Source organism: Pseudoalteromonas sp. XMcav2-N (assembly GCF_024124545.1).
In the GTDB taxonomy this organism is placed as follows: Bacteria; Pseudomonadota; Gammaproteobacteria; order Enterobacterales; family Alteromonadaceae; genus Pseudoalteromonas.
The window spans coordinates 288,358-346,028 of the sequence record NZ_JAMXSF010000004.1; the positions used below are offsets into that span (position 1 = coordinate 288,358).

The 57,671-nt window shown below is 48.4% G+C and carries 52 protein-coding genes and 12 tRNA genes (2 of these 64 only partly in view); 27 read left to right on the forward strand and 37 right to left on the reverse strand.

From position 1 onward, the window contains the following. The 8 genes from NH568_RS07615 to xseB all read right to left on the reverse strand — a co-directional run. Positions 1-189, reverse strand: the 5' portion of a protein-coding gene (locus NH568_RS07615) for a hypothetical protein (protein WP_253046122.1). Its footprint begins 1,608 nt before the window's first position; 189 of the gene's 1,797 nt are visible here — the first part of the coding sequence; it begins with the start codon at positions 187-189; its stop codon lies beyond the left edge, outside the window. 431 nt (positions 190-620) lie between these two features. Continuing rightward, complete coding sequence (locus NH568_RS07620; protein ID WP_253046123.1) at positions 621-1,238, reverse strand: tail fiber protein; 618 nt, start codon at positions 1,236-1,238, stop codon at positions 621-623. Between the two features lie 301 nt (positions 1,239-1,539). Further along, the gene (locus NH568_RS07625) at positions 1,540-2,040 is read right to left on the reverse strand and encodes a hypothetical protein (RefSeq protein ID WP_253046124.1); all 501 of its coding nucleotides are present in this window, start codon (positions 2,038-2,040) and stop codon (positions 1,540-1,542) included. Positions 2,041-2,124: 84 nt separating this feature from the next. Beyond that, complete coding sequence (deoD, locus tag NH568_RS07630) at positions 2,125-2,853, reverse strand: purine-nucleoside phosphorylase (protein ID WP_253046125.1); 729 nt, start codon at positions 2,851-2,853, stop codon at positions 2,125-2,127. Next, the gene (deoC, locus tag NH568_RS07635; RefSeq protein ID WP_253046126.1) at positions 2,853-3,617 is read right to left on the reverse strand and encodes a deoxyribose-phosphate aldolase; all 765 of its coding nucleotides are present in this window, start codon (positions 3,615-3,617) and stop codon (positions 2,853-2,855) included. The genes deoD and deoC overlap by 1 nt, the downstream gene beginning before the upstream one ends. Before the next feature lie 315 nt (positions 3,618-3,932). After that, positions 3,933-5,792 (reverse strand): 1-deoxy-D-xylulose-5-phosphate synthase, encoded by a 1,860-nt coding sequence (gene dxs / locus NH568_RS07640; protein ID WP_253046127.1) that lies wholly within the window; start codon positions 5,790-5,792, stop codon positions 3,933-3,935. A gap of 211 nt (positions 5,793-6,003) precedes the next feature. Then, complete coding sequence (gene ispA / locus NH568_RS07645) at positions 6,004-6,891, reverse strand: (2E,6E)-farnesyl diphosphate synthase (RefSeq protein WP_349288010.1); 888 nt, start codon at positions 6,889-6,891, stop codon at positions 6,004-6,006. 3 nt (positions 6,892-6,894) lie between these two features. Then, on the reverse strand, positions 6,895-7,140 hold the full coding sequence (gene xseB, locus NH568_RS07650) for an exodeoxyribonuclease VII small subunit (protein ID WP_253046128.1): 246 nt from the start codon (positions 7,138-7,140) through the stop codon (positions 6,895-6,897). 241 nt (positions 7,141-7,381) lie between these two features. Here xseB and pomA point away from each other — a divergent pair, with 241 nt between their 5' ends. The 4 genes from pomA to NH568_RS07670 all read left to right on the forward strand — a co-directional run bounded on the left by pomA (position 7,382) and on the right by NH568_RS07670 (position 10,173). Then, complete coding sequence (pomA, locus tag NH568_RS07655) at positions 7,382-8,149, forward strand: flagellar motor protein PomA (RefSeq protein WP_138543906.1); 768 nt, start codon at positions 7,382-7,384, stop codon at positions 8,147-8,149. 2 nt (positions 8,150-8,151) lie between these two features. Further along, entirely contained in the window at positions 8,152-9,084 is a 933-nt protein-coding gene (locus NH568_RS07660) for a flagellar motor protein MotB (protein WP_253046129.1), read from the forward strand. A gap of 173 nt (positions 9,085-9,257) precedes the next feature. After that, complete coding sequence (locus NH568_RS07665; RefSeq protein ID WP_253046130.1) at positions 9,258-9,773, forward strand: hypothetical protein; 516 nt, start codon at positions 9,258-9,260, stop codon at positions 9,771-9,773. A 217-nt stretch (positions 9,774-9,990) separates the two neighbouring features. Next, on the forward strand, positions 9,991-10,173 hold the full coding sequence (locus NH568_RS07670; RefSeq protein WP_253046131.1) for a hypothetical protein: 183 nt from the start codon (positions 9,991-9,993) through the stop codon (positions 10,171-10,173). Positions 10,174-10,221: 48 nt separating this feature from the next. Here NH568_RS07670 and NH568_RS07675 read toward each other — a convergent pair whose 3' ends face one another. From NH568_RS07675 to putA, 3 genes are all read right to left on the reverse strand, one after another. Continuing rightward, a complete protein-coding gene (locus NH568_RS07675) occupies positions 10,222-11,106 on the reverse strand; it encodes a hypothetical protein (protein WP_253046132.1) in 885 nt (294 codons plus the stop codon). A 91-nt stretch (positions 11,107-11,197) separates the two neighbouring features. Continuing rightward, entirely contained in the window at positions 11,198-12,418 is a 1,221-nt protein-coding gene (locus tag NH568_RS07680) for an aromatic amino acid transport family protein (protein ID WP_253046133.1), read from the reverse strand. A gap of 188 nt (positions 12,419-12,606) precedes the next feature. Continuing rightward, positions 12,607-16,410, reverse strand: coding sequence for a bifunctional proline dehydrogenase/L-glutamate gamma-semialdehyde dehydrogenase PutA (gene putA, locus NH568_RS07685; protein WP_253046134.1), 3,804 nt, complete (start codon positions 16,408-16,410; stop codon positions 12,607-12,609). A 372-nt stretch (positions 16,411-16,782) separates the two neighbouring features. Between putA and NH568_RS07690 the strand changes: the two genes are divergently transcribed. The 6 genes from NH568_RS07690 (at position 16,783) to NH568_RS07715 (ending at position 23,406) form a co-directional block, all read left to right on the forward strand. Next, positions 16,783-17,271, forward strand: a complete 489-nt coding sequence (locus tag NH568_RS07690; protein WP_138543900.1) for a winged helix-turn-helix transcriptional regulator — start codon at positions 16,783-16,785, stop codon at positions 17,269-17,271. A 142-nt stretch (positions 17,272-17,413) separates the two neighbouring features. Continuing rightward, the gene (locus tag NH568_RS07695) at positions 17,414-20,638 is read left to right on the forward strand and encodes a S41 family peptidase (RefSeq protein WP_253046135.1); all 3,225 of its coding nucleotides are present in this window, start codon (positions 17,414-17,416) and stop codon (positions 20,636-20,638) included. An 88-nt stretch (positions 20,639-20,726) separates the two neighbouring features. Beyond that, positions 20,727-21,473, forward strand: a complete 747-nt coding sequence (locus NH568_RS07700) for an SDR family oxidoreductase (RefSeq protein WP_253046136.1) — start codon at positions 20,727-20,729, stop codon at positions 21,471-21,473. Positions 21,474-21,893: 420 nt separating this feature from the next. After that, a complete protein-coding gene (locus NH568_RS07705) occupies positions 21,894-22,481 on the forward strand; it encodes a hypothetical protein (RefSeq protein WP_253046137.1) in 588 nt (195 codons plus the stop codon). Between the two features lie 184 nt (positions 22,482-22,665). Next, positions 22,666-23,139: a hypothetical protein gene (locus NH568_RS07710; protein ID WP_253046138.1), complete on the forward strand. Its 474-nt coding sequence runs from the start codon at positions 22,666-22,668 to the stop codon at positions 23,137-23,139. A gap of 60 nt (positions 23,140-23,199) precedes the next feature. After that, positions 23,200-23,406, forward strand: coding sequence for a hypothetical protein (locus tag NH568_RS07715; RefSeq protein ID WP_253046139.1), 207 nt, complete (start codon positions 23,200-23,202; stop codon positions 23,404-23,406). 287 nt (positions 23,407-23,693) lie between these two features. Here the strand turns inward: NH568_RS07715 and NH568_RS07720 are convergent, their stop codons facing one another. Together NH568_RS07720 and NH568_RS07725 are read right to left on the reverse strand one after the other, a co-directional pair. Beyond that, a complete protein-coding gene (locus NH568_RS07720) occupies positions 23,694-24,233 on the reverse strand; it encodes a GNAT family N-acetyltransferase (protein WP_253046140.1) in 540 nt (179 codons plus the stop codon). After that, positions 24,217-24,483: a helix-turn-helix domain-containing protein gene (locus NH568_RS07725; RefSeq protein WP_253046141.1), complete on the reverse strand. Its 267-nt coding sequence runs from the start codon at positions 24,481-24,483 to the stop codon at positions 24,217-24,219. The genes NH568_RS07720 and NH568_RS07725 overlap by 17 nt, the downstream gene beginning before the upstream one ends. A gap of 334 nt (positions 24,484-24,817) precedes the next feature. Between NH568_RS07725 and NH568_RS07730 the strand changes: the two genes are divergently transcribed. Continuing rightward, positions 24,818-25,180 carry a hypothetical protein gene (locus NH568_RS07730; protein ID WP_209051012.1) on the forward strand — a complete coding sequence of 121 codons (363 nt, stop codon included), beginning with the start codon at positions 24,818-24,820 and terminating at the stop codon, positions 25,178-25,180. A 26-nt stretch (positions 25,181-25,206) separates the two neighbouring features. On the opposite strand, the gene lnt is transcribed toward NH568_RS07730, so the two are convergent. From lnt to miaB, 5 genes are read right to left on the reverse strand one after another with little or no spacing between them, the layout of a single operon-like run. Next, the gene (gene lnt / locus NH568_RS07735; RefSeq protein ID WP_253046142.1) at positions 25,207-26,787 is read right to left on the reverse strand and encodes an apolipoprotein N-acyltransferase; all 1,581 of its coding nucleotides are present in this window, start codon (positions 26,785-26,787) and stop codon (positions 25,207-25,209) included. Further along, a complete protein-coding gene (gene corC / locus NH568_RS07740; protein WP_054017264.1) occupies positions 26,765-27,643 on the reverse strand; it encodes a CNNM family magnesium/cobalt transport protein CorC in 879 nt (292 codons plus the stop codon). The genes lnt and corC overlap by 23 nt, the downstream gene beginning before the upstream one ends. Before the next feature lie 22 nt (positions 27,644-27,665). Continuing rightward, entirely contained in the window at positions 27,666-28,124 is a 459-nt protein-coding gene (gene ybeY / locus NH568_RS07745) for an rRNA maturation RNase YbeY (protein WP_253046143.1), read from the reverse strand. After that, positions 28,124-29,206 carry a PhoH family protein gene (locus NH568_RS07750; protein WP_253046144.1) on the reverse strand — a complete coding sequence of 361 codons (1,083 nt, stop codon included), beginning with the start codon at positions 29,204-29,206 and terminating at the stop codon, positions 28,124-28,126. Before NH568_RS07750 ends, ybeY begins: the two co-directional genes overlap by 1 nt. A 53-nt stretch (positions 29,207-29,259) precedes the next feature. Continuing rightward, positions 29,260-30,693 (reverse strand): tRNA (N6-isopentenyl adenosine(37)-C2)-methylthiotransferase MiaB, encoded by a 1,434-nt coding sequence (miaB, locus tag NH568_RS07755; RefSeq protein ID WP_046002924.1) that lies wholly within the window; start codon positions 30,691-30,693, stop codon positions 29,260-29,262. Between the two features lie 326 nt (positions 30,694-31,019). Between miaB and NH568_RS07760 the strand changes: the two genes are divergently transcribed. Then, positions 31,020-32,183 (forward strand): FAD-dependent oxidoreductase, encoded by a 1,164-nt coding sequence (locus NH568_RS07760; protein ID WP_253046145.1) that lies wholly within the window; start codon positions 31,020-31,022, stop codon positions 32,181-32,183. A gap of 128 nt (positions 32,184-32,311) precedes the next feature. Here NH568_RS07760 and NH568_RS07765 read toward each other — a convergent pair. The 18 genes from NH568_RS07765 to lolB all read right to left on the reverse strand — a co-directional run bounded on the left by NH568_RS07765 (position 32,312) and on the right by lolB (position 39,426). Next, positions 32,312-32,396: transfer RNA gene (locus NH568_RS07765), tRNA-Leu, on the reverse strand. 131 nt (positions 32,397-32,527) lie between these two features. Next, positions 32,528-32,612 (reverse strand) — tRNA-Leu (locus NH568_RS07770). Between the two features lie 116 nt (positions 32,613-32,728). Then, a tRNA-Gln gene (locus NH568_RS07775) sits at positions 32,729-32,803 on the reverse strand. A gap of 118 nt (positions 32,804-32,921) precedes the next feature. Continuing rightward, positions 32,922-33,006, reverse strand: a tRNA-Leu gene (locus NH568_RS07780). Positions 33,007-33,101: 95 nt separating this feature from the next. After that, positions 33,102-33,176: transfer RNA gene (locus tag NH568_RS07785), tRNA-Gln, on the reverse strand. 147 nt (positions 33,177-33,323) lie between these two features. Then, positions 33,324-33,408: transfer RNA gene (locus NH568_RS07790), tRNA-Leu, on the reverse strand. A gap of 77 nt (positions 33,409-33,485) precedes the next feature. Then, a tRNA-Gln gene (locus NH568_RS07795) sits at positions 33,486-33,560 on the reverse strand. 36 nt (positions 33,561-33,596) lie between these two features. Next, positions 33,597-33,681, reverse strand: a tRNA-Leu gene (locus tag NH568_RS07800). A gap of 4 nt (positions 33,682-33,685) precedes the next feature. Beyond that, a tRNA-Met gene (locus NH568_RS07805) sits at positions 33,686-33,762 on the reverse strand. A gap of 2 nt (positions 33,763-33,764) precedes the next feature. Continuing rightward, positions 33,765-33,839, reverse strand: a tRNA-Gln gene (locus NH568_RS07810). Between the two features lie 36 nt (positions 33,840-33,875). Then, a tRNA-Leu gene (locus tag NH568_RS07815) sits at positions 33,876-33,960 on the reverse strand. A 114-nt stretch (positions 33,961-34,074) separates the two neighbouring features. Further along, positions 34,075-34,151, reverse strand: a tRNA-Met gene (locus NH568_RS07820). A gap of 245 nt (positions 34,152-34,396) precedes the next feature. Beyond that, positions 34,397-35,488 carry a redox-regulated ATPase YchF gene (ychF, locus tag NH568_RS07825; RefSeq protein WP_054017260.1) on the reverse strand — a complete coding sequence of 364 codons (1,092 nt, stop codon included), beginning with the start codon at positions 35,486-35,488 and terminating at the stop codon, positions 34,397-34,399. A 58-nt stretch (positions 35,489-35,546) separates the two neighbouring features. Beyond that, positions 35,547-36,131: an aminoacyl-tRNA hydrolase gene (gene pth / locus NH568_RS07830; RefSeq protein ID WP_046006617.1), complete on the reverse strand. Its 585-nt coding sequence runs from the start codon at positions 36,129-36,131 to the stop codon at positions 35,547-35,549. A 19-nt stretch (positions 36,132-36,150) separates the two neighbouring features. Further along, positions 36,151-36,759 carry a 50S ribosomal protein L25/general stress protein Ctc gene (locus NH568_RS07835; protein WP_253046146.1) on the reverse strand — a complete coding sequence of 203 codons (609 nt, stop codon included), beginning with the start codon at positions 36,757-36,759 and terminating at the stop codon, positions 36,151-36,153. Between the two features lie 199 nt (positions 36,760-36,958). After that, positions 36,959-37,906 (reverse strand): ribose-phosphate pyrophosphokinase, encoded by a 948-nt coding sequence (locus NH568_RS07840; protein WP_010386544.1) that lies wholly within the window; start codon positions 37,904-37,906, stop codon positions 36,959-36,961. Positions 37,907-37,984: 78 nt separating this feature from the next. After that, entirely contained in the window at positions 37,985-38,842 is an 858-nt protein-coding gene (ispE, locus tag NH568_RS07845) for a 4-(cytidine 5'-diphospho)-2-C-methyl-D-erythritol kinase (protein WP_253046147.1), read from the reverse strand. After that, on the reverse strand, positions 38,839-39,426 hold the full coding sequence (gene lolB, locus NH568_RS07850) for a lipoprotein insertase outer membrane protein LolB (RefSeq protein WP_253046148.1): 588 nt from the start codon (positions 39,424-39,426) through the stop codon (positions 38,839-38,841). The genes ispE and lolB overlap by 4 nt, the downstream gene beginning before the upstream one ends. A gap of 83 nt (positions 39,427-39,509) precedes the next feature. On the opposite strand from lolB, the gene hemA reads away from it, so the two are divergent. From hemA to NH568_RS07925, 15 genes are all read left to right on the forward strand, one after another. Next, complete coding sequence (hemA, locus tag NH568_RS07855; RefSeq protein ID WP_253046149.1) at positions 39,510-40,766, forward strand: glutamyl-tRNA reductase; 1,257 nt, start codon at positions 39,510-39,512, stop codon at positions 40,764-40,766. 7 nt (positions 40,767-40,773) lie between these two features. Beyond that, positions 40,774-41,859 (forward strand): peptide chain release factor 1, encoded by a 1,086-nt coding sequence (prfA, locus tag NH568_RS07860; RefSeq protein ID WP_253046150.1) that lies wholly within the window; start codon positions 40,774-40,776, stop codon positions 41,857-41,859. Continuing rightward, the gene (gene prmC, locus NH568_RS07865; protein WP_253046151.1) at positions 41,859-42,707 is read left to right on the forward strand and encodes a peptide chain release factor N(5)-glutamine methyltransferase; all 849 of its coding nucleotides are present in this window, start codon (positions 41,859-41,861) and stop codon (positions 42,705-42,707) included. The genes prfA and prmC overlap by 1 nt, the downstream gene beginning before the upstream one ends. A gap of 144 nt (positions 42,708-42,851) precedes the next feature. Next, positions 42,852-44,393 carry a response regulator gene (locus NH568_RS07870; RefSeq protein ID WP_253046152.1) on the forward strand — a complete coding sequence of 514 codons (1,542 nt, stop codon included), beginning with the start codon at positions 42,852-42,854 and terminating at the stop codon, positions 44,391-44,393. Between the two features lie 29 nt (positions 44,394-44,422). Beyond that, complete coding sequence (locus tag NH568_RS07875; RefSeq protein WP_253046153.1) at positions 44,423-44,797, forward strand: SirB2 family protein; 375 nt, start codon at positions 44,423-44,425, stop codon at positions 44,795-44,797. Between the two features lie 144 nt (positions 44,798-44,941). Further along, positions 44,942-45,745 (forward strand): tetratricopeptide repeat protein, encoded by an 804-nt coding sequence (locus tag NH568_RS07880; protein WP_253046154.1) that lies wholly within the window; start codon positions 44,942-44,944, stop codon positions 45,743-45,745. Between the two features lie 97 nt (positions 45,746-45,842). Beyond that, entirely contained in the window at positions 45,843-47,093 is a 1,251-nt protein-coding gene (locus NH568_RS07885; protein ID WP_253046155.1) for a DUF819 family protein, read from the forward strand. Positions 47,094-47,127: 34 nt separating this feature from the next. Next, positions 47,128-47,982, forward strand: a complete 855-nt coding sequence (gene kdsA, locus NH568_RS07890; protein WP_054017248.1) for a 3-deoxy-8-phosphooctulonate synthase — start codon at positions 47,128-47,130, stop codon at positions 47,980-47,982. A gap of 62 nt (positions 47,983-48,044) precedes the next feature. Further along, positions 48,045-48,938, forward strand: coding sequence for a transcriptional regulator GcvA (locus NH568_RS07895; RefSeq protein WP_054017247.1), 894 nt, complete (start codon positions 48,045-48,047; stop codon positions 48,936-48,938). Then, positions 48,935-49,597: an alpha/beta family hydrolase gene (locus NH568_RS07900; RefSeq protein ID WP_253046156.1), complete on the forward strand. Its 663-nt coding sequence runs from the start codon at positions 48,935-48,937 to the stop codon at positions 49,595-49,597. Before NH568_RS07895 ends, NH568_RS07900 begins: the two co-directional genes overlap by 4 nt. Further along, positions 49,590-49,958: a DUF423 domain-containing protein gene (locus tag NH568_RS07905; RefSeq protein WP_253046157.1), complete on the forward strand. Its 369-nt coding sequence runs from the start codon at positions 49,590-49,592 to the stop codon at positions 49,956-49,958. The genes NH568_RS07900 and NH568_RS07905 overlap by 8 nt, the downstream gene beginning before the upstream one ends. Positions 49,959-49,981: 23 nt before the next feature. After that, positions 49,982-51,067, forward strand: a complete 1,086-nt coding sequence (gene rlmM / locus NH568_RS07910) for a 23S rRNA (cytidine(2498)-2'-O)-methyltransferase RlmM (RefSeq protein ID WP_125716511.1) — start codon at positions 49,982-49,984, stop codon at positions 51,065-51,067. Between the two features lie 133 nt (positions 51,068-51,200). Next, the gene (locus tag NH568_RS07915) at positions 51,201-51,974 is read left to right on the forward strand and encodes an AraC family transcriptional regulator (protein WP_253046158.1); all 774 of its coding nucleotides are present in this window, start codon (positions 51,201-51,203) and stop codon (positions 51,972-51,974) included. Between the two features lie 78 nt (positions 51,975-52,052). Further along, positions 52,053-53,561: a serine hydrolase gene (locus tag NH568_RS07920; protein ID WP_253046159.1), complete on the forward strand. Its 1,509-nt coding sequence runs from the start codon at positions 52,053-52,055 to the stop codon at positions 53,559-53,561. Between the two features lie 74 nt (positions 53,562-53,635). Beyond that, complete coding sequence (locus NH568_RS07925; RefSeq protein WP_253046160.1) at positions 53,636-54,172, forward strand: ATP-binding protein; 537 nt, start codon at positions 53,636-53,638, stop codon at positions 54,170-54,172. Here NH568_RS07925 and NH568_RS07930 read toward each other — a convergent pair. After that, positions 54,158-57,671: the 3' portion of a response regulator gene (locus NH568_RS07930; protein ID WP_253046161.1), read on the reverse strand. 1,967 nt of this gene lie beyond the right edge of the window; only the last 3,514 of its 5,481 coding nucleotides appear in the window; its start codon lies beyond the right edge, outside the window; it ends in the stop codon at positions 54,158-54,160. The two genes, NH568_RS07925 and NH568_RS07930, sit on opposite strands and share 15 nt — an antisense overlap.

Below are 57,671 nucleotides of genomic sequence, written 5' to 3' on the forward strand. Positions count from 1 at the left end.
ATTGATGACTTTGAATGGTACTTGCTTAGCTTCCCGGTCTAAGACCGCGAGAGGGGCTCTGAGGCCATGTGTTTCTATGTAATGAAGGATATCTAAACCGCCTCCACCTGAACCATATAAGTAATAGTCCTTTTCTGATAAGTTGTTTTCCTGATAGACGGTTTTGAATTTCGTAGTAATTTCAGACATGCTGTTCCTCATTTTCTCGATGGTACGAGTGTCCGCGTAACTAACTGTTACTTAGTGGCTTCAGGGGAGTTTGTTCACCGCGGAACCTGATTGTTATCCTAAGCGCTTTAATACAAAGGGGCCAGGTATTTAATCCATGCCTGGCCTGAAGTCGAATGTGTTTTCACTTTTAAGAGGTGATAAGCAATTTGTATTCCAAAACCAAAACCAAAACAACAGACAAATAAGGGCCGTTTTGTGGTAGGTAATACATCCGCGATGCGGTACCAGCGTTGTAAAATAAGAAGGTGCCATGCACGACCATCGTGCACCTCATGAGGTATCAATGAATGTTGCTGGTTGCCACACTCAGTCTAACCTGAGCAATGTACCATAACTGGAATATAAATAGGAACGGATGTCAGGAGGCCTGGCCTCCTGACATGGCAGGGTTAATCGGCGCGTGACGGGTAGGTACCGAAAAGGCATACCTGCCAGCTGATAGCTTGCACCGGACTGCGGATATCTACTGCAGTACTGGAACCGGCACTTTCAACTTGAACGGCTGCTTGTGCTGTAGAGCTTACCGCTACACTAGGCCCTTTAATCTCTTCCAGTTGCGGTTGCGCAAAGGGAGTAGGGCTAAAGAAGCTGGCACTGCCAGGAGAACCGATATAACTTTCTGATGTGGGTATTGTTGCGTTGGCACCATTGGCTGCAACAGACATTGCAGCCGTTGCTGTACTCTCTACAGCCACCTGAGCTGATGCCAAATGGGTGTGTGCAGGCAGTTGGCTGTGAGTCAGTTGGATTGTTTCATTACCAGCCATCATCCCCGGTATATAGTTACTTAAACCGGGTCCGCTGCCATAACTGATGGGGCTTCGTCCGCGCAGGTCGGGTAAGCCAAATGATGTTCGGCCATCACCGCCATAGTAGGTGCCTAATATAGAGAACATCGCCTGAAATTGCGCAATTGAAAGTAATTGTCCTCTGCACTCTGCGTGGTTGCGAACTGCGAATACCCCTGAAAAGGGCATTAATTCGCCGATAAATGCGTCGACAGCCATAACACTCACTCCTTAACTTATTGTTGTTAAAAACTTTATAGTCATATAAAACCATACCCTAGTTTAAGCCATAAGTATATTACGTTGTATTACAACCAAAGTATTGGACCTGACCCTAACGTAAATCCATGCCTGAACGAGCTGTGTGGCAGGTGCGTATCTGCTTTTTGCGAATTATTTTAGTCGTACAAGTCGTGCAGGCTCATTACCCGTCATAACCTGCTCTGTGAGCGGTATCAGTAGGAAATGGGCCTGGCTTAGCATGAGGTGTTTTAAGCGTATAGGGTGTCGATGTACTCACCTAAAGCTGGTGTTTTTCTATATCAATGGCGGCAATTCTGTAGGCTGCTTTGAGCATAACGATAAGCGCCACCACATTAAAGAACAGACTGAATATCGCTTCAAACGCCATAATATCGATATTGAAGGTGCGCAGATAACGTGTGAGCTGATCGACAATCTCAATTGCTATCCCAATCACAATGAGCATAAAGCCATAGTATTCAGAAGTGGCATTGAGTGCACTATGCTGTTCAAGAGAGGGATCGTTTTTACTTTCCAGCATACGTTTGGAGAAGATTTTCCGCCCATCCATGATAGCGCCAAACCCGATCAGTAAAATGGTGATGGTTGATTCATTATCAATGACTTTTTGATAGCCATGCTGGTCCATATGGCCCAGCAAATACCGAATGTCTTCTGCGGTGATGCTACCAACCAGCAGGCTGATCAATACAAGAGGAAACAGTAAAAATCCCCGGTTGAGTACAACCGCATAAATAAGCTGTCGGGTTTTGGTCATAGTCCTGAGTAACTTGTTGTGATAATGGAAATTATCTGACCTGTTGTAGCTTGTGCGCAGTGCCACGCACAAGCTCAGTGCTGGTTACACTGACTGGGCTGTCAGTAGCGCCAGCTGGATCATCTCCTCAAAAGAAGATTGTCTGGCATCGCTGCTCAGATGGATATCTTGAGTGATATGGTCCGCGACGGTGAGTATCGTCAGTGCCCTGGCACCATATTGTGCTGCCACACCATATAGCCCGGCGGCTTCCATTTCTACACCCAGGATCCCCATGGTATCCATCAGGTCAAACATGTCTGGCTGAGGAGTATAAAACAGGTCAGATGAAAAAACATTGCCAACTTGTACTTCTAGTGCAAGCTCGCTGGCTGATTTCACACAGGCATTGAGCAGGTTGAAATCGGCGATGGCTGCAAAGTCATGATCTTTAAAGCGCAGGCGATTTACTTTGGAGTCAGTGCAGGCTCCCATGGCGACAATAATATCCCTGAGCTGCACCTGCTCAGAGACTGCGCCACAACTGCCAACTCGGATCAGGTTTTGGACGCCGTATTCAGTGATAAGCTCTTTGGCATAGATAGAACAGCTGGGGATCCCCATGCCCGTGCCCATCACAGATATTCTGTGATCTTGGTAGTATCCGGTGTAACCTAGCATGTTGCGCACTGTATTAACGACTTTGACGTCTGTCAAAAAGTGCTCGGCAATAAATTTTGCCCGCAATGGGTCACCGGGAAGCAGCACGGTATCTGCAAACGCATCAGCAGCTGCATTGATGTGCACGGTGGTGTGGTGGTTGTGATGGGCCATTAGTATTCTCCTTTTGGCGTAACATCCGAGCCATTCAAAGCGGCAAGCACATCGCTGAGCAGGGCAGATGCACCAAATCGAAAGTGCTGCTTGTTAATCCAGTCAGGTCCCATGATAAGTCTGGCTTGTGTCAGATAGTCGTTGGCATCGGCAACGGTGCGCACACCACCGGCCGCTTTAAACCCGACCTCTTTACCACTGTGTTTAATTGCAGTGAGCATAACTTCGGCTGCTTCGAGCGTGGCGTTTACAGCCACTTTACCAGTACTGGTTTTAATAAAGTCGGCACCAGCGTCTATTGCAATTTGCGATGCCCGGGCAATAAGCGCAGGTGTAACCAGCTCACCGGACTCAATAATCACTTTAAGCGCTACTTGCTCAGGACATGCCTGTTTACACTGCTGAACCAGCTGGTACCCAACGTCAGGATCACCTGCCATGAGTGATTTATAGGGAAAAACCACATCGACTTCATCGGCGCCGAGTGCAATAGCTGCACGAGTTTGTTCAACTGCTGCATTAATGTCCTTATTGCCGTGCGGAAAGTTACTGACAGTGGCAATCTTGATACTTGGATCCAGATGCTGTCTGGCCAGCGGAATAAACTGCGGATAAACACAGATGGCAGCCACGGAACCAAGCTCTGAACTGGCCTGCTGACAGAGCCGAATAATATCCTCGTCGCTTTCTGTGCCGGTCAGGCTGGTTAAATCCATACAATTGAGCGCCAGCTGAGCAGCATTTTTGAGTTGTGTTAATGACATAGGGGACTCCTATTGTGCTGCCGATATAGTGTGGTCAGGCAGCAAAGAACCACTTTCCCAAATGGCAGAAGAGGGGCGCAGGCGGGCATTGCTCACTCGACAATTTGGGAACTCGAGTGGACTTGGTTCCATGAAGACTTGTACGCTGTGTTCAAGCTAATTCCGTTTAATCACCGAGGGATTGTCTGACAGTCAGCATCGGATTTCCAGCTTAAAAGCGTGTTATTTTGATATGACGCAAATTAAATAGGTGAATTCTAATTACAAAAAGCCACAGCAAGGGCTGTGGCTTTTTTATTAGCAGAGCTGACAGCGTTATAAAACAGCTTCAATCCGCTGCTGGATCCCATTGGCATCCAGGCCCATTTCAGTGTGCATCTCATCCTGAGTACCATGCTTGATGAATTCATCCGGAATACCGAGGTGCAAAATGGGTTTGAGGATCTGCGCAGCGGCCAGATGCTCGCTGACCGCACTGCCTGCACCGCCTGCAATGGCATTGTCTTCCAATGTCACCAGCAGGTCATGCTCAGCTGCCAGCTTAGTTACCATGTCGCTATCAAGTGGCTTCACAAAGCGCATATCAACTAAAGTTGCATCCAGTGCATCTGCGACTGGTTTTGCGTTGTGCAACAAGGTACCGAAGTTAAGAATGGCGATCTTCTGGCCTGTACGTAGCAAGTTCGCTTTGCCCACTTCCAGCTCAGTCATCTGTGCTTCAATCTCTGCGTCACCAGCTGAGCCTCTTGGGTAGCGTACCGCGGCTGGTTGCTGCAGACGGTGACCGGTGTAAAGCATCTGGCGGCATTCATTCAGGTCGCTCGGGGCCATAATCACCATATTGGGAATACAGCGCATAAAGCTCAAATCGTAAGCGCCCTGGTGCGTCTCGCCATCAGCACCCACAATCCCGGCGCGGTCTATGGCAAACAGTACCGGCAGGTTTTGCAATGCGACATCGTGGATCAGCTGATCGTAACCCCGCTGCAAAAAGCTGGAGTAGATAGCCACCACTGGGTTTAAGCCTTCACAGGCAAACCCGGCACCTAAGGTTACGGCATGTTGCTCAGCAATCGCGACATCAAAGTACTGGTTCGGGTGCTCTTTTGAAAAACGTACCATGCCAGAGCCTTCACGCATAGCCGGGGTAATAGCCATCAGCTTGCTGTCTTGCTCTGCCATATCACATAGCCAGTCGCCAAAGACTTTCGAGAAGGTTGGTGCACCTGGTTTTGACTTAGGTTTGCTGTGAATGCTTGGGTCAAACTTAGGCACTGCATGATAGCCAATCGGGTCGGCTTCCGCAGGCTGATAGCCTTTCCCCTTTTGGGTTTTTACGTGCAGCAGCTGAGGGCCTTTGAGGTTACGCATGTTTCTGAGCGTATCAACCAGCATATTCACGTCGTGGCCATCGATGGGGCCGATGTAGTTAAAGCCCAATTCTTCGAAAAAGGTACCCGGTATCACCATGCCCTTGAGGTGTTCTTCAACCTTGCTGGCCAGCTCTTTAACAGGCGGCACACCTGAGAGTAGTTTTTTACCGCCTTCGCGGATATTGGTGTAGAAACTGCCTGACAAAATACGTGCGAAGTGATTATTTAATGCCCCCACGTTTTCAGAAATCGACATCTCGTTGTCGTTGAGGATCACTAGCATGTCTGATTTCACATCACCGGCGTGGTTCATCGCTTCAAAAGCCATACCTGCGGTCATGGCACCATCGCCAATCACTGCAACGACTTTACGGCCTTGCTGCTCTTTTTCTGCGGCAATGGCCATGGCCAGTGCTGCCGAAATAGAGGTACTGGAGTGACCAACACTGAATGTGTCGTATTCGCTCTCTTCACGAAACGGGAAAGGGTGCAGACCGTCTTTTTGACGAATGGTATGCATCTTGTCACGGCGACCCGTGAGTATTTTATGCGGGTAAGCCTGATGGCCAACGTCCCATACTAAACGGTCTTCGGGAGTATTGTAGACATAATGCAGCGCCACAGTAAGCTCTACAGTACCTAGACCTGAGGCAAGGTGACCACTACTTTGCGAGACCGAGTTTAACAGGTAGTCGCGCAGTTCATTACTGAACTCGGTCAGTTTGTGTTGCGGCAAAGTGCGCAGCTGATCGGGCTGCTCTATCAATGCCATAAGGGGATACTTGCTGTTATCAAGACTCATATTGATTATGTTATCCTGGGCAGAGTTTGCTGACTAAACTGTCATCATTGTCTGCCATTAAATTTATAAAATCTGTTTCTGGTGCTCAGTCATACTGGCAGGCCACCTATGGCCTTAGTCTTCAAGCTACATGCTGCAATGCACCACAGTATAACTTAACTAGTTATTAATTTAGCGACTTATCAGTCGATTGCTAGCTTGTCTCCGACCTTTAGTGATCTCTGGCGATGATATAATCTGCCAGCAAAGCCAGAGCTTGTGTGTCCGCATCAATATCTTGTAATGCCCGCTTTGCTTCATCAACCAGTGCTTGTGCTTTTTGCTTTGCGCCTGACAAACCCAGTAGTGCAGGATACGTAGATTTATTGTGTTCCAGATCAGAACCCTGCGGTTTGCCTAGCACCTCTGTATTGCCTTCTATATCCAGAATGTCGTCCTGAACCTGAAATGCCAGGCCAATATTTTTGCCATATTCACGTAATCGGGCAAGAGTGTGCGGCGACACATCGGGTGCACACAGCGCGCCGAGCTCAATGGCACAAGTGAGCAGCGCTCCCGTTTTTAAGCGGTGGATACGCTCAAGTTCATCCAGACTGACAGGTTTGTCTGTTGCGGCTAAATCCAGTGCCTGACCTCCCACCATGCCTTGTAAGCCAGAAGCCTTCGCAAGTGTATTGATCATGGTAATCTGGTTCTTTGCCGGTGCTGAGAATGCGTGTCCGGATAACAACTCAAATGCCAGCGTCTGCAATGCATCACCCGCCAAAATAGCCTGCGCTTCATCAAAGGCGATATGGCAGGTCGGTTTGCCGCGACGTAAGTCATCATCGTCCATTGCAGGTAAATCGTCGTGGACCAGTGAGTAGCTGTGAATACATTCAACCGCAGCGGCTGCAACATCTAGATCATGAGGTGCAGCCCCAAAAATCTGACCTGTCGTGTAAACAAGAAACGGGCGCAATCGCTTGCCACCATTACTAATACTGTAGCGTGCTGCTGCAATGGCTGTGCCGTCACTGTCCAATTCCTGTGCAAAGTAGCTGGCCACGGTTTTGTCTACCTGGGCTCTGGCTTGGGCAAGTTGTGCTTGTAAATCCACCGTTTATTGTTCCAGCTCGTCTGTAAACTCGTTCAGTGGGCTTTGTTCATCATTGCCCAGCAAGATCGCGACTTTCTGTTCTGCCTGCTGCAGCTTGTGTGAGGAAGCATTGGCCAACTTGATGCCCCGCTCAAACTGCTTGAGTGACTGTTCGAGGGTCAGTTCGCCGCGTTCCATGTCCTGTACTATGCCTTCAAGCTCGCCAACAGCTTCTTCAAAGCTCATGTTTTCCGGTTTTTTTGTCGCCATGTGCAATCTTCACTTTGAGCTAAATTAAAAAACGCCTAATTTTATGAGTATTACAGATTGAGGTCAAAGATCTCTCGGACTTTTTGCGTTATATAGTCTGCGGGAATTGCCAATGGCTTATGAATTCGCATTTTCAAGGCAATTTAATATAATTGAGTTAAGTTATTGCAAAACTGGCCGATAACTCTGTCGATAATAATAACTGCGTGATAGATAACGGGTAATTTCCTTTGGAGGGTGTGTGGATTTAGCAACCGTGATTGGGATCTTAGGGGCCATAGGCTTGATTGTGATGTCCATGGTACTTAGTAGTGATGGCCAGATTGCCATGTTTTACAACACTCCATCAGTGGTTATTGTGTTTGGTGGCTCGATATTTATCGTGCTTTCCAACTTTACCATGAGCCAGTTTTTTGGCATAGGTAAGGTGGCCGGTAAGGCCTTTATGTTCAAGCTTGAAACACCTGAAGAGTTAATTGAAAAAGCAGTTGAGCTTGCTGATTCAGCGCGTAAAGGTGGATTTCTGGCGTTAGAAGAAGCGGAGATCCCCAATTCATTTATGCGTAAGGGCGTTGATATGCTGGTGGATGGCCATGATGCCGATGTTGTCAGGGCGACGTTACAAAAAGACATTGCACTGACCTCTACTCGTCACGAGATGGGTGCCGGGTTGTTTAAGTCCCTGGCGGATATCGCCCCTGCAATGGGTATGATTGGGACCCTGATTGGTCTGGTAGCGATGTTATCGAACATGGATGATCCTAAGGCAATCGGGCCTGCTATGGCCGTTGCACTATTGACCACTTTATACGGTGCGTTTCTGGCGAACGTAGTCGCCATTCCTATTCAGGTAAAACTGGAACTGCGTAAAGACGAGGAAGAGCGTAATCAGCGATTGATTCTGGATGCTATTTTGGGCATACAGGACGGCCAAAACCCGAAAGTGATAGAAGGTATTCTGAAAAACTATCTGCCTGAATCTAAACGAGGTGGCGAGGCCGAGGAGTAGTTATGTCAGACGAGAACGAATGCAAATGTCCCCCCCCGGGCTTACCTGCCTGGATGGGGACCTTTGCCGATCTTATGTCACTATTGATGTGCTTTTTCGTACTACTGCTGGCGTTTTCAGAAATGGATGTGCTGAAATTTAAGCAAATAGCAGGCTCGATGAAATTTGCATTTGGTGTGCAAAACAAGATTGAAGTAAAAGACATCCCCAAGGGCACCAGTGTGATTGCGATGGAGTTCACACCAGGTAAACCGGAGCCCACCCCCATTGAAACGATTCAGCAGCAAACCGTTGAAATGACCCAGCAAATGCTAGAATTTCAAGCGGGTGACGAAAGTTCAGCGGGCGGCCGACAAGAACAAAGGGGTAACAAGCGTGGTGGTGAATCTTCCAGTACAGCCCAAGAGCAGTCCATGACTCAGGCAATTGCCGCCGCGGAGCAAGAGCAAGTAAATGAATTGGTGAAAAAAATTGCGCAGCAACTCGAAAAGCAAATCATGGATGGTGCAATTGAACTGGAATCACTTGGTCAACAGATCATCATACGTATTCAGGAGAACGGCTCGTTCCCATCGGGTAGTGCATTCTTGCAACCAAAATTTAAACCTGTGATCCAGGATATTGCCCAATTGTTGAAAGATGTTCCTGGCGAAATAACCGTGTCCGGGCATACGGACGACTTTCAGTTTTCCAATGAACTCTACAGCAATAACTGGGATCTTTCCGCGACGAGAGCTGTTGCGGTAGCAACTGAAATGCAAACAGTTCCTGGGTTTGATAAAAACCGCATGGTGGTAGTTGGGCATGCCGACACCCGGCCTCTCGTGCCAAATGAAACAGACGTAGACAGGCGACGTAACCGTCGTGTAGAAATATCGATTATGCAAGGTAAAGCCAAAGAATCAGACCCTATAAATGTGCGAGAAAATAACTAGAGGTATTGCGTGGTACCGATTCTTGGGCTAGTCTAACCGACGATCTAATCAGTTCATTTAAAAAGGAGAGCGTAATGTTGCAAGATAAATTCGTTTATATGCCAGGAGGTAACGGTGGTGGGGCTGATGAAGATGAAAAGCCGAAGTAGTTAACAAGCTAACAGTGTAAAATTATGTCAGACTCATTTATAAACAGTTTAGGTGTTAATGCGATACTGCATAATATCATTGATACCCAAACTGCGTTGGTGAGTCTGGCCGTTGTTATCTTCTACATTCTGAAAGATGAATATGCGCTTCGCTATGCGCTGTTGTGCTGGGTCTTTTATGTCATAGGTTATTTCACCTCTGAGCCAATCCGCAGTATCGATGATGAAAAAATTTATCGATATATCTTTTGGGCTTTGAATGACATTGTCTTTATTGCAATCGTGGCTTACTGGGCACTGAAAGACAGAATGTACATGTGGCAAAGCATAGCTTGCCAACTTATTGTTATTCCAGCACCTATCTTACAGTTGTTCAGGTTGGTAGACAGACAACTCATGGACCTGAGTTACTCCGGATATCTTTACAAGACCATATTGCCTTTGGTCAATTACGCCACGGTATTCTTATGCTTTGTGCCGCTTATCTATGTGTTAGGTAAAAACAGAAAAACCAACAAAGTCACCGAAGAAACCAGCTAACCCTGAGCTCGTCAGGCCCCTTGTGTGTTGTATAGCACTCCACAGTTCATATTGATACTTGATGCGCCTTTGAATATAACTGGGCCTCAACTGATTTCATTTCTGATACCAATTTGCTCAATTACAAACCTGCGATAAGGCATAAGAAGTTTAGCGATAACGTTACTCATAGTTATACCAATTTCACTTAATACCTGTTCTATTTGAAGGAGCAAATATGACGCTAACGGCGTTAAAAATTTCTCATTTAGAACAACTAAATAGCAAAATTTTTGCCTTGTTATCGACCCCATTTTCTCGCCTCAAAATAGAACACTTAATTAAGCAAATTGGTATTACACGTTTGCTGATGCATCTAATCTCAGACATGCCAGACAATAACGTCAGAGCCTGTCCCTAAAGTACAGGCTCTAAATAGTTGTTTTTATTAAAGATAGCGATCAACACACTATTTGATGTCGATCTGAGTGATGCTTAGTTCGGCATCATCGTTGTCTATTGCGAGTGTGCCGGAGACCTTTACGGCTGTTTTGTTACCCGAACTATCAGGCAACGCCACGCTGGTTGTACCAAACTGGCATGACTCTAGTTTATCCGTGGTTGTGAGTGCCACGCTTAAGCAGTGTGTCGTTGCATTATCTCCGGTTCCCTGAGTCTCACAGAAGCTGGGGTTTAACGTAGCCAGCTGGCTTTGTGCAACCTGTGAGAGTGAATAAGACAGGGCAAATCCATCTTGGGTGCAGTTCATTGTTACCGGGTTCTGGTTGCTTTCTGGCGTGCCTAACGTAAAGCGGTTTTCATCTTTATCACGGTACCAGATAGTGATGTCGCTAGCGGGGGAAGTTAATGTGGTCTGTGCAGGAGAACCCTGACTGCGCCAGTCATCAAGAGACTCCAATTCCGGTAAAGCACCAGTAAATGTAATGGCAGGGCTGTAATAATATAATTCGCCCTGATTTACTGAGCCACTATCTTCTCCTATCCATGTCTGGGCACCGCTTGAGCCAAAAATGTCGGCTGCCAACAAACACAGTGTTTCATCTGAACTGAGTTGGTGAGAAGCATTTAATGAAAACTTGTCTGCATACATGAGTAGCTGCGGCTTTGACTGCAACCGTGCTCCTTCAATTTGCCAGAAAACTGCGGTGCGCTCAAATTCGTTGAGCGAGCGTTGCGCGCTAAAATCGTTGCCGCAACTTTGTACGGCGGAATTTGTATCCGACGATCCATTGTCACTTGACGAATTTGGATCCGCTTTTAACGGCTCACTGTTTTCTCCGCCACAGGCAATAAGCAAAACGGTTGGAAGAATGAGGGGGATGAGGTGTTTCATGCGGTCCTTCTTAACTACGGCTGGGAATATCTTAGTACGGACATTATATCGCCAGCCACAGTTAAATCGAGGCAAAAAGTGTGGTTATTTGTTAAAGCGCCGGGATCACACCCAGCATTTGCAGACATTGTGCAGAAATGATCAGCACACCACATAAACCCGCACAAATCAGTCCAACATTGCCACCAACTACCTGATAGCCGCCAGCTGGCTGGTTGTAGCCTTCGGTCTGATGCGTTTTACGCTGTTGCCACACCATAGTAACGGGAAGGAAAATAGCGAGCACAACGAGTGCGATAGCGGCATAGCCCAGTGCCATGATAAATCCCTGCGGGTAAAACAGTGCAAAGCCAAGAGGAGGCAAAAAGGTAATCAATGCAGTGATCACTCGCTCAGACACGGTATTGCGTTTTTTAAAGGCGTCTGCAAAAAAATCGAACAGACCCAGGCTGACACCCAGAAATGAGGTTGCCAGCGCCAGATCAGCAAACAGGGTGACAAACGTACTCACTTGCGGGCTATGGGCAATATTAGAAATACTGGCAACGAACCCAGGCAAGCCTTCACTGTTGAGCAAGGCGCTCTGCGCCATTACGCCCTGACTGAGCAACTGCCAGCCGATATAAATCACCAAGGGCAATGAGGCCCCGACTATCATCACTTTTCTTAAAGTACGTATATCCAGCCCAACGTATTTAACGATGGACGGAATAGAGCCATGAAAACCAAATGACGTAAAGATAACGGGCAGTGCAGAGATGATCAGCCCTTGTTCTACCGGCATATCTAATAAGTGCTGTCCGCGCACATAGGGGGTCAGAACAAAAAACAAACTGGCCAAAACGACTATCTTGATTGCAAACAAAACACGATTGAGCTTATCAACTGTGCTGGTGCCCAGAGTGACGATTGTTGCAACAAGTACGGCCAGCAACACTGAGCCTGCCTGAGGTGCTATCTCCATGTTGGTTAACGCTGAGAGCTTTTCTTGTAGCTGAGCGCCTCCACCCGCGATATAGGCCGCACATAATGCATAGAAAAGGAAGACCATGGAGAAATTAGCAATGTACTGACCTTTCTTGCCTAAAATACGCTTGGCCAAGGTGTTCAAGGTCGCTTCTTTACTGGCGTACTGATGCAGTTCTAACATCAGTAATGCGGTATAAGTCATTAACATCCAGGTTGCCAGTATTAAGAGTAAAGCAGTGGTAAAGCCCAGCCCCGCTGAAGCGATAGGTAACGCCAGCATACCAGCTCCAATAGTGGTGCCGGCGACAATTAACATGCTGCCGATAGTTTTGTTCTTTTGCACACATAGCCCCTAACTTTGTGAGAGAAGCAGGCACCATATAACGGTTAACTAAAAAATGAAATAGTTTTGCTACAAATCAAGGTACAGGCTTGTAATTTGTGCATTACAACTGTGTTAAGGCTATTGAAATTACATATAAAAAGCCGGCGAATGCCGGCTTAGGTTAGAGTCAGATTTAACGAATGCTATTATTCGTCATCTTCTACCAGTGTCATCAGAGAGGTATTACCACCCGATGCCGTGGTATCAATACTAATTGTTTTCTCCGTCACCAGACGGCTGATCAACGTATCGTAGTACTCTGCACTGATCACTGGCAAAATAGCGCCCTTACGCGCAGCCAGCTGCTGACTGAAGTAGCCCAGGCGTGATGAGCGTGCGGCAACCACTGCGCCCGACAGGTGAGGGTGCGCCAGAATCGCCTGCAACTGGTTTGGTTTAGCAACCTGGAATACCCCTTCGGCAACACCAGTCGCGATAAACTTATCGCGGAACGCCTGCGCCTCTTCATAGAATAATTCAGATGCAACCGTAATTACCGTGTTACCGGCAGCCAGAGCTGTAATGACCGACAGCGCCCAGAAGTTAAACGAGGTACTCTTATCGGCATAACATACTACACAGCCGCGAGGCTCAAGGTGCAGGGTGTTAGATTCACCCGTTGGCCCAGGTAATACGATGTGTGAACGCATGCGTTTTTCCAGGCGGTTCAATTGGGCACGGGCATCCGCCAGCGTCAGGGCTAAGTCATCAGCCAACTCGTCGATGATCTCAACCGTGGCTACCTTAGCCAGTAGCTGACGTACCGCAGAAACACGGTCATTTAGCGGCGTTGCACGCCAGATCTTCTCGTCGCGCAGCGAGTTCTGCATCAGAGCTTCAACCTGCTCAACGGCACCCGGGAAGTGGTGTGTTTCCAGCTCATCTGGTGTCAGATTGGTCATCTGCACGTTATCCGGAGACGCTTTTTCTTTAACCAGGCGCAACAGGTAGTTTGGACCACCCGCTTTAGGACCAGTACCAGACAGGCCACGACCGCCAAACGGCTGAACACCAACGATGGCACCAATCATGTTACGGTTAACGTAGACATTACCCGCACGAGACATTTTAGCCAGGTACTCGCAACGCGCTTCGATACGTGAGTGAACACCCATGGTCAGGCCGTACCCTGTGCCATTGATCTGGTCTATCACCTTGTCGAGATCTTCGCCTCTGAAGCGGATAATATGGACGACCGGACCAAAGACTTCACGTTTAAGTACTGACAGGTCAGAGATTTCATACAAGCGTGGTGCAAAGAAGTAAGCACCATTCTCGCTGTTGTCCGGGATCTTGGCTTCGAACAATAGCTTGCCATTGCTCTTCATAAAATCAACGTGCTTGGTTAGCGCATTCAATGCTTTTTCGTCGATAACCGGGCCTACGTCTGTAGACAACATGGCTGGATCACCAACGTGCAGTTCTTGCAGTGCACCCTGAAGCATTTTGATAATGCCATCAGCCACATCTTCTTGCAGGAACAATACACGTAGTGCAGAACAGCGCTGACCTGCACTTTGGAAGCCTGATGAAATCACATCATCCACAACCTGCTCAGGCAGTGCTGTTGAGTCAACTACCATACAGTTCTGGCCACCCGTTTCAGCGATCAGAGGTACCTGGATGTCGTTGCGTTCAGCCAGGATCTGTGAAATCAGGGTGCCGGTTTCAGTAGAGCCGGTAAACATCACGGCCTGAATACGCTCATCCGGTACAATGTGTTTACCCACTTCGCTACCACGGGCAATAACTGGCTGAACAACGTGCTCAGGCAAGCCGACGGTGCGCATCAACTCGATACAACGCAAAGCAATCATACTGGTTTGCTCAGCAGGTTTTGCAATAACTGTATTACCAGTCACAATAGCAGCGGCAACCTGACCAAGGAAGATAGCCAGCGGGAAGTTCCATGGGCTGATACATAAAATCACGCCACGGGCTTCAAAGCGCTCGTCTTTAGCCAGCTCTTCGGCACGGGCAGCATAGTAGCGACAGAAGTCGACGGCTTCACGGACTTCATCGATGCCATCCTGGGTGATCTTACCGGCTTCTTTAATACAAATTGCAACCAGCTCATCGTGATGACGCTCAAGAATATCGCCAACGCGGCGCAGCAGATCCGCACGCTCTTTTACTGGTGTTTGTGACCAGTCGGCAAAAGCGTTTTCGGCATTACTTAGAATGCTTTGCATATACGCATCGTCGTGTACAGGCACATGACCGACAATTTCTTTATGATTGGCCGGGTTACGCACCGCCATACGACCTTCTGGCACATCACTTTCTTCGATAAGATGTTCATTGAACCAGTTGTCCAGACTCTCTTTGAACGGCGTCAGTATGTTGATATCAGTCAGGTCCATACCTTTTGAGTTAGGGCGCTCAGCACCATATAGCTCGATAGGCAGGCTGATCTGCTTGTTGTATTTGTTGCGCAGGCCTTGCAGGGTTTCAACCGGATCTGGCAGCAACGACTCTACCGGCTTAGTGGTGTCGACAATGGCGTTTACAAACGATGAGTTAGCGCCGTTTTCCAGTAGACGACGTACCAGATAAGCTAGCAAGTCTTCATGGTGGCCAACCGGTGCGTAAACACGGCACTGAATGCCTTCGCTTTCAACGATTTGATCAAATAGTGATTCACCCATACCATGCAGGCGCTGGAATTCGAATCCAGTATTGTCGCCTTTCGCAACTTCAAGGATGGTTGCGGCTGTGTAGGCGTTGTGTGTTGCAAACTGCGGGAACAGCACATCACGTGCTTCCAGTAGCTTGATAGCACAGGCTTTATAAGACACATCGGTGGTTGCTTTACGGGTAAATACCGGGAAGTGGTCTAAACCATCTTGCTGCGTGGTTTTAATTTCAGTATCCCAGTAGGCACCTTTTACCAGGCGGACCATCAGCTTGCGGCCAACGCGTCGTGCCAGATCAGCAACCCATTCAACAACGAAAATGGCACGTTTTTGATAGGCTTGTACCGCCAGGCCGAAACCATTCCAGCCATCCAGCTCCGGAGCTGAGAAGACGGCTTCAATTACGTCTAAAGAAATGTCCAGTCGATCCGCTTCTTCAGCATCGACGGTAAAGCCGATGTCGTATTGCTTGGCCGCCAAAGCCAGTTCTTTCAGCTTTGGCACCAGCTCGTCCATTACACGGTCGCTGTGAGAAAATTCATAACGCGGGTGGATAGCAGAAAGCTTAACAGAAATGCCCGGGCTCTTGACTGGACCACGACCCGCCGCAGCTTTACCAATGGCATGGATCGCATTCATGTAGCTCTGGTAGTAACGTTCAGCGTCGGCCATTGTACGTGCGCCTTCGCCCAGCATATCGTACGAGTATACATAGCCTTTTTGTTCTTTTTCTGCGGCGCGGGTAATGGCGTCCTGAATGGTCTCACCCATTACGAACTGCTTGCCCATGATCTTCATAGCAAAGTTGACAGACTTACGGATCACCGGCTCACCGAGGCGGCCAATGGTACGTTTTAGAACACCAAACTGCTCTTCCTGATTTTTATCGCTGTAGTTCACCATTTTACCGGTAACCAGCAGGCCCCAGCTAGATGCGTTGACGAACAGAGAATCACTGCTACCTAAATGCGAGCTCCAGTCACCTTTGGCCAGTTTGTCACGGATAAGTTGATCCTGAGTTTCTTTATCTGGCACGCGAAGCAGTGCTTCTGCCAAGCACATCAATACCACGCCTTCTTCTGACGACAGAGAGAATTCGTTTAGCAGTGCGTCTACACCATTCTGGCCATCCTGATCGCGACGAATATTCAAAACCATCTGACGGGCTCTTTCCCAGGCGCGGCTACGTGCCGTTACGCCGACTTCGGCCAGCGGCAGAATATGGTCGATAACTTCGTTTTCATCGATGCGGTAAAAATCGCGGATCTTCTGTCTGATAGGACAGGTGGTTGTCAAATCGCCGTTATAAAGCATAACTCAGCCTCATAAAATAAGAGTCAAAAATGATTGTAAATTGAACAACTTAATGCTTTGCATGCTAACAAGGTTGGTAAGTACTTGCTAGTCTTTATATGCCTGTAAAATTTGAATGGCATCTGCAAGAAGTCTCAATTACGACAATATGATGCGGTCATAGTGCTAACCTTAACACACCTCAGGGTGTGTTCAACTTTTAGCCAGTCACGCGTTCTAATAAATGGTTTGCCACGGATACGATCTTAATGTGGCGGTTACGTCAAATTTCGGGGACATTCTATCGAAAAGACAGCAGAATATGCTGTCTTATTTTTTTTGATTACGGTAAATTTGCGGGTAATTGCGAAGCTGCACAGAATTTTATGCTGAATGACCACTTCAATTAAAACGCGGGTGCTCGACAGGATCGATATGGCAATTCTGGATATCCTGCAAAAAAATGCCCGTATTTCCAATGTAAACCTGGCAAAAGCCGTCAATCTGAGTCCCAGCCCATGCCTAGACCGCGTGAAAAAGCTGGAGGCAGAAGGGTATATTGAGGGCTATGCTGCTCAATTAAATGCGGCAAAGCTGGGGCAGCACCTGGTTGCGCATGTTGAAATCACGCTAAAAAGCTCCACTGAATCGGTATTTGAAACGTTCAGGCAGCACGTGCTGGAGATCCCCAATGTTGTAGCCTGCGATATGGTTGCGGGCGGATTTGACTATCTATTGAAGATCCGGGTACAGGATATGCGTCAGTATCGCGAGGTACTGGGGCAGATTGTTGAAATACCGGGAGTTGGGACCAATCACACTTATATGGTGATAGAGCACATAAAAGAAGACAGAGGCGTGGAAGTTCTGAACTTTCAGTGAGTACCTGTCGGATTACGAGCTTATGGATAGATTATCCGGGTTTCATATTTTGTAACAAGCTTTTGGCCGCAAGTTAGCTGTAATTAGGAACAGACTTGTTATTATAAATGAGATAAAATAACAAAACTAATTTGTGAGGCTTATGAAACTCAAGCACCTAGTTGCCGCCATTGCGGCTGTAGCTGCGCCATTGGCGGCTGCATATCAAACTCAGGACACGCGTCTACTGCGTTTTCCTGATATTCATCAGGACAAAGTTACTTTTGTATATGGCGGTGATATCTACATTGCGGATACCAAGTCGGGCAACAGCACCCGCCTGACCGACCACGTTGGCTTTGAGACTTTCCCGAAATTTTCACCAGATGGAAAACGCATTGCGTTTGCGGCCGAGTACAATGGCAGTCGACAAATTTATGTGATCGATGCCGATGGCTCTAATCTGAAGCAGCTTACTTACTACAACGATGTGGGCCCGATGCCGCCACGTGGGGGGTTTGATTACCGGGTGTTTGACTGGACACCGGATGGCAAACATATTGTGTTTCGTGCCAACCGTACCCCCTGGGGTAAACGCATGGGGCGTCCTTATATGATCCCCGCAGATGGTGGACTAGAGCAGCCGCTGGCCATTCCAGAAAGCGGTGGTGGTATGCTATCGCCAAATGGCAAACAGTTTGTTTATACGCCGATAGACCGTGAATTCAGAACCTGGAAACGCAGCCGAGGCGGTCGTGCGCAGGATGTCTGGGTGTATGATTTAGAAAACAATACCTCAAAACAGCTGACCGAACACAGAGCAACCGATCAGCAACCAACCTGGGTGAATGACAGCATCTACTTTGTGTCTGACCGTGACTATACCCTAAATCTGTATAAATACCGTGAAGGCAAAGCACCGGTCAAAATGACGAACCACAGTGAGTACGACGTACTGTGGCCATCTGCCGGCCCGGATGCCATTGTGTATGAAAATGGCGGCTATTTGTATCGCTTTGATGAAGCGACTAAAGCCACAGAGAAGCTGACCATCAATGTGCCCGGGGTACGTAAGTACGCCATGCCTTATACAAAAAATGTCAGCAAGTTCATTGACTCAATGGATGTTTCTCACGATGGTAAACGTGCCTTATTCACGGCGCGAGGTGAAGTATTCTCCGTTCCGGTTGAGCAGGGTCCGACGCGTAACTTGAGCATGACAGCAGAGGGCCGTGAAATTGCCGCAAGCTGGTCGCCGAACGGCCGTTATATTGCGTATATGAGTGACGCGACGGGTGAATATGAGATTTACCTTAAAGATCGCGCCAATAACAATGAAGTTAAGCAACTTACCAGCAACGGGTCCATCTGGCGCTTTGATCCTATCTGGTCGGCCGACAGCTCAAAGCTGCTATTTGCTGATAAGAACCACACCATGTGGTGGCTGGATGTAAGCTCAGGAGAGCTGCATAAGATCGATACCGGCAAGTATGACGATGATGGCATCACCCAGTACACCTGGTCGCCAAACAGCGAAGATCTGATCTTTGTAAAGAACAATGCTAATCGTTTTGCCTCTTTATGGCACTACAATACACAAAGCAAAGCGTTGAGCCGCCTGACCGATGACATGACCAATGAACAGAATCCGGCTTTCTCACCGGATGGTCAGTATCTGTATTTTACATCAGAGCGTGATTTTAACCTGACATTCAGTTCGTATGAGTTTGCTTATTTGTATAACAATGCAACCCGTCTTTACGCCGTTGCAGTGAATGACAAGGTTTCATCTCTGACACAGTTTAACAGCGATGAAGCGGCAATTGTCAGCGAAGAGAAAGACGATAAGAGCAAAGGCAGTACACCTGAAAATCAGCTGCAGGTAGATGGCTTTATGTCACGGGTTGTGGCATTGCCTGCGAAAGCGGGTGACTATGGAGACTTAAATGGCGTCAAAGACGGCGTACTGGCGCTGTCTGAAGGCACATTGAAGCTGATCCCCAATAAACAAGATGGCAAAGTGCAAACCGTTGCCAAGGGCGTACAGGCCTATAAACTGGCTGCTGGCGGTGAGCACCTGATTGCACGTGCAGGCGGCAAATACAGTGTGATCAAGCCTAAAGCCAAGCAGGACCTGAAAGCAACGCAACTTGATCTTGGTAACATGATGCTGAAGATCGATCCCAAAGTTGAGTGGCAACAAATGTATGTTGAAGGCTGGCGAACGCTCAGAGACTGGTTCTATGATGAGAACCACCATGGTCAGGACTGGGATGCTATCCTGAAGCGCTATCAGCCGATGGCTGATGCCGTGGCACACCGCAACGATCTGGACTATGTCCTGAGCGAAATTGCTGGTGAGATCAATGCGGGCCACATCTATGTTCAGTCAGGTGATGAGCCTAAAGCGAAACGTAAGAAACATGGCCTGCTCGGCGCCCAGATCAGTGCCCACAGCTCAGGCTTTGTACGCATCGAAAAAATCTATCAGGGTGAAAACTGGCATGAAGAGTTCCGCTCTCCATTGGGCGAGCCTGGCGTTAATGCCAGCAAGGGAGACTACATAGTATCGGTCAATGGCCGTGCAGTGAACACCGTGAGCAACTTCTACGAACTGCTGGAAAATACTCAGGGTACTCAGGTTGAACTTCACCTTAATAATACACCAAGCCTGGACGGTGCCTGGAAGGTAACGGTTAAGCCAAGCGCCAGTGAAGGTGGCCTGCGTTATCTGGAGTGGGTCCAGTCTCGTATGGACTATGTGGATAAGCTATCTGGTGGTCGCATTGGCTACGTTCACTTGCCAAATACGCTGTTTGAAGGTAACCGTGCTATGTTTAAGCACTTTATGCCACAAACAACCAAAGATGCCCTGATTATCGACGACCGATACAATGGCGGTGGCTTCATTCCTGAACACATGATCACCTGGCTGGCACGTAAGCCTCTGAATTACTGGAAGCGCCGTGGTGTTGAGCCGACGAAAACGCCTCAGTTTGCTCACGATGGTCCTAAGGCGATGTTGATCAACGGTTACTCCAGCTCTGGTGGTGACGCACTACCTTATTACTTCCGTCAGGCAGGGCTTGGTAAGCTGATCGGTACGCGTACCTGGGGTGGTTTGATCGGTATTTCGGGTAATCCTCGTTTGGTTGACGGCGGTCAGGTGATTGCTGCGACTTTCCGTATTCTGGACAATGATGGCAACTGGATCATTGAAGATGAAGGTGTCAGCCCGGATATCGAAGTGATTGATCGTCCTGAGCTGATCCATGCGGGTAAAGATCCATCAGTGGAGCGTGCTGTTGAGGAGTTGCTTAAAGAGATGAAAGCAAACCCGAAGAAGCAGCTCACGGTGCCGCCAGCACCAACTGAGTTTGGTCGATAATCAGTGCTGAGTAAGTATTTGATACAAAGCTTATCAACAATATAAAGGGGTGCTTGGCACCCCTTTTTTCAGGAAAAAAATAATAACAATGAAGAAAGTAGTATTAATCACAGGCGCAAGTCGGGGGATCGGTGCCGCAACGGCTAACTTGCTGGCAGAGCAGGGTTATCTGATCGCAGTTAACTATAAATCGAATCGTGCGGCAGCCGAGCAGGTGGTTGCTCAGATCCGCGCACAAGGTGGCATAGCACACCACTTTGCTGCTGATATTAGCGAAGAAGCACAGGTGGTTAAGTTGTGCGACGACATCAAAACACAGCTTGGGCCGATTTCACACCTGGTCAATAATGCCGGAGTACTGGACACCCAAATGCGCGTGGAGGATATGACCGCAGAGCGTATCAATCAGATGTTGTGTACTAACGTGACACCGTATTTTATCTGTGCCAGAGAGGTGCTTAAACAGATCCGTGCCCATCACCAGGTGGACAGGTGCGCCATAGTAAATGTCTCATCGGCAGCTTCTTATTTGGGTGGTGCCAATGAATACGTAGATTACGCCGCAGCAAAAGGCGCCATTGATAGCTTTACTCGAGGTTTGTCTCTGGAACTGGCAGCTGAGGGGGTCCGGGTTAATTGCGTTCGCCCGGGTTGCATCTACACCGATATTCATGCCGATGGCGGTGAGCCTGGCAGAGTCGACAGGCTGGCATCACTCCTGCCACTGCAAAGAGGTGGCAAGCCCGAAGAGGTGGCCAGCGCCATCGCCTGGTTGCTCAGTGAGCAGGCAAGCTATGCCACCGGCACTTTTATAGATTTAGCTGGTGGAAAATAGGGAAGTCAGTTACCCATCTGATACCAATGTGTGTTTCGTTGCAGGTGGTATGGCTTGTGAGCAACGGGTGGTTCAATCATGATGGGATTATGCAAACCCGTTCTCAGCGTAAAATAGAGTTCAGGTAAGATGATTAAAATCTTTCGTTTTATTAAGAGTTTAATTGATAACCGGCTTTTTCTAAGTGGTTTTTTTGGACTCTTAAGCTACTCCGTTAGCTATTTAAACTCGGATATGGGGGAGTATGGTTGGATTCCATTGATATTTTTGTCTTTGTGGGTGGTTTTAGCTTTTATATTTCATTTAGTAAAAAGTGTAGTGGCAAAGAAAAAGAACTGAGGGTTAAGTCGCTTGTTCCATAGTACCTGAGTTTAGCTCTGAGGGCATCGAGATGTTTTATATTAGTGAGGTAGCATCAAAATGTGGAGAAGCAATGCGATGTTGGTAAGAGGAGCAGTTGTTCTGATTGGTATGGCAGCGTTTCAGAGCTTTTCTTGTCAGGACGAATTAGATACATTGGCACATATTCGTTTTCATTATGTGAGCGAGGATACGTTTCCTTATCAGCAGCTTGGGGTTGAGACTGTCAGAGCCAAGCTGTTTGGCCAGGAAGTCTTAATGGCGAAGGGGGAGCTTCAGGAATCAGAAGAGATCTCGGTTGCTGAGGAAGTTTATAAATCTAATATCTATGCACATCCCAAGTATGAGCTGAGCTATACTGTGAGTCCGGCTCCTTTTTCCAGTAAAGAGAAAGGGAGCTTTGAAGTTTTACTGGCAAGCATATCGGAAATTTATAAACTGCCCTTTTGCAGCGAAGAGTTTAGCAATAAGCGGATGGAGATCGTCTCCTTGATTGGCAAGCCTGAGCCGCCGAATATACTGAATGTGTATATAGATAAACATAATGAGCATATCCTATCGGTTAATGAAGACTCTTGGCTGAGTATTTATCCCTCTATTAATCAGGAGCGACTGGTCATTGGTTCAGGAAGCCCGCCTGAGGACTAGGCACACGAGTACCGGTATTCACTGCTTATTTAGTTTACTGAGCTAACTTAAAAATGCTCCGCTAGTTGGCGCATTTTTTATAACAGAATGACTCCTAAAATAACAAATCTTGGCAATGTCTATGCCCGACCACTCCGTGATCTGGACTTTGTTGCCAAACAACTATAACTTCAGGAGCGAAAAGGTGTCCATATTAGTAAAATTAAGTTTTTGTATTGCATGCCTTGTAGCATCATTTTCGGCATTGTCTGAATCCACTCAGGTTTCACTGCTTAAAGTCATTGTTGACCCTGAACGTTACGATGGAATGGTCATTAAGGTTAAAGGGTTACTGTTGAGATCACAGCGCAGGAACCCCGTATTTATGTTCTATGGTGAAGACGCCGCGAGAAGTGGCCGGCAGTTGGAAGCCATTTTGCTTTACAACTTGACGGATAGGGATAACGCTAAGCTGGAAGATGGCAGGCACTATGAGGTGGAAGGGAAGTTTGATGCTGGTTGTCGCTCCAGACTGGAGCCTGGTGCTAAGTTTATTGTTGAATACTTGGGCTGCATAGATCCTGTATTAAGTATTCGTAATAGTACAAATGGTGCCTATCGATATAAAAGGGAAGTGTCTTTATTCCCTCCACCACCGCCTCCATTAAAAAAGGACTAAAAATGAAACTATTTTTATCACACTAAATCGTGCATGGAGAGTCGGTGAACTAGCCCAGTTATGACATTATTTAAAGTGAAAGCATGTACTTGGTTTTGTTTGGGATTGCTTATTCTGCTGATGCTGGGTTGTTCGTTGTGGATCAATTACTGGCAAGGAGAGGCACGTCACCACAAGCTCATCACCGGGCTGTGTCAATTAATAAATGTCGCTGATGCGTTGAAGCAAGCCCCTGATAAACTGGAGTTGATAAACAAACCCGACTGACTGGCAAAGTGTCATATATCACCGTATAAAGCATGACGAGTGTGACGAGAAAATCGTGCTTATAAATGGGCGTATGGTCGATGTGTTTGGGAACAGCTATCTTCTTTCCAAAGAAGGAGAAAAGTTGATTGTTGCGTCTGACCTGAGAGTAGAAAGAAGCAAGGTGCTGACGGAAAAATTTATTGTTACGCTCAATTGATAAAGCCGTTGCTGTGGAAAACAGTCAAAACCTGCTATGAAATAAGAGAGCTGCACTCGGACTAAAACTTCTATATCTACATAGTATATTATTCTTTATTAAGTTTGCCTGGCGAAACCAGCTTAAAATAATAGCAGGTGGCATACAGGACGCCTTGTTGATCACTGACAAAGTGCGGGATCTCTCCGCTTTTGCTAAAACCAACTGCCTGATAAAACTGCTCTGATTTATCGCCACTTTGTGTATCTAACACTAAGAGCTTTATACCCAGCTGACTGGCATAGGCTTCGAGACATTGCATCAGTGTTTGGGCGATACCCTGACGCTGATAATCGGGATGTACCAGTAACTTTTCGACTTCACCCCGATGCCGGCCATTTTGTTTTTGACAAGGGACCAGTTGTACCGAGGCAACCAACTGCTGATTAGCGTAAGCGCCCAGTAAGAGGCGTTTTTTCTCAGCCAGTTCAATATTCACATGAGACCAGTAATCGGTCGCGTCAGCGTCACAGAGAGGGTGATAGAACCCCAGTGATGCACCCTGAGCGACACAGGCTTGTAGTTGATACGCAAGTGCTTGCTGCTGCACCATAGTGAGCTGTGCCAGAGGTTCAATTATGAGTTGCATAGTCATCCTTTTGCATACAAGCCAGCTCTTCACGGATCTGACGAAGTTGAGATTCGAGTTGCTGTTTTTGCTGTAAAAGCTGCGAATAGCGAGACTGAGTACGGGGCTGTTTACCCCGAAGTGCCCTGTAAAGCGTTCGCTGGGATAAGGCAAACTGACTGGCCGCTTCATGAATGGTCAGTTGCTGGCTTTGTACCATATGCACTGCACGCAGCACACTGGGGTGTGTGGAAGAGAGTTTGGCGGCCATGTTAATGCTCCGGACTAATACAGTAAATATCGTTGCCGGGTGGCCATCCTCGACACACTGTGTGCCAGATAGGACTCTGTATGTCGGTAAGTACAGGGGTCATGTTGTTCGCTCCTATTAGTCAATACACGCTGCCAAGGAATATTCATGCCAAAATTAAAAAGGTATATATTACAAATAATTGGTGAAGGTTTTAAGGTAGCGACAATCTTATATATGCACAATGTTGATGCAGTACAGTGACTATCTTGGTGCACATTGGATGGTTGTATTCGTCCCTTTTTGATAAACTCCCCGTGGAGCTATTTTTGAAAAGCATAATTATGGAGCAATAATGAAAAAAGTGATCGCGGCAACAGCATTGGTTCTGATGTCCACTTCGTCTTATGCACGAACGTCTATATGTAAGACGACGGCCACGGGTGTTGAGATAAACCGGTATGGTGAGGTACAGTTTAATACTTCCTCATTTGGCACGTCTAAGCCCGTCTGTAACGTGTCTCAGCAACTTGGCTATATCACTACAGAAACGTGTAAAGTGATGTACAGTCAAATGCTCGCAGCGGTTATGGCACAGTCAACTATTACACTGTGGTTTGAAACAACAGAAACGTGTGCTCAACTTCAGGAAGTTTATAAAAGCGGCTGGACGAGTTATCAAACTCATGGCTTTAAGCACTTTAGGATCAGTAACTAAATGCTGCACCAAAAACGAGCCTACTTTTACAAGTAGTCTCGTTCAACTCGGCACTTCAATCTGGTCAAGCCTTTCTCTAACACAATGAACCCAGCCAGAAACACCAACAATACCCAAACCCACTTATTCCCGTGCTGACTATAAAAGCTGTCCCCATGCATCAGTTTTACGTCCAGTAACATGGTTTCCTCAACAAACTGAGGGAGCGTATGCTGAGTCTGGCTGAGTGGATCGTAAATTCCACTGATCCCATTATTGGTTACTCTGATCAGAGGGCGTTGTAGCTCCAGCGCACGCATGCGCGCTATTTGCATATGCTGATGCGGGCCGTGCGAGTCACCAAACCAGGCGTCGTTGCTCACGGTAAAGAGCATATCCGACTCGCTGGTGTAATTGTTTCTCACCAGTTCGCTGAAGGCAATTTCGTAGCAGATAGCAGGTAAAATATGCAGCCCGTTGGCAATCAGATTAGGCTGCTGCGCTTCGCCTCGCGAGAAGGACGACATGGCCAGGTTGAATAACGGCGCAATGGGTCGCAACCAGGTTTCGAACGGGACAAATTCTCCGATCGGTAATAGCTGGTGCTTCTGATAACGGTTAGGGTGAAGATAGCGATAGTGACCTTGCTCATCCTCTGCATGCTGTTTACCAACCACAATCAAAGTGTTATAGACATTGCGGGTATCAAATTGATAATCCGGAATGCCGGTAATGAGTGCGCTTTGATTAAACGCGGCGGCTTTATCCAGGTTTTGCAAAAAGTCGAACGCTAAGTCTTCCAGCTCAGGAATAGCGGCTTCCGGCCAGACAACTAAGTCGGCCTGCTGCCACAATGGGCGGGTCATATCCTGATATTTAGACATAGTCGGCCAGAACTGCTCAGGCTCCCAGCGCAGACTTTGCTGAATATTGCCCTGAACCAGCAAGGTTCGGGTTTGTTCGCCGTTATAGTGCACTGGGTTATCCGCTAGGCGTGTAAACAGGATGAGTGCCAGCACAGGCAGCAGGGCAATCATGGTCAACTGATAGCGCCTTTGCCAGAGCAGGTAGTAAAGCAGCGCGCCAAATAACACGCAAACCAAGGTCAGGCCAAACTCGCCAATCCAGGGGGCAAGCATGTTAAGCGGTGCGTCGGTCTGGCTATACCCAAAGCTCAGCCACGGAAATCCAGTCAGTAAAGTACCACGCAGGAATTCAAATACCGCAAACCCACCGAGCAGCAGCGCAATACGTTGCCAGGGTTTATCCGAAAATCGTGTTGCCAGCGCAAAGGCCAGCGCAGGGTAAATCGCCAGATAGGCACAGAGCAGGCCCATTAATAACAGCGAAGCAGGTAAAGGCAAACCACCGAACTGAGCAATGGAAACATGTACCCAGCTTATTCCGGCTGCAAACCAGCCAAAACCAAATAAAAAGCCATATTTCGCGGCGTGTCGGGTAGTAGGCTGATCTGTGACAAAACACCCGACTGCGAACGCTACAAAAGTCAATGGCCAGAGACCAAACGGGGCATAACTAAAGGTAAGTAAGGCACCGCCAAGCAGTGCCAGCCACGCAAACTTGTCTTGCAGTAAGGTGGTGAGTTTATTCGAAAACGTCTTCAACATGTTCAGCTTTTGGCATGGTCACCTGTAACTGCAAAATACGGCGATTGTCCGAGTTGGTAACCTTGAACTGCAAAGGTGCAATATCAATGGTTTCGCCCCGGCTTGGCATATGGCCAAAAGCATGCAGGATGATCCCGCCTATGGTGTCTGCTTCTTGCGTGTCATATTCCGTTTTAAAGAAGTCGTTGAATTCATCCAGTGGAGTCAGCGCCTGAACGTTGAACACGTGTTTAGAGAGCTGGCGAATGGCCTGCTGCTCGTCTTCATTGTCGTGCTCATCTTCGATTTCACCTACGATGGTCTCCAGAATATCTTCGATGGTCACCAGGCCCGAAACACCACCATACTCATCAATAACAATGGCCATATGATAGCGTTTTTGACGAAACTCATTGAGCAGAGCATCAACACGTTTACTTTCTGGTACCACAACGGCAGGTCGCAAGTATTCACGGATGGTTGGCAGTTCACTGTCGCGCTGAACAATCAGCGGTAGCAGATCTTTGGCCAGTAAAATGCCTTCGACATGATCTTTGTCTTCGCAAATGACTGGAAAGCGCGAATGGCTGGATTCAACCATAGCGGGTAACTGTGACTCCAGGTCCTGATCAATATCCAGCGTCACCATTTGTGAGCGCGGGATCATGATGTCACGGACTTTCAGTTCTGAGACACTGAGTACGCCTTCCATCATGTCTTTGGTTTCAGGGTCTATCAGGGCTCGTTCCTGAGCGTCGGCAATTACTTCTACCAACTCTTCTTTATTTTGGGGTTCCCCTTGCAGCATCTGAGTGATGCGTCCCAGCCAGGTCTTGCTCGAAGAACCCTGACTACTTTGCGAGTTTTCGTCGCTCATTGCGGTGTGTTACTCCAGTCGGTTAAACGTCATCTCGATATGGGTCATCAATGCCCAGATCGGCTAAGAATTCTTTTTCAAGACTTTCCATTTCATCGGCGTCCTGTTCATTTATATGGTCAAAGCCCAACAAATGCAAGCACCCGTGTACCACCATATGGGCAAAATGATCATGGAAAGTTTTTTCCTGTTCTTCGGCCTCACGAAAAACTACCTGAGGACAAATAATTAGGTCGCCAACTAAAGGCAACTCAATGCCAGGCGGCGCTTCAAAAGGAAAAGACAGCACATTGGTTGGCTTGTCTTTGCCACGGTACTGGCTATTCAGTTCCTGGCTTTCTGCTTCGTCCGCAATTCGTATGGTGACCTCGGCCTCATCCTTATACGCAAGGAGTGCTTTTTCGGCCCACAACTGAAATTGTTCAGCAGAGGGCAGGTTGGCGAAGTCACTGGCAATCTGTAGATCTACCTCAAGCGACATTATGAGCGCTCCTCGTGGTTGGCGTTTGGCTGTGTATCAGCCGGCGCGGCATTGGCCTGTGCCTGTAATCTTGCCTGCTGTTTGTTAAACTTTTCCTTTCGCTCGGCTTCTTCTTTTTTCTCGTACGCCTCAACAATGCGCGCCACCACAGGGTGACGTACTACATCGTGAGATTTAAAGAAGTTAAACGAAATCTCGTCTACCTCACCCAATACATCAATGGCATGGCGCAGGCCAGAGCGGGCACCGCGTGGTAAATCCACCTGAGTGATGTCACCAGTGATCACCGCTTTGGAATTAAAGCCAATCCGGGTCAGGAACATTTTCATCTGCTCTGTTGTGGTGTTCTGGCTTTCATCCAAAATAATAAAGGCGTCGTTCAGTGTACGGCCACGCATGTAGGCCAGTGGTGCAACCTCTATCACGTTCTTTTCGATCAAACGCTCGACCTTTTCAAAGCCCAGCATTTCGAACAGGGCGTCGTACAGCGGGCGCAAATATGGGTCTATCTTTTGCGTTAGGTCACCGGGCAAGAAACCGAGCTTTTCGCCGGCTTCAACGGCCGGACGAGTCAGCAGAATACGACGAATTTCCTGACGCTCAAGGGCATCTACCGCCGCGGCTACCGCCAGGTAGGTTTTACCTGTGCCCGCAGGGCCAATACCAAAGCAGATGTCATGGGTCAGAATATTGGCCACATACTGGCTCTGGTTGGGGTTACGAGGCTTAACCACACCACGACGTGTTTTGATAAACACTTCTTTTTCCCACACATCCGGGGCTTCCTGCTCCAGGCAGTTCGCTTCGGTGATAGCCAGGTGAACCTGATCCGGTTCGATATCCGCAAATTTACCGCGCACAGGCTGGGTTTCGACATACAGAGATTTTAAAATGTCGACGGCGGCTTTTGCCACAACTGGCTGGCCGGTCACTTTAAACCAGTTATCTCTGTGGGTAATCTCTATGCCCAGACGACGTTCGATTTGCTTCAGGTTGTCATCAAAAGGCCCGCATAAAGAAGATAAGCGGTGATTGTCGGAGGGTTCCAGATAAAATTCGATATTCTTGACTTGGTTACTCAAAACAACTTCCTAATAACAAGACGCCAGCATCAGCTGGCGTCGAAATTCCAAGACTAAGGCGTAAAGGTCGCTACACCCAGTTCGTTGGCTTCTGGTTCTGCCGGGGCACGATTTAAGATATCCGATGGTGCAACATCACGACGTAAGTCCATCTCAGCTTCGGTCCTGATCAGCTCACCACGTAGCGAGTTTGGCAGCGCCTCTGTGATACGTACGTCAACAAACTGACCGATCACTGAATGAGGGCCTTCAAAGTTCACCACTCGGTTGTTCTCGGTACGGCCACGCAATTCCATCGGGTTCTTTTTCGACGGACCTTCGACCAAAATACGCTGCTCAGTGCCATGCATTTTGCGGCTGATATCCTGTGCCATTTGATTAATGCGGTTTTGTAGCAAGTACAAACGCTCTTTCTTTTCCTGCTCGGTAACATCGTCAGGCAAGTCAGACGCTGGTGTGCCCGGACGCGCTGAATAGATAAAGCTGAAGCTCATATCAAAGCCAATGTCGTTGATAAGATTCATGGTCGCTTCGAAGTCAGCTTTGCTTTCGCCCGGGAAGCCAATGATAAAGTCAGAACTCATGCTCAGGTTCGGACGGATCTTGCGCAGCTTACGGATAGTCGACTTGTACTCAAGTGCCGTATGGCCACGCTTCATCAGGTTCAGAATACGGTCTGAGCCACTTTGAACCGGCAAGTGCAGGTGATCAACCAGCTCAGGTACGTCTGCATATGCGTCGATGATGTCTGGTGTAAACTCAACCGGGTGCGAGGTGGTATAACGAATACGGTCGATGCCATCAATGGCCGCCACAAAGCGCAGCAGATCAGAGAAATAGCAAATTTCGCCATCGTGCATTTCGCCGCGATAGGCATTTACGTTCTGACCCAGCAGGTTTACTTCACGCACACCTTGCTCTGCCAGCTGAGCAACTTCAAGTAAAACATCATCAAGTGGACGACTTACTTCTTCACCACGAGTATAAGGTACAACACAGAAAGTACAGTATTTAGAGCAGCCTTCCATAATGGATACGAATGCACTTGGACCTTCCGCTTTTGGCTCTGGCAGGCGGTCAAACTTCTCGATTTCCGGGAATGAAATATCGACCACAGAGCCTTGCTTGCTCTGCACTTGTTTGATCATCTCTGGCAGACGGTGCAAAGTTTGCGGGCCAAATACGATATCAACAAAAGGCGCGCGTTGACGAATGGTGTCGCCTTCCTGAGATGCCACACAGCCACCGACGCCAATCACCAGATCCGGGTTGTCGTCTTTGAGTAGCTTCCAGCGACCCAGTTGATGGAATACTTTTTCCTGTGCTTTTTCACGAATTGAACAGGTATTGAGTAGGATCACATCCGCTTGCTCAGCTTCTTCTGTTAGCTGATAGCCGTTGGTGGAGTCAAGCAGATCCGCCATTTTCTGGGAGTCATACTCGTTCATCTGACAGCCCCAGGTTTTGATATGCAACTTTTTACTCATTGAAATAATGCCTCGTTTTCAACTCGGTGAATAGCACGGTGTGCGACGCTAAAACAACTAATATCACTAAGCCGACCCGCTCATCACCTGTGCCATTACAGAGCATAACCTGTATCTTTGCCAGGATCTTGCGTGAAATTAGTTTAAAGGACGCGTATTTTATATGACCTAATGACACTAGCCAAGTATAGTTTTTAACTTTAGAAACCAAGATCAAGGCATCTTGTATTTGCTCGGCTACACTATGCAGGGCTGTGAACCTTTCAGAGCGAATTGGGTTACAATAGCAGGATATGACTTAGCAAGCAGAACTAAGGAAAAAGGGTATGAAAAACAAAGTGCTGATAGTAGGTGGTGGCATGGTTGGCGCAGCAGCCGCCGTCAAGCTCGCACAGCAAGGTCTGACAGTCACTGTGCTCGAAACACATCCACTGGATGCCATGCAGGTACTAACGGACCAGACCATAGATATTCGGGTTTCAGCCATTAACCGCTTCTCAGAAGCTTTGCTGGATGAGCTCCAGGCAATGCCGTTGCTGCGCAATGCCAGACTGGCACCATATCAGCAGCTCGAGGCATATGAGCAGGAAAATAACAGCCTGCTATTTGATTGCGAGGAGCTGGCTGCAACGCATTTAGGCCACATTGTTGAAAACCGTCTTATCCAGGCCAGTTTATGGGCACAGTTCGAACGCCTTGGTATTCAGGTCGAACAGGTTTCTGGTACACCTCAGGCAATCAAGCAAGGTACTGATTCGGTTGAGTTGATTTACCCGGAGCAAAGTTATCAGGCCGATTTGCTGTTAGCAGCTGACGGCGGACGCTCTGTGGTACGCAAGCTGGCTGGCATTGGGGTGACCGGTTGGCAATATCAGCAGCATTGTATGGGTGTGTTGATCAAACTGGATGCACCACAGCAGGTGAAAACCTGGCAGCAGTTTAAGCCGTCCGGGCCGATTGCCTTTTTGCCCATGCAATACCCGTATGCCAATCTTATTTGGTATCACCATGGCAATGAGCTGGCGCAGATGAAGACGTTATCGAATGCACAGTTAAAGCAGGAGATACAAAATCACTTCTTCGATTTACCCGGTGAGTTTGAGGTGTTGCAAAGCGCGGTATTTCCGCTGGCCAGACAACATGCCAATCAATACCACCAGGGGCGTGTCGTCCTGATTGGCGACTCAGCACATACCATTAACCCGCTGGCAGGGCAGGGCGTTAATTTAGGGTTCAAAGATGTGGCTGCGCTGGCAAGCGCGCTGGAAGGCGCTGAGGATATTGGTAATGCCGCCTTGCTGCGTCGCTATGAGCAGAGCCGTCGTAACGATAATCTGATGATGATGAGCATGATGGACGCCTGCTACTTTGGCTTCTCTAACGAAATTGCACCTTTAAGGCATTTACGCAACCTGGTGTTAAAAGTGGCTAATCATGCCGGTCCAATTAAACGTGAAGTATTGAAACATGCAATGGGTGGCGTCGTTTAGACGTCATTCATATTAGGAACAAGAGATAGCAAAGTAATAAAACTAAATGAAAATTATAGTGAAAATGAAAAAATAATTAGGATGTTTCGGAGGAATAAAAGTGGAATTTTTGATGTGTTAGAACTAAATGGTGCGGAAGGAGAGACTTGAACTCTCACAACCGAAGTTACAGAAACCTGAATCCTGCGCGTCTACCAATTCCGCCACTTCCGCATCGTATATTTAGTTCATCAATGAAAAAGAAACCTGAATATCGTTCGACAAAAGCCAACTCTTAGAATTTCAAAATTTTGCATCGATTATATTAGATTTAAGAAAGAAGATATCAAGAAAAGAGAAATAAATGGTGCGGAAAGAGAGACTTGAACTCTCACAACCGAAGTTACAGAAACCTGAATCCTGCGCGTCTACCAATTCCGCCACTTCCGCATTAAATCTCTATCAATACAATGAAAAGAAACCTGAATCCTGCGTCTTATTCGACAACAGCCAATTCCGCCACTTCCGCATCGTATATTTAACTGAATTTTCATCTCGTGAAGAGATGGCTGGAGTACCAGGATTTGAACCTGGGAATGGCGGGATCAAAACCCGCTGCCTTACCGCTTGGCGATACTCCAGCAATAATTCAAATCTTGAATCCAGATAAACCTAAATAGATAATATTCTTCTTCTTAACGCTTGATACTACAGAAATAAAAAGCGTAATCAAGAGTTTTAGTTCTAACTTGAAGAACATGGTGCGGAAGGAGAGACTTGAACTCTCACATCCGAAGATACTGGAACCTAAATCCAGCGCGTCTACCAATTCCGCCACTTCCGCATGTTTTTTCGCTTTGATATTGGAACCTAAATCCAGCGTCTAGTTCAAGACATCTGGCCAATTCCGCTACTTCCGCGTTTTTATCTCATAAGAGATGGCTGGAGTACCAGGATTTGAACCTGGGAATGGCGGGATCAAAACCCGCTGCCTTACCGCTTGGCGATACTCCAACGAAAAATCAAACCTAAATTTTGGTCCCAGGATTTGAATCTGGGGGTGGATGAGTGAGGGATCAAAACCTCTCTCTTCTGTCCTTACCGCTTGGCGATACTCCAACAAAGGTATTCAAAGTTGTTTCAGTTCAAACTTTAAGAACATGGTGCGGAAGGAGAGACTTGAACTCTCACATCCGAAGATACTGGAACCTAAATCCAGCGCGTCTACCAATTCCGCCACTTCCGCATTATTGCCTGGAGTATTTGGAACCTAGATCCAGCGTCTATTTCAAGACAACTGCCAATTCCTCAACTTCAGAAAGTTGGCTGGAGTACCAGGATTTGAACCTGGGAATGGCGGGATCAAAACCCGCTGCCTTACCGCTTGGCGATACTCCAACGAAAAATTGATTATTTCAGTTCTTATCGAGAACATGGTGCGGAAGGAGAGACTTGAACTCTCACATCCGAAGATACTGGAACCTAAATCCAGCGCGTCTACCAATTCCGCCACTTCCGCAACGTGGTGGCTATGCCCTGATTTGAACAGGGGACCCCATCATTATGAGTGATGTGCTCTAACCAGCTGAGCTACATAGCCATTGGCTGGAGTACCAGGATTTGAACCTGGGAATGGCGGGATCAAAACCCGCTGCCTTACCGCTTGGCGATACTCCAACGAAAAATTGATTATTTCAGTTCTTATCGAGAACATGGTGCGGAAGGAGAGACTTGAACTCTCACATCCGAAGATACTGGAACCTAAATCCAGCGCGTCTACCAATTCCGCCACTTCCGCACATCTTTTGCTTCTATGTTGGAACCTAAATCCAGCGTCTATTTCTAGACATCTGGCCAATTCCGCCACTTCCGCGTTTTGCTAGCTCGATGAGTTTTGGTAGTAATTAAAGCATGGTGGCTATGCCCTGATTTGAACAGGGGACCCCATCATTATGAGTGATGTGCTCTAACCAGCTGAGCTACATAGCCATCTCTTTAATTTCTCATCATCGCTGATGCGGGGCGTATTATGCGTATATGCCCGTATGTCGTCAACACCTTTTTTGCAAAAAAATACCTAACACAGTTTGTTTGCAGATAAATTAAGCGAAGCGGGCTGTTTTTAACGCAATTCAGCCAATAATTCTTCATACAGTGTAAGAGAAAGACAAAAAAAGCGCCATCAGGCGCTTTTTGTCAGACCAATAAACTTGGTCAATATTGAATGCAGTTACTTAAACATTGAACAAGAAGTTCATCACATCGCCGTCTTTTACGATGTAATCTTTACCTTCCTGGCGCATTTTACCTGCGTCTTTAGCACCGCTTTCACCCTGGTATTCAATGTAGTCATTAAAACCAATGGTTTGTGCACGAATAAAGCCACGCTCAAAGTCGGTGTGGATCTTACCTGCTGCCTGTGGCGCAGTTGCACCAACAGGAATAGTCCATGCGCGCACTTCTTTAACACCTGCTGTAAAGTAGGTTTGTAGTTTCAGTAGCTCGTAACCGCCACGGATCACCAGATTAAGACCTGGCTCTTCCAGACCAAGGTCAGCCATGAATTCAAGCTTGTCTTCTTCTTCAAGTTCAGACAGTTCAGATTCAATTGCAGCACAGACCGGGATCACAACCGCTTCTTCCGCTGCGGCAATCTCACGTACCTGGTCTAAGAATGGGTTATTTTCGAAACCATCTTCAGTCACGTTTGCAATGTACATGGTCGGCTTAATCGTTAAGAAGTTAAGCGGCTTAATCGCAGCCAGCTCTTCTTTTGTCAGCTCCAGTGAGCGCAGTGTTAACCCTTCATCCAGGTGTGCTTTGACCTTTTCCAGTACTTCGTTTTGGAATTTAGCGTCTTTATCGCCACCTTTGGCTTTTTTAGCATTACGCTGCGCTGCACGGTCGGCCGCTTCCATATCTGCTAAAACCAGCTCAGTGTTGATAACGTCAATATCGTCTGCCGGGTTTACCTGGCCAGATACGTGGACGATGTTTTCGTCTTCAAAGCAGCGAACAACATGACCAATGGCATCTGTTTCGCGAATGTTTGCTAAGAACTGGTTACCCAGACCTTCACCTTTAGAGGCGCCCTTTACCAGGCCTGCGATATCAACAAACTCCATCGTGGTTGCGATGGTTTTTTGTGGATTAACGATCGCAGCCAATTGGTCCAGACGCGGATCCGGAACGGCAACTACGCCGGTGTTTGGCTCGATAGTACAAAAAGGGAAGTTCGCGGCTTCGATGCCCGCTTTGGTTAATGCATTGAATAGGGTTGACTTACCTACGTTAGGCAGGCCAACAATGCCACATTTAAAACCCATAGTTTAAAACCTTTAGTTTGCCATCAATCACAGCTGTAACGGGACGGGAGAGTCGGTGTTACGGCTTAAAAGAATGTAGTCTATTTTGTGCTTTTAACACACCGTCTTTGGCCAGAATTTCCATACAACGCACGGCTTCATCTACCACTGCATCGATTTTTTCCTGATCTGCCTGAGGGGCTTTGCCCAGTACCCAACCTGTTACTTTGTCTCTGTGTCCAGGGTGGCCAATACCTATACGCAGGCGCATAAACTCTTTGTTATTGCCCAGCTTGGCGATTATGTCTTTGAGACCATTGTGCCCACCGTGACCGCCGCCTTTTTTGATTTTGGCGACACCAGGTTCCATATCCATCTCATCATGCGCAACCAGGATCTGCTCTGGCGGGATCTTATAGAAGTTTGCCAGGCTACCTACGGCTTTACCGCTTAGATTCATAAAGGTGGTTGGGATCAGTAGCTTAAATTCCTGATTGTTCAGGATAAGCTTGCCACTAAGGCCATGGTGTTTTGAGTCAGGTTTGAGGGGGACGTTGTAGCGCTTGGCCAGTTCTTCGATAAACCAGGCACCGGCATTGTGACGGGTGTTTGCGTATTCGGGGCCTGGATTAGCCAGGCCCACTAGCATTTGAATAGTATTCAAGGTGCTAACACCTTAGAAATTATTCAGCAGCTTCTTCAGCTGTTTCTTCAGCAGCGCCGCCTTTAGGTGCGTTTAGAGTTACAACCGCTTGGTCGTGGTCTGCACCTTTAGCTAGCTCAACAGAAACTACACCAGCTGGAAGAGTGATGTCTGAAAGGTGTACAGTTGCGCCAACTTCGATAGCTGCTACGTCAACTTCTACGAACTCTGGAAGCTGAGCTGGCAGACACGTGATTTCGATTTCAGTTACGTGGTGAGCAACAGTGTTGCCGCCTTTAGTTGCTGCTTCTTCGTTCAGGAAGTGAACAGGCACTTTAGTGTGAAGCTTTTGAGAAGCGTCAACGCGTTGGAAGTCAAGGTGAGTTACCTTAGGCTTGTACGGGTGACGTTGGATGTCTTTCAGGATAGCTTCAACAGACTCACCACCGATGTTCAGAGTCAGGATGTGCGTGTAGAAACCTTCGTCTTCTTGCATCTGGATAACTTTGTTGTGGTCCAGAGTAAGCGAAACAGCGTCTTTGCCTGCACCGTAAAGGATAGCAGGAACTTTTTCTTCGCGACGTAGGCGGCGGCTCGCACCAGTACCCAGAGTTTCGCGTACTTCAGCGTTTAATACGTATTGTGACATGAGTGTCTCCAATTATTTTAGTTAATACTTCGAAGGGCTCGCGACCAAGCACTTCGGTAAATCACTGTACTCGCCATGGTTGTATCCAAAGCAAGCCCAGTAAAAAGGCGCGCTAATATACCACTAACCAGCAGCCTTGCAAACCTTTGGACATAAAAAAAGCACCCTAAGGTGCTTTTTCTTTGCCAGTGAACACGGATTAGTGTTCAAACATCGCAGAGATAGACTCTTCGTTGCTGATGCGGCGAATGGTTTCAGCCAGCATATCAGCCAGCGTCAGTACTTTGATCTTATCAACAGACTTCAGCTCGTCCGACAGTGTAATTGAGTCAGTGACAATCACTTCGTCAATCACTGAATTGCGCAGGTTCTCTGCGGCATTGCCAGACAGAACCGGGTGCGTTGCATAAGCAAATACGCGCTTAGCACCATGCTCTTTTAATGCCGCAGCGGCTTTACACAGCGTACCACCGGTATCAATCATATCGTCGACGATGATACAGTCGCGGCCTTCCACATCACCAATGATGTGCATGACCTGAGAAACATTAGCCTGTGGGCGACGTTTATCGATGATAGCCAGGTCTTTGTCATCCAGGAGCTTGGCGATTGCACGCGCACGTACGACACCACCAATATCTGGCGACACGACCACAACATCGTCAAAATCGCGCTCTTTCATGTCTTCAAGCAGCACCGGGCTACCAAACACATTGTCTACAGGCACATCGAAGAAGCCCTGGATCTGCTCAGCGTGCAGGTCTACCGTCAGAACGCGGTCAACACCAACGCTTGATAAGAAGTCCGCAACAACTTTTGCAGTGATTGGCACACGCGCAGAACGTACACGACGATCCTGACGGGCATAGCCGAAGTATGGAATAACGGCGGTAATACGACCTGCAGAAGCACGACGTAAAGCATCCACCATCACAATGAGTTCCATCAGGTTGTCATTGGTTGGTGCACAAGTGGATTGGACGATGAATACATCAGAACCACGAACATTTTCATTGATTTGAACGCTGATCTCGCCGTCGCTAAAACGGCCTACAACGGCATCACCTAATTCGATAAACAAACGTTTTGCAACTTTTTGAGCTAGCTCAGGTGTTGCGTTACCAGCGAAGAGCTTCATGTCGGGCACGGTAGGGTTCCTCAGGCACTGTAATATATATTTTGCAATGACGGCGTCTGTGACAGTGTCAAAACAGGCTAACTTAAACTATTTTACTTCATCTTTACGCCATGCAGCCAGTTGCCGGTGGGCAATTGACTCGCTTGCGCTTTGGGTAACAAAGCCTGTCCAGTGAGACGGGAGTTGTTCGAGTACACGCTGTGCCGCCTGTGCTGAATCAAATTCTGCAAAGCAGCATCCTCCGGTTCCCGTCATTCTGGACGGCGCATATTTTAGCAACCAGCTCAGGGTTTTTTCAACCTCGGGGTAGAGCTTTTTGACTAATGCCTGACAGTCGTTGTGTGTCTGTTCGATGGTCCAGTCCTCAGGCAGCTTGGGGGTATTTCGCGGCAGCTCTGGGTGTGTGAACACTTCCACAGTACCAACATGGACATTGGGGAAGACCACCAGATAGTGTTTTGCTGCCAGGGTATAGGGGCTCAACTTCTCTCCAACCCCTTGCGCCAATGCCGTTTTCCCTCGTACAAAGACAGGCACATCCGCACCGAGTGATAATCCGATATCCGCAAGCTGGTCAAGTGACAAGTCACATTGCCACAATGTGTTTAAGGCAAGCAATGTGGTTGCTGCGTCTGATGAACCGCCCCCCACGCCGCCACCCATAGGAAGCTTCTTAACCAGCTGAACATGGACACCGAATGGGGACTGCTTATAGGGTCTGAGCGCTTCTGCGGCACGATAAATCAAATTGTCTTGCAGCGGAATACCGGCGACATCGCCCTCAATCTCAAGTACATCTTGCTCGATAAGCGAAAAAGTCAGCTCATCGCCATATTCCAGCAAAGTAAACAGGGTTTCCAGTTCATGGTAGCCATCAGCACGGCGGCCATTGATGTGCAAAAACAGGTTGAGTTTTGCCGGAGCGGTTAATTTGAGTGTCTTCATAGGGTGTCAAAGTGCCAATCACTGATTCGGATTTTAATGGTGATATCTTTATGTGTCAGGGTGAGCCGAGTCGGGAGTTCGAACCCGTTTACACGCTGGTAGGTTTGATAAGCAACCTGCCAGCGCAGGCCTTGATCGTCTTGCCAGATGGCCTGAGTTAATTGTTGTTTATCATTATACTGATTGTCAGGCGCCTCTATGTTACCCGTTAACCATTGAGGGGCTTGTGACACAGGCAGTTGCCAGCCGCTCAGGCGGTACACTAAATCGCTGCTGTCTTCACTGGTGTAGGTGTTATCCTCAAGCGTCAGCACACTGTGCTGATCGAATTCTTGCAACTTGAGTACCTGAGTCCCGATAAAGGTGTTCAGCGTCAGTGTTTGTTTTTGTTCACGATATTGCCAGTTAAAGTTGGCAGACTGACGCTCTTCGGGAGAAATAAATGCCAGCTTACCTGTTGCCCGCCAATTGTTATAACTTTCGGGACGATTCTGCTGTAAATGCTCGTCAGGTGGGGTAATACGCTGTGCACACCCGTTCAGAAACAATAAAAACATGAGCAAAATCAAATGAAACTGTTTCAAACTAAGTTCCTTACTTTCCATATTCGATTGATTTTTGGTAAAATTAGCGGCTTTAAAGCAGGGCTTGAGCAACACTGGCAGTTATGACCATTATCGCACTTGGGATCAATCACAAAACCGCGTCCGTCGAATTGAGGGAAAAAGTCGCCTTTTCTCCGCAACAGTTATCGGATGCGCTACAGCAACTATCACAGTTGCCGCAGTTTAATGAGTCCGTGATTGTTTCTACCTGCAATCGGACCGAAATCTATTGTAGCCTTGGCGAGTCGAATTCCCAAGCGCTTCTGGGCTGGCTGTCTGATTTTCACCAAATAGAAGAGCAAGAGCTGGCCGAAAATGTTTATGTGCATCACAATCAGGATGCGGTCAATCATCTTATGCGCGTAGCCTGTGGTTTAGATTCTTTGGTGTTGGGTGAACCTCAGATCCTGGGTCAGATTAAGCAAGCGTATAACAGCGCGAAAGCACATAACGGCATTCAGCCGGTATTCGAGCGCCTGTTTCAGAAAACGTTTTCTGTGGCCAAGCAAGTTCGTACAGAGACTGAAATTGGTGCCAGCGCTGTATCTGTGGCTTATGCTGCGGTTAACCTGGCGAAGCACATTTATGGGCAGCTGGAAAAAACCAACGTATTACTGATTGGAGCCGGTGAAACCATTGAGCTGGTTGCCAAGCACCTGTCGCAGCACAATCCCAAAGCGATTACTGTTGCCAACCGCACCATTGAACGGGCTCAATCTCTGGCGGATGAAATTAACGCGAATGTCATCTCTTTAGCCCAGCTACCCGAGCAATTGCATCAGGCGGATATCGTGATTAGCTCCACCGCCAGTACCTTGCCAATCATAGGTAAAGGAGTCGTTGAGCAGGCCCTTAAAAAACGAAAACATAAACCGATGCTGTTTGTCGATATTGCCGTGCCGCGCGATATTGAAAGTCAGGTCAATGATTTAGATGCAGCCTATCTATATACAGTGGACGACCTGCAAGCGATCGTGAATGAAAACATGGCGTCGCGCGAACAAGCAGCACGTGAAGCGCAGCACATTATTGATGACAAAACCCATGAGTTTGCACAGTGGCAGCGTTCACTGACGTCGGTGGATGTGATCCGGGAATATCGTGAATCGGCCCAGACGATTAAATTAGAACTCGTGGAAAAGGCGTTAAATCAGCTACAATCGGGTAAGAATTCAGAAAAGGTCTTGTTAGAACTGGCAAATAAACTCACTAATCGACTCACTCATGCACCGACCCGAGCGATTCAGTCGGCAGCTAAAGAGGGCGATATTGAGCGCATTGCAGTGTTAAAACAAGCATTAGGTATTGAGCAGGAATAAGAGTTAAATGAAAGAGTCCGTTTATCGTAAATTGGAAACTTTGGTAGAGCGCCACGAAGAAGTGGAAGCCATGCTGGGGGATCCGGAAGTCATTGGCGATCAGAACCGTTTTCGCGCATTGTCAAAAGAGTACTCAGAGCTTGAGGATGTGGTGAAGGCGTTTACTGCTTATCAGCAGGCGCAGGAAAACGTAGCAGCAGCCGAAGAAATGCTAAAAGATTCTGACCCGGATATGCGTGAAATGGCTCAGGAAGAATTCAAAGAAGCAAAAGAACAAATTTCAGAACTGGAAGAGAAGCTCCAGATCCTGATGCTGCCAAAAGATCCTAAAGACGACAACAACGTATTTTTGGAAGTCCGCGCCGGTACGGGTGGTGACGAAGCGGCTATTTTCGCTGGTGACTTATTCCGCATGTACAGCCGTTATGCTGAAACTCAGAAGTGGCAGGTTGAGGTTGTTAGTGCCAATGAGGGCGAGCACGGTGGTTACAAAGAGATCATTGCCAACATCAAAGGTGATGGGGTGTACGGTAAACTGAAGTTTGAGTCGGGCGCACACCGCGTACAGCGTGTACCAGAGACTGAATCTCAGGGCCGTGTCCACACGTCAGCGTGTACGGTGGCTGTGATGGCGGAGATCCCGGAAGCGGAAGCCATTGAAATAAACCCGGCAGACCTGAAAGTCGACACTTTCCGTGCTTCAGGCGCCGGTGGTCAGCACGTCAACAAAACTGACTCAGCTATCCGTATTACCCATATTCCAACCGGTGTTGTGGTGGAGTGTCAGGATGAACGTTCACAGCATAAAAACCGTGCTAAGGCTTTGTCTGTATTGGGTGCGCGCCTGCAGCAGGCGGAAGACGAAAAACGTCAGGCTGCCGAGGCAAGTGAGCGTCGTAACCTGGTAGGTAGCGGTGACCGCTCTGAGCGGATCCGTACTTACAACTATCCGCAGGGCCGTATTACGGATCACCGTATTAACCTCACACTGTATCGTCTGAATGAAGTTGTTGCGGGCGATCTGGGTGCTGTTATCGACCCGTTAGTGTTGGAGTACCAGGCTGATCTGTTAGCAGCCATGGGCGATGATTAATGGCGCAACATCCAAATCTTGCTCAGGCGATTGCCTGGGCAAGTGCACAGCTCCAAAATAGCTCCGAGTCAGCAAAACTTGATGCTGAAGTATTGCTATTACATGTTCTGCAAAAGACTCGCAGTTATCTATTTGCCTGGCCAGAAGCTGAACTGAGTGAAGCACAATATCAGCGGTTTGAGTCTCTTATCGGACGCCGAAGAAGCGGTGAGCCGGTTGCACACTTAACCGGTGAGCGTGAGTTCTGGAGCTTGCCCCTGTACGTGAACAACAGCACGTTAATCCCCAGACCAGACACCGAAACCTTGGTTGAGCAGGCGCTTGCACTGCCTTTGTCTGAGCAGGCTAAAGTACTTGACCTGGGTACCGGGACGGGCGCCATTGTATTGGCATTGGCGTCGGAGCAGCCTGGCTGGCAGCTAACCGGAGTTGACTTCTCACATGATGCGGTGGCACTGGCAGAGAAAAACCGTCAACGTCTCGGGTTTGACCATGTTGAGATCCGCCAGAGTGACTGGTTTTCGGCGTTAGCAGGTCAGTGTTTTGATCTGATAGTCAGTAACCCGCCTTACATTTGTGAGACAGATGAACACTTGAGTCAGGGTGATGTGCGTTTTGAGCCTTTGTCCGCTTTGGTGGCACCGGACCAAGGCTATGCTGATATTCGTCATATTATTGAGCAAGCGCAGGCGCATCTCGCATCTGATGGCTATCTGATGTTTGAGCATGGCTATCAACAAGCTGCTGGTGTTCAGCAGATTTTTGCACAAATGAACTATCGCAATATACTTACAATAAAAGATATGGCAGGCTGTGATAGGGTAACGATGGCGCAAAAGCCGCAATAATCGATATTCCTTAAGCAAAACTGCATAAAGGTAGCGATACCGTATTAGCGAGCAATAAGCCGGTTATCCTCAACTGGTTTCATGTCCGTCAGCGCGCGCAATACTGGCGAGATACGAGTACAAAAGAGTGTTAAGGACTCTCCAATGGATGATTTTTTGTTTTCAGACGAGCCAAGTGAATCAGAAATACAGGAAAAAAGTGGCACCTGGAAGGTGATCATTGTTGATGATGAACCCGAAGTGCATGCGGTAACTAAACTCGCACTCAGTGATTTTGAGTTTCAGAAAAAGCGCCTGGAGTTTCTCAGTGCCTATTCTGGCGAGGAAGCAAAGAAGGTGGTTATGGACCACCCTGATGCCGCAATTGTGCTACTTGATGTGGTGATGGAAACGGATGACGCTGGCCTGCGAGTCGCGCAATATATTCGCGAAACGGCTAAAAATAACAATATTCGCATTATCTTGCGTACCGGGCAGCCTGGTCAGGCGCCGGAGCGTCAGGTCATAGTCAATTATGATATTAATGACTATAAATCTAAAACTGAGTTGACAGCACAAAAGCTGTTTACTGTGGTGATGTCGAGCCTGCGTTCCTACCGAGACATCTTGTCTATTGATCAGTCTCGTCAGGGGCTGGAAAAAATCATCACAGCCTCACGTAATATCTTTGCGTCACATTCCATTGACCAGTTTATCGAGGGCGTGATCCAGCAGTTGACTTCTTTGTTGGGGACTGTGGATGAAGCCATTTATGCAACGTCATTGGTTGCCAGTAACGATCCTGCCAATAGCAGTGATAAACTGGTGGTGTTTACAGGCCGTGGCGAGTTTGCCAGAAGCGAAGGCAAGCCCATTGAAGACGTGCTGGACTCGGAACAAATGGAAGCCTGCCGTCAGGCATTGCAAGACCGTGGCATAGTGTATAAGGACAACTACCTGTTTGCGTATTGTTCAAGTGAATATAACCACGCGTCTATGTTGTTTGTCTCCGGGATCCCTGAGTTTTTGACCGATACGCAAAAGCACTTGATCAAAATATTCTCGCAAAACGTACAGCTGGCCTATGAAAATGTTCAGCTCCAGGCTGAAATTGAAGACACTCAGCAGGAGCTCGTGTATCGATTAAGCGAAGCCCTTGAGCAGCGTTCTACCGAATCGGGTAATCATGTTAAACGCGTTGCAAACATCTGTTATGTGCTGGCCAAGCACTACGGTCTCAGCTATCGCGAAGCCGAGCTGGTACGTCTTGCCTCGCCCTTGCATGATGTTGGTAATGTAGGTATTCCCGATGCGATTTTAAATAAGCCACACAAGCTAGAGCCCGAAGAATGGGATGTAATGAAGTCTCATACTCAAAAGGGTTACCAGATTCTGCGCGACTCACGCCGTGAGATAGTTAATGCCGGCGCTATGATTGCTCGCGATCACCATGAGCGGTGGGACGGCAGTGGCTACCCAACAGGTAAAAAAGGCGAAGAGATCCATATCTTCGGACGTATTGCGGCGATTGCAGATGTCTATGACTCAATGCGTCACGAGCGTTGCTATCGCCCGGCGTACAGTCTGGACGAAGTGGTGGCCGAAATTAACAGCCAAAAGGGTAAGCACTTTGACCCTAAACTGGTTGATGTATTCAATACTGTAATTGACGAGCTGGAACAGATCCTGGTTCGGTTAGAAGATTGATTTTATAGTTGATTTAATAAGGGGCAATTTTGGACTACATGGCACTTAAGCACACGCATGTGATGTTTGCAGTTTTAAGTATTATTTTGTTTTATACCCGCGCCGTTTCGCGTTTGGCCAGTGGCAAGTTGGCAGCCAATAAAGGGGTGTTTATCGCCAGTCATAGTGTTGACACCTTATTGTTGATCAGCGCTGTATCACTGGCTGTGATGGCCAGCCTGAACCCGGCGCAGCAACCCTGGTTGATGGAAAAAATCGTTCTGGTGATTGCGTATATTGCACTGGGCTTTGTGGTTGCTAAGTCGACAACAAAAGTAAAACAAGTGGGCGCGCTGATACTGGCAACTGTGACCCTGCTGGCTGTAGGCTATCTGGCCAGCGCTAAAAACGCACTCATACTGTAATGTTTGCGTCGGACAGCCCGCTGTCCGGCTACCTACCTTAAGCTCTGTCAATTTTCCCCAAAATAAAAATCCCCTTGGGAATGTGATGAAAAATGTTACACTAGCCCATTATAATTTTAGACAGTAGAAAACAGTTCGTTATTTATGACTGATATCTGGTTCGATGAACACGACGCAAGTTCGGAGCATTTCTCTACACCGGCCTTGTTACGTTGTATCTGGGCTGAGCCACATTGGGATGCTCAGGCCGATACCTCACACACGCTATGTTTACTGGCTGAGCTTGAGCAGGCTGTTGACGACATTTGCCATAAAAATGTCGACAAGCACACGTGCGTGGATGCGCTGCTCGATACGTTTTATACCCAATGGTTATTTAGTGGCACGGACCAAAAAGTGCCAGAGCATTTGCTAAACAATGTCTGTTACGCTTTAAAGATGCACAGTGGCACCAGCATGGCGTTGGCGCTTATCCTGGTACATTTGCTGGAGCGAGCTAATCTCACAGCAAGCCTGGCGATCAATCAGGGCGATGTGCAGGTACACATTGCGTTGAGCGACGAAGAAGGCTATATCATAGACCCCAGCTCAGGTCACCAAGCCTGGTATGTGATCCCTGAAAATGGTGATGACAAAGAGCAGGAGCCTCTGGAGCTGGTGTTTGGAGAGGAAGCCTTCAAGCTTTATCTTGCTCAGCAAAAATGGTCGTTTATTGCAGCTGAGAAATTTGGTCATGCACTGAGCTGTGTCGAGATGTTGATGGAATTACTGGGTGATGACCCTTATGAGCGTCGTGACAGGGGCTATCTGCTTAATCAACTCAATTGTCCAAAAATGGCAAAAGATGATCTGCAATTTTTTGTTGATGAATGCCCAGACGACCCAACCATTGAACTCATTCAAAATCAAATCGCTGAGCTGGCCGACCATAATAATATCCTCCATTAGGTGAGGTCAGTGCGCACTGCACAGAAGGGAGTTATGCCTGTCATCGGTGCTAACTTCCTGAGCGGTTTTTGTATAATCAAGGAAACAGAGAGATCCTATGCAAGAGAGTAGTGTACTCATTACCAATAATGCCGTTGTGCTTGGCCTGTTAGCAATTATCCTGGGATTTGTGTTTTATACCTCTAATCTGAAAACGGGATTCTGGGCCAAGTTTTATCGCTATGTGCCCGCCCTGTTGATGTGCTATTTCCTGCCATCTTTGCTAAACACCTTTGGGATTGTCGATGGCAGCGGTAACGATGTTTACACGGTTGCTAAATACTTTTTACTGCCCGCTTGTCTGGTGTTGCTGACGTTGAGCATCGATCTTAAGTCCATCATGGGGCTGGGTACACGCGCCATTATTATGTTTCTGACTGGTACGGTCGGCGTGGTGCTTGGCGGGCCGATAGCACTGCTGATCACGGCCACTTTTATGCCTGAATTACTCGGTGTCGCCGGGCCTGAAGCGGTATGGCGCGGTATGGCGGCACTGGCCGGCAGCTGGATTGGCGGCGGTGCCAATATGGTGGCGATGAAAGAAATCTATGGTGCCGGCGGAGAGATCTTTACTATTATGGTAACGGTCGACATAGTGGTCGCCAACTTGTGGATGGCTGGTTTGCTATTTTTGGCCGCCAGGCATAAAGACATCGATGCGCGAACCGGCGCCGATACGGCCTCTATTGAGCGCCTGATTGACAAAGTGCAGGCCTTTGAAGCGGAGCATGCAAGACGGCCTGAATTAAAAGACTTAATGCTACTCGTCGCCTTTGCTTTTGGCGCAACCGGGTTGGCGCATTTCGCCGCCGACTTGCTGGTGCCTTACTTTGCGAGTAATTTCCCAGAGCTTAAGAAGTTTTCCCTGCATTCCAAACTGTTCTGGATCATCGTTCTGGTCACCACCATAGGTCTCGCTCTGTCATTTACAAAAGCGCGCAACTTTGAGGCTGTGGGTGCCTCCAAAGTGGGTAGTAGTTTCTTATATATCCTGGTGGCAACTATAGGCTTGCACATGGACATCACCAAAATTGTTGAAGCCCCTAAATACGTGGTAATTGGCCTGATCTGGATGGCGGTGCATGTGGGGTTATTATTTTTGGTGGCTAAACTCATTAGAGCGCCGGTGTTTTACGTGGCTGTTGGCAGCAAAGCCAATATAGGTGGCGCGGCATCAGCGCCTGTGGTTGCGTCGGCATTCCACCCGGCGCTGGCACCTGTAGGTGTGCTGTTAGCCGTATTGGGCTATGCGTTGGGCACCTACGCAGCCTGGCTGTGCGGCCAAATTTTACGTGTAATTGGCAGTTAGTGCTGCCAGTTAGCGACTATTTTTAGGAAAGACAATGAATACACAGATTATCAAAGTAGCAGACATCGAGGTTGCAAACGACAAACCTTTCGTGCTGTTTGGTGGCATGAATGTGCTTGAATCACGTGACCTGGCAATGCGCATTGCCGAGCACTATGTTGAAGTGACCAGCAAACTGGGCATCCCCTATGTGTTTAAGGCATCGTTCGATAAAGCCAACCGCTCTTCTATCAACTCATACCGCGGTCCGGGTATGGAAGAGGGGCTTAAAATCTTTGAAGAAATCAAAAATACCTTTAACGTGCCGCTGATCACTGACGTTCATGAGCCTCATCAGGCGGCACCGGTTGCCGAAGTGGTTGATGTGATCCAGTTGCCAGCCTTTTTGGCGCGTCAAACTGATTTGGTTGTGGCTATGGCTAAGACCGGCAATGTTATCAATGTAAAAAAACCTCAGTTCTTGGCGCCGCATGAGATGCGTCACATCATCAAAAAGATGAGTGAGGCGGGCAACGAACAAGTGATCTTGTGTGAACGCGGCACCAGCTTTGGTTATAACAACCTGGTAGTCGATATGCTGGGCATGGATGACATGAAGCATATGGCGCCGGTGATCTTCGATGCCACACACGCTCTGCAGCGCCCGGGCGGTCGCAGTGATTCGGCCGATGGTCGTCGTGCACAGGCGGCTGAGCTGGCTCGCAGCGGTATGGCGTTGGGTCTGGCAGGCTTATTTATTGAAGCACACCCCAATCCAAACGAAGCCAAATGTGATGGTCCGTGTGCACTGCCGCTGGCGAAGCTGGAAGGGTATTTGCAGCAGATGAAAGCCGTGGACGATCTGGTAAAGAGTTTTGCTCCGCTGGATACCAGCGCTGCTGACCTCTAAACATAGACTTGTTGGCGGAGGATACTCCGCCATTTTTATAAGCCTGGTTTGGAATTCCCGCCATGTCACGACGATTACCTCCATTAAACGCACTGAAAGCTTTTGAGGCCGCAGCCCGGCACCTGAGTTTTACCAAAGCTGCCGAAGAACTGTTTGTGACCCAGGCAGCCATCAGCCATCAGATTAAGATTCTGGAAGAGCATCTCGGGGTTAAACTTTTCTTACGTAAAAACAGGTCTCTGCTGTTAACCGAAGAAGGGCAGGGCTATTTTCTGGATATCAAAGAGCTGTTTTCTCAGTTGATCGATGCCACAGAAAAACTGCTGGCACGGGGTGCAAAAGGGTCTCTTACGGTGAGTCTGACGCCCAGTTTTGCGATTCAGTGGCTGGTGCCCAGGCTCAGCCTGTTTAATGAACTACATCCGGACATTGATGTGCGAATAAAAGCGCAGGATCTGGATGAAAACTCATTAACCGACGACGTGGACGTAGCCATTTATTATGGTCGGGGTAACTGGAGTGGGGTGCAAACTCATAAGCTGCATACTGAATACCTGGTGCCCATGTGTAGCCCTTTGCTGCTCAATGGCCCTAAGCCGTTGGATCAGCCCAGCGACCTGGCGAATCATACCCTGCTGCATGACACCACCCGACGCGCCTGGAAAGCCTGGCTAAAAACTGCTGGGGTACGTAACGTGCCGGCTAATACCGGGCCGATTTTCAGTCACTCATCTATGGTGACTCAGGCGGCGGTGCATGGTCAGGGGATCGCGCTGGGCAATAGCGTATTGGCAAAACCCGATCTGGACGCGGGCCGTTTGATCATTCCATTCAGTCATCACCTGGAAAGTAAAAATGCTTACTATCTGGTGTGTCGTGAATCTCAGGCTGAATTAGGTAAAATAGTGTCCTTCAAAAACTGGATGCTGGAAATGGTAGAGCAGGAACAACAATGACGCAGAGCGAAGCAAAGATTGATATCGAGTGGCACCAGGCTGACGCACCTCAGGCGCAGCTGATCCTGGCCCATGGCGCAGGAGCGGGCCGCGACAGCGACTTTATGCAGGACATGGCAAACCGCCTGAGTGCGCTGGGGGTCACCGTCGGGCTGTTTGATTTTGGCTATATGCAGATGGCGAAGGCGCTGGATAAACGTCGCCCACCCGAGCGTGCCCCTAAGTTGCTGGCGCATTATCGTGATGTGCTAAGCGCACAACTCGACGGCTTACCTGTATTCATCGGTGGTAAGTCTATGGGCGGGCGTATGGCATCTATGCTGGTCTGTGAAGACAATATTGACGTACAAGGCGTGTTTGCGCTGGGTTATCCGTTTCATCCACCGGGCAAACCTGAGAAACTGCGTACTGAGCACTTTGCCGATATCCCTTGCCCGTTTGTGGTGCTGCAAGGAGAGCGTGATACGTTTGGTAATCATACCGAGGTTACCGCTTTGGCAGCGCAAGCTGAAGAAAAGAGCTGGCCTGAGCTGGTATGGCTTAAAGATGGCGATCATTCATTGAAGCCGCGCAAAGCCAGCGGCCTGACAGAAGCACAAAATCGCCAGCTGGCAGCTGAGGCCATTGCCGCTAAAATTGCGGAGATACTCAATGGCTAAGCTATTCTTACTGCTGGGCGGGGCATTTTGTATGCTGTCGGTCATGTTGGGGGCGTTTGCCGCCCATGGCCTGAAAAGCCGTTTAAGTGACTATGCCATTGGCATATTTAAAACCGGCGCTGAATATCAGATGACCCACGGTCTGGCGCTGCTGGCCGTAGCCCTGCTCCTGAAATGGGGTGTGAAAGTTCAGCTCTCGGGCTATTTATTTGCGACCGGGATTGTCCTGTTCAGTGGCAGCCTGTATTTGCTGGCGCTGACCGGTGCCAAGTGGCTGGGACCGATTACGCCACTGGGCGGACTGTGTTTTATTCTTGGCTGGGCCTGGTTGCTGTTACAGGTTGCCCGCCAGCCCTTTTAATTGATTAGAGACTTTTTATCACTATGTCTAGTGTGGTTATTTATTGCCGAAGCGGCTTTGAAAGCGATGCGGCGGCCGAAATTACGCATCACGCCGCGTTACATAATGTCGCCGGTTACGTGAAAGCTAAGCCCAATACGGGCTATGTGACCTTTGAGTGCTTTGACCCGGCTCAAAGTGAGCTGCTACTCAAACAGGTCGATTTTTCCAGCCTGGTGTTTGCCCGCCAGTGGTTTGCGGGTGTGCTGTTAAGTAAAATGCCCGTTGAAGACCGCGTATCTGAGATCAAACAGGTCGTTGGGGATTTCCCTTTGTGTGGCGATCTGCGGGTAGAAACCCCGGATACCAATGAAGGTAAAGAGCTGTCGAAGTTCTGTAAGAAATTCTCGACGCCACTGGCCAAAGCGCTGGAAAAGCAAAATAAGCTGACCCGCGACCATAAAGCCCATAAACCGGTGCTGCATGTGCTGTTTCTGGCAAACGACACCGCCTATGTCGGTTACTCATTCAGTCATAATAACTCGCCGTTCTTTATGGGGATCCCCAGGCTGAAAATGCCGGCCGATGCACCGAGCCGCTCAACGCTGAAGCTGGATGAAGCTTTCAATGTGTTTGTTGGTAAAGAGAACGAGCCTGAGCGGGTTCGCTCTGGCATGCGCGGCGTGGATCTGGGTGCCTGTCCGGGTGGCTGGACCTATCAACTGGTACGCCGCGGGTTGTTTGTGGCGGCAATCGACAATGGCCCGATGAATGACGATTTAATGGAAACCGGGCAAGTAAAGCACTTCCGTGAAGATGGCTTTAAATATCGCCCCGAAAAGCGCAACATCGACTGGCTGGTGTGTGATATGGTCGAAAAACCAACCCGCGTCAGCGAGCTGATGGTCGACTGGATAGTCAACGGCTTTGTCCGCGAGCTGATCTTCAACCTCAAGCTGCCTATGAAAAAGCGCTTTGATACGGTTTATGAGTGTTTAACACTGATCCACGACGAGCTGAAAAAATATGGCGTAGGCTACGAGCTACAGGCTAAACACCTTTATCACGACCGTGAAGAAGTGACCGTGCATATTCAGGTACTGAAAGTCCCGCAAAACCTCTACAGCTAAGCATTGTTTCGGTGGCTGCCAGGTATGGTAGCCGCCATTACTTTACTTGATTCTTTTCCCGCAATATTTTCTTACGCTCTTGTTTTTACACTTTGCTGTTATTTAAATAAAATCAGCAGCAAAGGAGTAACTGATGACAAGACTACTGCAGCACACTGTGTCTCCTCAGCTAAAAGCAACGCTGAGCTATTATGCGCCAGGCAGCATGATGCCTGCACATCGACATGATCATGCACAGTTATCCGTGCTGCTCAGTGGTGGTTTGCGTGAGCAAACTGAGCAGTCGGCTTTCGATATAGCAACGCCGGGATTATGTTTTAAGCCGCAGCATATTTTGCACAGCGATCAATACGGTGCTCAGGGTACGCTGATCTTCTCGTTTTCCTTGTCACCTGAGCTGCTTACCCGGTTTGATAAATTAACTTCACCTCGATATCAGTGGCAGTCTCGGCTGACGGCAGGCCCCCGGGCAGGGCAGGCTTCTTATTTACAGGCGTTGTATCATGGTCAGTTAGATACGTTGCACGACCTTTTCTGGGACACACTGAGTGAATGTGGTATCCCTCAACATACCGTCAGAGAGCGGCAGCGACCCGACTGGCTGGTGCGAGCTAAAAAGTTGCTGGAAGAGGCTGAACAGCCAGTGTCACTTAGCGAACTGGCAACACAGCAAGGGATCCATCCGGTGTACTTTTCCCGTGCATTTAAAAAGTACTTTCATATTTCTGCCAGTGCATATCAACAACAGCTGCAGCTGAGTAAAGCACTGCGCTCGATGACTCAAGGTCTGCCCCTGAGCGATAGCGCATTTCATGCCGGTTTTTCCGATCAGAGTCATATGAGCAGAGCTATGACGAGCAGGTTAGGTCTGTCACCCGGTAAACTTCAAAAGCTGTTTCAGAGCTAAGCAGGTTAAATCTGTTCAATACAGTGCTAAATCAGCAAGCTAGGATATGCACACAACAATAACCATCCGGAAATCATTATGAAATTACACGCACTACTTACTTTGGCTTGTGCACTGACGCTGAATCCTCTCTCTGCATTGGCAGCCACACCGCAACAGGCTGCAGATTATATTGCCGATTATATCGAGCGTACACCGGAGCTTGGACCGGGATTTGGTATGGTGGTGGTTAATCAGGATAAGGTACTGCTCAATAAAGTATGGGGGAAGCGCAGGGCAGGTACCAATTTGCCTGTCACGCCACAGACACCGCTTTACATTGCTTCTCAGACAAAAGCCTATATGGGGCTGGTTGCCGCTCACCTGCATCGTCAAAAGGTGCTTGATCTGTACGCACCTCTTAGTCAGTTTTGGCCTGCCAACAGTTTTCCCGAAGGTGTAGATGCCAAACAGTGGCGTTTAATTGATTTGCTCTCTCACCAGGTACCTGTCAGTGCGGATTTTGTAACTGAAATGGAGGCCTATATGACGGAAGTGGCGGTCGATGACTATCCGTGGCTTATCAAACAGTATGGCAAAAAACGCGATGACGGATTTGAGTATGACAACCTTGGGTACAATATTTACGGGGCAATCTTACAACAGGTAACTGGTCGCAGCTGGCAGGACTGGCTGGCAAAAGTGCTGTTTAAGCCATTTAATATGCCACACAGTTCAGCCCGTACATCAGACTTTGCGACTGACGAGGTTGCCTGGAATCATATCTGGCAGGGAAGTGAAGCAGGGTGGAAACCGGTACCGCCTAAAACTGATGCAATGATGCACTCTGCAGGTGGGATAGTCACTTCTACCTCAGACATAGCAAAATGGTTGCAACTGAATTTGTCCGCGGGTCAGGGCTATATTTCTGCAGCGGATCTGGCGCTGTCACATCAGCAGGCGGTAGCGCTTGACCCACAAGCGCGCAATGTTTACCGGATCCCCTGTCAAGGTTATTCACTTGGATGGAATATCTGCACCTTTAAAGGTTACTCTGTGCTGATCCATGGTGGTGGCTATACCGGCTCACGTTCTTTGATGGCCATTGTGCCAGAGCTAAAAATAGGGTTGGCGACTTTTTCGAACTCAGACAATATGACTGGCCGTTATACCATTCAGACGATTAAGCAGTATTTGTTGTATTTGCTGGATGCACCTGAATATAAAGCCGCTGAGCGGGAAAATCTGAGCACCTATCAGGACAAAGTCGCCAAACTGCTTAATCGACGTCAACAACGTCTGAATGATGCCGAGCACGCTGAACACTGGCAGCAGTGGCGTTATACGCCTTCAAAAAAAGAGCTAGCAAACTATGCCGGACACTATCGCGGCGACAATGCTTACCTCGATCTGACTTTGAAAGTAAACAAGGACCACCTGAGCGGGCACAGTTTTGACTATCGCTTTACGCTCAAGCCAGCTACTCAAGCTCGGTTTGCGCTCTATGATGTGCCGTTTGCTCAACCTCAGCCTGTCGAATTTAAACTGAATGCGCAAGGGAAACCTGTCAGCCTGGAATGGGCTGGTCGGGTTTATCAGCGTCAGTAGTCAAAACGAGCGTGTTGTGGTTCACTGCCACAGTAGTTGACCCAAGTGTGTAATGTGTTAAAACTGACCTTTCGATGACATTACACAAGGACGGCGCAGTGGCACAACACGGCACACTCTATTATTTATGCGGCAAGATGGGGGCTGGTAAATCCACCCTGTCGCGCCAGCTGGCGCAAGACCATCAGGCGGTTGTGTTGTCTGAGGATGACTGGCTGGCAGCGCATTATCCGGGCCAAATCAATACCTTCGATGATTACATCGAGAAATCCCGGCTAATCAAACCCTTTATCAAAGCCCATGTACAAAGCCTGTTGCAACTAGGTCTGAATGTGGTGATGGACTTTCCGGCGAACACCCGGCGGCAACGCGCCTGGTTTGTTGAGTTGAGCGAAGCGGTACAGGCTGAACATCAGCTTTACTATCTGGATGTCAGTGATACACAGTGCCTGGCACAATTGGCCAAACGCCGTATTGAACAGCCAGCGCGAGCACAGTTTGATAACGAAGCGGTGTTTTATCAGGTTAGCCAGTATTTTGAAGCACCTGAAGCAAGTGAAAACCTGACTTTAGTGCAGGTAACGAATGTCAGCGGCTCAGGCGTCCTGTGAGGATGAAAGCTGCGACAAAGTTTCACCTGCACCATCAAAATCAAAATCCTCAATCTGGGTAAACAGTTGCTCTGCCAATGCTTGCTGGGAGGTCCCGCTGAGCGCCTCGAGCAGCGTTTCAGCCCGGTCGCTGGCATCCATATCAGAATCACTGATCATGCCTTTGAGCTCCGCGAGTAAGGCCGCAATATCAATATCCTGATGTGCGTTTGCTGGGAGACTTGTTTCGTTGCTGTGTTCACGGGCTTGCAGCTCATTCAATGACAGCTTAAGTGCATCAATAAGTGCCGTCAGGCTGATCAATAGCTCATCCAATACGGGTTGTACAGGTGCATTGTTAGCACAGGCGGTTTCTAATTCAGCGGCCAGCTGCGCCACCTGGACTGCCCCAACATTACCAGCGCTGCCTTTGAGCGTATGGGCACACCGCATCGGTCCCTGTGGATCAACATCTGTCTGTGCTTGCGCGTCGGTGAAGGCGTGTGCGAATTGCGCCTGTTTGTCACAAAAACGCATCAGCAACTTTTTGTACAGGGCTGTGTCGCCTTCACTGATGGCCAGTCCTGCCTGGGTATCCAGCCCGGTAATCGCCGGTAAGTTCCCGAGTTCATCTGGTGTTACTGAAGGCAGACGTTCGCTGGTGGAGGATATATTTGCTGGCTGGGCCGGGGTTATCCAGCGGGCCAGCGTGGCAAACATTTTGCGTGGGTTCAGGGGTTTTTCAATGATGTCGTTCATGCCGCATTCCAGCGCTTTTTGACGATTATCCAGCATCACACTGGCGGTCATGGCGATTACCGGGAGGTCCTGCCATCTGGGGTGCTGGCGGATGGCTTCGGTTGCACTGTAGCCGTCCATTACCGGCATCTGGCAGTCCATGAGCACACCATCGTAGTCACGCTGGTGCAGCATTTCCAGCGCCTGTTGGCCATGCTCAGCTACATCAACCTCAATGCCATTTTTTTCTAATAAGGCAATGGCCAGCTCCTGATTAAGGTCGTTATCTTCAACCAACAGTAAATGTGCGCCCGCGACAGAGTTGGGGTGTTCGTCGGCACTCGTATCGTGTTGCTCGCAGGTGCTTGGATCGCCAAACAGGCTAAGCAGACAGGCGGCAAGTGGCTTGGGGAAAACCGGCTTTGACAGGGTATAACTGACCTCGCTTTGTGTCATATCCCCGCCATGATTTAACAGGATGACGGGGAGTTTTGCGCGCAGTGAGTCGGGTAAGATATCCAGACTACGACTGTCCGCCAGAATACACTGGGCACTTATGATGATTGATGCATCAGGGACAAAGGTGTCCCGGCTGACGGCCTCCGCGCTGATCCCAAAAACATGCAGGTAGCGTTTAAGTGTGGTTGCAGCGTACTGATTGTCATCCAGGATCACTGCGTGCTGCACGGACAACTCAGGTAAACGGGTATCGCCGTTGTCACACAATTTCACGACGATATCAAAAGCAAAGGTACTGCCTTCACCGGCAATACTCTGGCAGCTGATCTGGCCACCCATCAGTTCCACCAGCTTTTTACAAATCGCCAGCCCCAGACCCGTTCCCCCGTATTTACGCGTCGTTGAGGTATCCGCCTGGCTAAAGGATTTAAAGAGTTTCTGCTGCTGTTCATCGGTCATGCCAATGCCGGTATCTATGACCGCAAATGCCAGTGTGAGGGTATCTTTGTCGCCTGCCTGGGGCGACACATCTATGATCACATCACCGCCTTTATCGGTGAACTTAATCGCATTACTGCCTAAGTTTAATAATATCTGTGAGATCCGCAGCGGATCGCCTACCAGACGTGCCGGGATCCCGGGATCCAGCATCACACAAAGCTCAATGTCCTTTTCCCGTGCTTTGATGGCCAAAAGGTCTATGCTCTGAGTCAGGGTTTCTTCCAGATCAAACTCGATGGCTTCAATATCGAGCCGGCCCGCTTCAATTTTAGAAAAATCGAGAATGTCGTTGATGATCCCAAGGAGCGACTCGGCACTGCGATTGATTTTCTCCACATAATTGCGCTGCTGACGATCCAAAGCGGTTTGCAGGGCCAGGTAACTCATGCCTATGATGGCGTTCATGGGCGTGCGAATTTCATGGGACATATTGGATAAAAAGTCGGACTTGGCCTGGGTGGCGCTTTCGGCTTTATCTTTGGCTTTTTGCAGCGCCACTTGCAGCGCTTTGGCGTCGCTGATATCCATATGAATACCAAACACTTCCTTACCACCCGGACCATGTTTGGCGACCACACTGCGACCAATACTGAGGATCCACTTCCAGCTGCCATCGGCACATTTCATGCGCATTTCATGGCGAAAGGTGTCGCTGTCGCCGCGCGCATGGGCCAGTAATGCGTCTTCGGTGGTGCTGAGGTCGTCCGGGTGAATGAGCTGGTGCCAGCGTGCAATGCTGGGACCGTACAACTGTTCCAGCTCATCGCACTGGTAGCCCAGCATTTCTGACCAGACATCGTTAGTGATCAGCTGTCCACTACTGATATCCCATTCCCAGGTGCCGGCATTGGCACCTGACATTGCCAGCTCCAGCCGCTGTTCAGCTTCTTTGAGTTCGCCATAGGACAGGGAATTGGCCAGAGCCACAGCGAGGTGATTGGCAACGACACGTAATATTGCGCGCTGTGCCCGGGTCAGCGCGTGCTCATGGTTAAATTGCAGGGTAAACACGCCCAGTACTTCGCCATCGACTATCAGCGGAGCACAAAATACAGTTTGTGTGGCAGTGCCATGAAGGTTGTCAGCGGCATCTAACGCCAGTTTTTGCCAGTCTTGCGGGCTGGCAGCATAAACCTGAATGGCTTCTCTGACACAATACACATCGGCGCCCCGGCTGGTGTTCAGTTTGCTTATTAGCGCTGAAAACGGCTCTTCATCCTGCACGGCGTATATATAGTCTATGTACTGCTGATCTTGCTGATAAATGCCCACCGCACAAAACTCACAGGGCAGGGTTTGCTTGAGGTGCTGATAAATGGTTTCGCAAATAACTTTCATGTCGTAGGTTGCCGCCACTTCTTTACCCACTTCGCCTAACACCACCAGATCCTGAGTGCGTTGTGCGACCTTTTGCTCCAGCTTCAAGCTGGCCAGGCGCAGCCTGCGCTCCCTGATATGCACTATGGTCACTATCGAGATGATGAGCGCAGCAGGTAGCAGCACTTTAAACCACAGGGTTTCATACCAGGCGGGCAGAGAAATGACTGGTAAGCCAATGGGCGTATCATTCCAGACACCATGATTATTGCTCCCCACAACCTGCAGTACATATTCGCCAGGCTCAAGTGAGCGGTAACTGGCACGGGGGGTATCTGTGATTGTGCTCCACTGTGCATCGTGCCCCAGCAACTTATAGCGATAGCGGTTATCTTCTGTGGCATGGTAATCGAGCGCGGCAAAGTAGACGGTCAGGTTTCTGTCCCTATGTGTAAACTCAATACCACTATCGAGTTTGTTAATTCGCTCCCCATCGCGCTCAGCA

Excerpts from the sequence above, each read along its gene's own strand:
- NH568_RS07725 (WP_253046141.1), bottom strand. The coding sequence starts at position 24,483 with ATGGCCGCCAAACTCTCTTCCACACACCCCAGTGTGCTGCGTGCAGTG.
- NH568_RS07885 (WP_253046155.1), top strand. The coding sequence starts at position 45,843 with ATGCAAGAGAGTAGTGTACTCATTACCAATAATGCCGTTGTGCTTGGC.
- NH568_RS07925 (WP_253046160.1), top strand. The coding sequence starts at position 53,636 with ATGACATTACACAAGGACGGCGCAGTGGCACAACACGGCACACTCTAT.
- lnt (WP_253046142.1), bottom strand. The coding sequence starts at position 26,787 with ATGTTGAAGACGTTTTCGAATAAACTCACCACCTTACTGCAAGACAAG.
- dxs (WP_253046127.1), bottom strand. The coding sequence starts at position 5,792 with ATGAGTCTTGATAACAGCAAGTATCCCCTTATGGCATTGATAGAGCAG.
- NH568_RS07695 (WP_253046135.1), top strand. The coding sequence starts at position 17,414 with ATGAAACTCAAGCACCTAGTTGCCGCCATTGCGGCTGTAGCTGCGCCA.
- rlmM (WP_125716511.1), top strand. The coding sequence starts at position 49,982 with ATGTCTAGTGTGGTTATTTATTGCCGAAGCGGCTTTGAAAGCGATGCG.
- ychF (WP_054017260.1), bottom strand. The coding sequence starts at position 35,488 with ATGGGTTTTAAATGTGGCATTGTTGGCCTGCCTAACGTAGGTAAGTCA.
- NH568_RS07670 (WP_253046131.1), top strand. The coding sequence starts at position 9,991 with ATGACGCTAACGGCGTTAAAAATTTCTCATTTAGAACAACTAAATAGC.
- NH568_RS07690 (WP_138543900.1), top strand. The coding sequence starts at position 16,783 with ATGACCACTTCAATTAAAACGCGGGTGCTCGACAGGATCGATATGGCA.
- NH568_RS07905 (WP_253046157.1), top strand. The coding sequence starts at position 49,590 with ATGGCTAAGCTATTCTTACTGCTGGGCGGGGCATTTTGTATGCTGTCG.
- miaB (WP_046002924.1), bottom strand. The coding sequence starts at position 30,693 with ATGAGTAAAAAGTTGCATATCAAAACCTGGGGCTGTCAGATGAACGAG.
- ybeY (WP_253046143.1), bottom strand. The coding sequence starts at position 28,124 with ATGTCGCTTGAGGTAGATCTACAGATTGCCAGTGACTTCGCCAACCTG.
- NH568_RS07700 (WP_253046136.1), top strand. The coding sequence starts at position 20,727 with ATGAAGAAAGTAGTATTAATCACAGGCGCAAGTCGGGGGATCGGTGCC.
- prfA (WP_253046150.1), top strand. The coding sequence starts at position 40,774 with ATGAAAGAGTCCGTTTATCGTAAATTGGAAACTTTGGTAGAGCGCCAC.
- NH568_RS07915 (WP_253046158.1), top strand. The coding sequence starts at position 51,201 with ATGACAAGACTACTGCAGCACACTGTGTCTCCTCAGCTAAAAGCAACG.
- NH568_RS07660 (WP_253046129.1), top strand. The coding sequence starts at position 8,152 with ATGTCAGACGAGAACGAATGCAAATGTCCCCCCCCGGGCTTACCTGCC.
- NH568_RS07835 (WP_253046146.1), bottom strand. The coding sequence starts at position 36,759 with ATGTCACAATACGTATTAAACGCTGAAGTACGCGAAACTCTGGGTACT.
- xseB (WP_253046128.1), bottom strand. The coding sequence starts at position 7,140 with ATGGCGACAAAAAAACCGGAAAACATGAGCTTTGAAGAAGCTGTTGGC.
- NH568_RS07870 (WP_253046152.1), top strand. The coding sequence starts at position 42,852 with ATGGATGATTTTTTGTTTTCAGACGAGCCAAGTGAATCAGAAATACAG.
- NH568_RS07665 (WP_253046130.1), top strand. The coding sequence starts at position 9,258 with ATGTCAGACTCATTTATAAACAGTTTAGGTGTTAATGCGATACTGCAT.
- kdsA (WP_054017248.1), top strand. The coding sequence starts at position 47,128 with ATGAATACACAGATTATCAAAGTAGCAGACATCGAGGTTGCAAACGAC.
- NH568_RS07760 (WP_253046145.1), top strand. The coding sequence starts at position 31,020 with ATGAAAAACAAAGTGCTGATAGTAGGTGGTGGCATGGTTGGCGCAGCA.
- NH568_RS07895 (WP_054017247.1), top strand. The coding sequence starts at position 48,045 with ATGTCACGACGATTACCTCCATTAAACGCACTGAAAGCTTTTGAGGCC.
- NH568_RS07920 (WP_253046159.1), top strand. The coding sequence starts at position 52,053 with ATGAAATTACACGCACTACTTACTTTGGCTTGTGCACTGACGCTGAAT.
- NH568_RS07900 (WP_253046156.1), top strand. The coding sequence starts at position 48,935 with ATGACGCAGAGCGAAGCAAAGATTGATATCGAGTGGCACCAGGCTGAC.
- putA (WP_253046134.1), bottom strand. The coding sequence starts at position 16,410 with ATGCTTTATAACGGCGATTTGACAACCACCTGTCCTATCAGACAGAAG.
- hemA (WP_253046149.1), top strand. The coding sequence starts at position 39,510 with ATGACCATTATCGCACTTGGGATCAATCACAAAACCGCGTCCGTCGAA.
- deoC (WP_253046126.1), bottom strand. The coding sequence starts at position 3,617 with ATGTCATTAACACAACTCAAAAATGCTGCTCAGCTGGCGCTCAATTGT.
- NH568_RS07880 (WP_253046154.1), top strand. The coding sequence starts at position 44,942 with ATGACTGATATCTGGTTCGATGAACACGACGCAAGTTCGGAGCATTTC.
- NH568_RS07620 (WP_253046123.1), bottom strand. The coding sequence starts at position 1,238 with ATGGCTGTCGACGCATTTATCGGCGAATTAATGCCCTTTTCAGGGGTA.
- NH568_RS07720 (WP_253046140.1), bottom strand. The coding sequence starts at position 24,233 with ATGCAACTCATAATTGAACCTCTGGCACAGCTCACTATGGTGCAGCAG.
- NH568_RS07625 (WP_253046124.1), bottom strand. The coding sequence starts at position 2,040 with ATGACCAAAACCCGACAGCTTATTTATGCGGTTGTACTCAACCGGGGA.
- NH568_RS07675 (WP_253046132.1), bottom strand. The coding sequence starts at position 11,106 with ATGAAACACCTCATCCCCCTCATTCTTCCAACCGTTTTGCTTATTGCC.
- NH568_RS07730 (WP_209051012.1), top strand. The coding sequence starts at position 24,818 with ATGAAAAAAGTGATCGCGGCAACAGCATTGGTTCTGATGTCCACTTCG.
- prmC (WP_253046151.1), top strand. The coding sequence starts at position 41,859 with ATGGCGCAACATCCAAATCTTGCTCAGGCGATTGCCTGGGCAAGTGCA.
- deoD (WP_253046125.1), bottom strand. The coding sequence starts at position 2,853 with ATGGCCCATCACAACCACCACACCACCGTGCACATCAATGCAGCTGCT.
- ispE (WP_253046147.1), bottom strand. The coding sequence starts at position 38,842 with ATGAAGACACTCAAATTAACCGCTCCGGCAAAACTCAACCTGTTTTTG.
- NH568_RS07715 (WP_253046139.1), top strand. The coding sequence starts at position 23,200 with ATGACATTATTTAAAGTGAAAGCATGTACTTGGTTTTGTTTGGGATTG.
- corC (WP_054017264.1), bottom strand. The coding sequence starts at position 27,643 with ATGAGCGACGAAAACTCGCAAAGTAGTCAGGGTTCTTCGAGCAAGACC.
- NH568_RS07705 (WP_253046137.1), top strand. The coding sequence starts at position 21,894 with ATGTGGAGAAGCAATGCGATGTTGGTAAGAGGAGCAGTTGTTCTGATT.